The following is a 56,500-nucleotide window of genomic DNA, read 5'->3' as shown; positions in this document are numbered from 1 at the left end:
CGGAGGCGGTGGCCGGGTGGGCGGCGTTCGGCCATGACCTCGGGATGGCGTTCCAGCTGGTGGACGACCTGCTGGGGATCTGGGGCGACCCGGCCGTAACCGGCAAGCCGGTCTTCAACGACCTGCGTCGGCGCAAGCTCTCGGTCCCGGTGGTGGCGGCGCTCGACTCCGGTACGGCGGACGGCGAGCGACTGGCCGCGAACTACCGGCGGGCCGCGGCCGGTGCGGTGGTGGATCCGGCCGGACTGGCGCTGCTGGTGGAGCGGGCCGGCGGGCGCCGCTGGACCGAGGAGCGGGCCGCCGGGCACGCGGCCGCGGCCCGCGGTCGTCTGGGCGCGCTCACCCGGGACCCGGTCGCCGCGGCCGAGCTGGCGGCGCTGGCCGGACTGATCACCGACCGGGAGCGCTGACGCCGGACACCCGGTCGCGCGTACTCACTCACCGCCACCCGGTCGCACGCCCCGTCCGGTCTCCTCCCAGGGCGCCGGGCCGTCCAGGAGGTGGGCGCGGCCCTGCCGGTACAGCTCGGCGTCCACCTCCTTCAGCCGGCGCAGCTCGGCGGGCCGGTGGAGCTCGTGCACCTCGGCCGGGGCGGCGGCGTCCCCGGCGGCCGCGAGCAGGGCGTTGACCGCCAGCCGCGCCGACTGGTTGGCGCCCTCCATGGTGGCCAGGTTGACCGGGCACCGGGCGTGGTCGCCGGCCATGAAGAGGTTGACCGCGGCCGTCGCGGCGGCCGGGCGGGCCGCCCAGGACCCGGTGGTGTTGATCAGCAGGGGCTCGTCGTTGACGGCCGGGCCCGGACCGCCCAGGCCGCGCACCGCCGGGTCCAGGTGCCAGGAGTGCAGCAGGCCCCGGTGCAGGGTCGGCCGGCCGGGGCCGTTGAGCCCGTCGCAGAGCTGGGCCCAGACCTCGGCGGCGACCTCGGCCGGGGTGCAGTCGCGGGCCGGCCTGCCGTAGCGGATGCCCGGGGTGTCCCAGTCCGAGATGTCGACCGACAGACAGTCGGCGACCGTGCCGTCGCCGTAGGTGGCACGGAAGTCGCAGTCCCAGAACTGGGCCTGGCTGATCGAGGTCAGCGCCCAGGGCGAATCGAGGTACTGCACATGGCCGCGGACCACCGGCACCGGTTCGGTCAGGTAGAACTGGATGCCCACCATCCAGTCGGTCCGCAGCTCCGTGACGCTCTTGAGCTCCGGGGCGGCGGCCGCCAGTCCGCGTTCCAGCAGGGCACCGATCCGGTCGACCGGCAGTGCGCAGACGTAGTGGTCGGCCGTCAGTTCCTCGCGCCGCCCGCGCGGACCGCGGAGCACCGCGCCGGTGACGGCGCCCCCGGCCACCGTCAGCCGCTCCACCGCCCACCCGAGTTCGGTCCGGACGCCGAGGGTGTCGAGGTGCGCGACCCACGGGTCGATCCAGGCGGTGCTGGTCGGGGCGTTCAGCACCCGGTCGGCGGCCTGTACCTCGCCCAGACCGAGGAAGCCGTAGCCGAACGCCTCGAGGAAACCGCCGACGGTGTGGGTGCTGCAGACCTCGGCCCGGGCGGCCACCACCGTCCGGGTGTTTCCGACCACGCACGTCCGGCGGTACTCCTCCGAGGCGCCGTCGGCGCGGGTGAAGTCCCACCAGGAAGTGGACTCCCACTGCCCGAGCCGCCGTTCGTCGCTGCTGGTCATGTAGACCAGCAGGCGGTTCGCGTAGTAGAGCAGTTCCTCGTCGGTCAGCCCCGGGCCGAGGGCGGTTCCGTTGCCGGGGCGCAGGCCGGTGGCACGCAGGAACTCCAGCGGGCTGCGCGCCCCGGCCGCGAGCGAGACGTCCGTGAGGACTTCGCCGACCCGGCCGGAGCGGGCCGTCAGCATGTGAGTGGCCTCGCGGAGGTTGCCGGCGACGCCGTCCGGCCGGTCGGCGAACGGTATCCGGCGGAGGGTGTCCGGCAGGCTGCGGTAGAAGCCGGGGAAGAAGCGGAAGCCGTGCTCGCTCGGCAGGTCGAGGCGTCCGCCGGTCCCGGTGCCGGGGACGGCGGAGCTGCGGGCCTTGCCGCCCCAGCCGGTCGGCTCCACCACCGTCACCCGGTAGCCGCGCTCGGCGAGTTCGGTCGCGGCCGTGAGCCCGGCCACTCCACCGCCCAGTACGGCCACCCGCCCGCGGCTGGTCACCATGTCCGTCTCCCCCGCTCAGCGACCGGTCCCGACGGATGATTCGATCATGGCCGGGGCGGACACGGCCAACGCACACCGGAAGTCCCCGGCGGCGCGTACGCTCGTGACGGTCCGCACGGGACCGGTGGGGAGGGGGTCGGATGCTCGGCTGGTGGTTCGTGGTGACGGTGCCGACGGAGGGGGACGGCGAGGACGCCGTGCTGGCCAAGTGGGAGACCGGGCTCGGCGGGCTGGACTGGATCACCGGGCTGGCCGCGGCCGGTCGGGCGGAGCAGTCGCGGTTCGACGGCTACCCGCACCGGTTCACCGCCCGGGCGGGCGATGTGCTGCCGCTGCTCGCCGACGGTTCGGTGTCCGACGCCGGGCCCGGAGCGGAGTTCCGGCCGCAGGAGCTGCACCCGGAGCTGATCGCCGCCTGCCCGGCGGACGCGCTGCTGACCGTCGACGTCTGGGACCAGTCCTGATTCAGCCGCCGGCGGCGGCCCGGGCGGCGGCGCGTTTGACGGCCTCGCGGATCCGGGGGTAGCTGCCGCAGCGGCAGATGTTCTGGATCTGGTCGATGTCGGCGTCCGTGGGTGCGGGGTTGCGGCGCAGCAGTGCGACCGCCGTCATGATCTGGCCGGGCTGGCAGAACCCGCACTGGGCGACGTCGCAGTCCAGCCAGGCCTCCTGGACGGGGTGCAGGGTGTCGCCGTCGGCGAGGCCCTCGATGGTGGTGACCCGGCGGTCGGCGCAGTCCTTGACCGCCACGGTGCAGGGCTGGATCTCCTCGCCGTCGAGGTGGCTGGTGCAGGCGCGGCAGACGCCCACGCCGCAGCCGTACTTGGGGCCGGTGACGCCGAGCTTGTCGCGCAGGACCCAGAGCAGCGGCATGTCGTCCGGTGCCTCGACGGTGACCGGGCGGCCGTTGAGGACGAAGGTGTGGCTGGGCATCGCAGGCGCGTTCCTCGGGGTCGGGGGAGCGGGTGGGAGGTGACCGGGTCGGTCAGAAGTTGATCGGGAAGGAACGCGGGCTGGTTCCGGTGGCCCGGGCGTAGGCGTTGGCGACGGCGGCGGAGGCCGCCGGGACGCCCAGTTCGCCCGCGCCGCCGGGCGGTCCGCCCGTGGGCAGCAGGTGGATCTCGACCACCGGCGGGGTGTGCCGCTGCCGTGCGTAGTGGAAGTCGCCGAAGCTGCCCTCGCGGACGGCGCCGCGGTCGATGTGGTTGCCGGCCTGGAGGACCACCGAGATCCCGTCGATCAGCGCGCCCGTCAGCTGGGCCTCCAGACCGGTGGGGTTGATCACGGTGCCGACGTCGGCGGCGATCACGGCCTTGGTGACCCGGGGCTGCCTGGGGTCGGTCGCGTCGATCTCGACCAGGTAGGCCGTACGGCCGCCGTTCTCGGAGTGGTAGCCGATGCCCTGCGCCTGTCCGGCCGGCATGGTGCGGCCCCAACCGCCGGCCCTGGCGACGGTGTCGAGCACGGCCCGGCCGGCCGGCTCCCGCAGCCGGGCGCGGCGGAAGGCCACCGGGTCCTGGCCGAGACGACGGGCCAGCTCGTCCGTCATGATCTCGTCGGCGACCCGGACGGTGCCCGAGTAGACCGAGCGCCAGCTGCCGGTCGGGATCTTCAGCGGCACCTCGGCCAGCAACTGGGTCGGGACGCCCACGTTGTACGGGTTGCTCTGGCTGAGCAGGAAGAAGGCCTGGGCGAGCGAGAGCCCGGCCACCGAGAGCTGGAAGCCGGCGGCGGTGAGCGCCTCGCCGAGTCCGTGGCCGAAGTCGGTCGTCACGGTGGCGGCGCGGTGCTCGTAGCTGAGCACCTGGCCGAGCCCGTAGGTGGCGCGGACCCGGTGGTGGCTGGCGGGGCGCATCCGGCCGTGCCGCATGTCGTCGTTGCGGGTCCACATCAGCTTGACCGGGCGGCCCGCGGCGCGGGAGATCCGCGCGGCCTCCACGGCGGCGTCGTAGAACAGCCGGCGGCCGAAGGAGCCGCCGCCGCGCACCACGTGCACCGTCACCGCGTCCTGCGGCAGGCCGAGTTCGGCGGCGAGGGTCTGCTGCGCGACGATCGGGGTCTGCGCGGCGAACCAGATCTCGGCGCGGTTCGGGCGGACGTCGGCGATCGCCGTCAGCACCTCCATCGGCGCGTGGTTGACGAAGGCGAAGTCGAACTCGCCGTCCACGTACTGGGTGAGCAGCGGCGGGATCAGGAACGGCGCGTGGGCGGCGCGCAGCTTGCCCCGGATGTCGGCGTCGGAGAGCGCGGCGACCGGGCCCGGGTTCCAGGTGGTGCGCAGCGCGTCGCGGGCCTTGAGGGCCTGGTCGAAGGTCTCGGCGAGGACGGCGACCCCGGTGGGCACGGTGACCACCGCGAGCACGCCCGGCATGGCGCGGGCGGCGGAGGCGTCGAGCGAGGCCAGGGTGCCGTTGATGGTGGTGGGCCGGGCGACGACGGTCGGCACCGCGCCGGGCACGGCGAGGTCGCCGGCGTACTTGGCGCGGCCGGTGACGATGTCGCGGGCGTCGATGCGGCCGGTCGGGCGGCCGATCACCCGGCGTTGCCCGGGCGGCTTGGGGGTGGCGGGGACGGCGGGCACCACGACGGCGGCGGCCTCGGCGGCGAGTTCGCCGTAGCCGGCCCGGCGGCCGTCGGGGGCGGTCACGGCGGAGTCGGCGGTGCGCAGGGTGTCGGCGGGCAGCGACCAGCGGCGCGCGGCGGCGGTGACCAGCCGGGCCCGGGCGGCGGCGGCCGCGCCGCGCACCGGGTCGTAGAGCGTGCGGACCGAGTTGGAGGCCCCGGTGAGCTGGTTGAACAGCAGGTCGGGGCGGCTGTCGGAGAGCGGGACATCGACATCGGTCAGCCGGGCGTCGAGTTCCTCGGCGACCATCATGGCGACCGTGGTGGTGAGGCCCTGGCCGACCTCCAGGCGGGGCAGGTGGAGGACGGCGCGGCCGGCGGTGGTGATCTCCAGGACGAGCAGGTGCGCGGTGGGCAGACCGGCGATCTGGAGGGCCTCGCCGAGGTCGACGATGTCCGGGATGCCGGGCAGGCCGAGCAACTGGGAGGGCGCGGCGGCCGGGGCGGCCGGGGCGGGGGCCGCGGTGGCGGTCGCGGCTTCGGCGGCCCGGGCGGTGGCGGGTGCGACGGCGTCGAGTCCGGCCCGGGCGGCGACGGTCAGGGTCGGCGCGGCGAGCAGGTAGGTGAGGAAGCGTCGGCGGTCGGTGCCGGCGGCGGTGCCGGTATCGGCGGCGGTGACGGTATCGGTACCGGTGTCGGTATCGGTACCGGTGTCGGCGGATCCCGGCTCGGGGGTGGACGACTGCTCGGCGGCGGCGCCCGTGGCGGCCTGGGGCACGATGGAGATGCTGATGGGAGGAGCCCCTCTCGCCGGGTGACGGCTCCGGACGGGCGGGCCGTGAGGGTCCCCGTCCCGGTGCCGGGCGGATGCCGGACGGTGCTCGCGAGGGCGGGCACGTTTGGTCGTGTCCACGTTCGTGAACGAGAACGCGGCTGAGCATAGGAGGGGCCTAATGGTCGGTCAACACGGGCACTTGGGGCATGATCGGACAACCGTGCGGATGTCGGACGGGGCGGATACGGAGGGCGCCCGACACGCCGGGCGGGGCGCGCGGTACCGCCGTCCGAGTGATGCGCGCGGAGGGGGCGCGAGCCGATTCCCGGGGGCGGGCAGGGCGGGTTCGGCGCCGGAAAGGGGACGGCCCCGGAGCGCGGGCGTCCGCAAAACGGTTTGCGGAAGTGGCCCAGGATCATGATGATCCACTGGACCTTCCGCGTGGTCCGCCATCGGCGCAGACTGGTCTTTACGCCGAAGAACCACTGATGGCCCACCACCCCAGGAGCATCGTGCCGTCCCGCCGCACCCCGCTGTCCGGATCCCAACGAACCCTTGCGACAGCCCAGTTGGTGAGCGCGATCGGAGACGGCGCCTACTACACCAGCTCCGCGCTGTACTTCACCCGGATCGTCGGCCTCTCGCCCACCCGGCTCGGCCTCGGTCTGGCGGTGGCCTGGGCGATCGGGTCGGTCGCCGGAGTGCCGCTCGGTCACCTCGCCGACCGGCGCGGCCCCCGGGGCACGGCGGCGGTGCTCGCCCTCGCCACCGCCGCGGTGGTCGCCTCGTTCCTCGTCGTCGACGACTTCCTTCCGTTCCTGGTCGCCGCCTGCCTCTACGCCACCGCCCAGTCCGGACTGGGCGCGGCCCGGCAGGCCCTGGTCGGCGGCCTCGTCCCGGAGGGCGAGCGGACGGCGGCACTCGCCCGGCTGCAGGCCACCCTCAACGCCGGGCTCGCCGTGGGCGCCGCGCTCGGCGGCGTCGCGCTCACGGTCGGGACCAGGGCGGCCTTCCTCGCCGCGTTCACGCTGACGGCGCTGGGCTTCCTGGCCACGGGGCTGATCCTGCTGCGACTGCCGGCCGTGGTCCCGGCGGTGCTCCCGGTGGCGAAGGCCGGACCGGCGGACGGTGCGGCGGGGGCGGGGGACGGTACCCGGGCCCGGAACGGCGGCTTCGCGGTGCTGGCGGACCGCCGCTACGCGCTCGTGACGCTGGTCAACACGGTACTGCTGCTGCGGATGCCCCTGCTCAGCCTGGTGATCCCGCTCTGGATCGCCGACCGCGCCCCGCAGCTCGGCTGGCTCGGTTCGGCGCTCTTCGTCCTCAACACCGTCGGCGTGACCCTGTTCCAGGTGCGCACCGCCCGCGCCGTCACCGGCCTGCCCTCGGCGGCCCGGGCCGTCCGTCAGGCGGGAGCCGTCCTGCTCGCCTCTTGCGCGGTCTTCGCGCTCTCGGCCGCGCCCGTTCCGGTCTGGGCGGTGGCGGCCCTGTTGGTCGGCGGCGCGGTGCTCCAGGTGCTCGGCGAGATGAAGCAGTCCGCCGGATCCTGGCAGATCGCCTTCGACCTCGCCCCGGCGGACCGGCTCGGCCAGTACCAGGGCTTCTTCGGCACCGGCGTGGCGGTGGCCCGCACCGCCGGCCCCCTGCTGCTGACCGCCCTCCTCCTCGACGGCGGCGGCCCGGGCTGGCTGGTCCTCGGCGTCCTCTTCCTCGCCGCCGGCTGCGCCATGGGCCCCGCTGTCCGCCGGGCCGAACGCGACCGCCCGTGGCTGGCTCCCGCCGTCGAGCCCGCTGTCGCGCCCCTCGCGCCCACCGGCTGAGGCCGGGGGCAGAGGGCCGGACATCCCCGCCGGGCGGGCTGCTCCGGCCTGGGCCGCGCGCCCCCGGTTGTTATGCTCCGGCGCGGCCGGGGAGGGCCCGGCGGAGAGCCGCGGAGGTGCCGTGAGGGCGGACAGATCAGTGGAGTTCAGGCCCGGGACGATCGACCCGAGGCCGGTGCGGCGGGCCGCGTTCGCGGCGCTCGTACGACCACCGGAAGGGGCCTCGACCCTGCTGCTGTCGGACGCGGACACGGGTGAGCTCGTCGGGGTGGCAGGCCTGCCGGGCCGTCCCGAAGCGGTGCCGTTGGCGCTGTCCCGGGACGGCACCCACCTGCTGCTCCGCACCGGACCGGAGGACCGGCCGGCCCGGGATCTGGTGCTGCTCCGCCTCGCGACGGGCGAGCGGCAGGGGTTCGACGCGGGCACGGACGGCCTCGTCGAGCAGGCGGCGCTCTCTCCCGAGGGTCGTTCGATGGCCACCCTGGTCGACGAGGACGGCGTGCGGGTGGATGTCACCGACCTGGAGACGGGTGCACGGAAGCCGCTGTGGTCGGCCGGCGGCTGGCGGTCGGACAGCGGGGTGGCGTGGTCGCCCGACGGCACACTGCTGGCGGTGGGCTTCATCGACGAGGAGCAGGACCGCACAGACACGGTGGTGCTGTCCCTCGCGGACGGTTCGGCCCTCGCCCGCTACGAGGGGCTGGCGGCCCTGGGCAGCCCCAACGGAGCCTGGACCGGTGAGCGGGAACTACTGCTGGTCGAGGAGTTCTCCGACGAGAGCATTCCGCCGTTGTTCCTCCACGACGTGGCCACCGGAGGGGTCCGGCGCTTCGACCGGGTGCCCGAGCACGTGGGCGGGGCGCTCGCTGTCGCCGCCGGAAGGCTGGTCCAGGTTCTGCCCGGTGGCCTGTTCGGCTGCGCGCTGGACGGTACCGACCCCCGCCCCGTGCTCGGACTCCCCCCGACGTACGAGGTCGGATTCTTCGACGTGAGCGACCTGTTCTGACCTCGGCCGATCGGTCGCTTCGGTGGACCGGGTCTTCGGCACCGAACGATGCCCCGCTCCGGTCCTCGCAGAGGGCGGATCCGGGTGCGGCCTTCCGCCCGCACCCGGGGTGGCGGGGCGGGCTACAGGTGCGGGAGGACGAAGTCGTAGCCCGCCACCGAGTGGGCGTTGCCGGCCGGGCAGCGGCCGTTGGTGGGGTAGCCGTAGAAGTAGAGCCCGTAGCACTTCGGGCAGAAGCGCCAGTTGCGCTGCGAGCCGGGGGGTTCCGGGATGTCGTGGGGCAGGACGAAGTCGTAGCCGGCGGCCGCGTGGGCGTTCCCGGCGGGACAGCGGCCGTTGTCGGGGTAGCCCCAGAAGAACATGCCGTAGCACTTGGTGCAGAAGCGCCAGTTGTGCTGGGCGGTCGGCGTCTCGGGGATGTCGTGGGGGATGTTGAAGTTGAAGCCGGCCGCGTCGTGGCCGGCGCCCGCCGGGCAGGCGCCGTCGGTGGGGTAGCCGCGGAAGAACAGGCCGTAGCACTTGACGCAGAAGCGCCAGTCGGCCTGGCTCGCCAGGAGCTTGGCCTCCTTGGCGTCCTTGGCCGCGGCCGGTTCCGCCGCAGCCCCGATCGCGGCGACGGCGCCCAGGCCGGCCACCGCCGTGAGGCCGATCGCCCGGGTGAGGACCGCGCGGCGGCCCGGCCGGAGCCGGAGGTCGGGTGCGGGATCGTCGTCGTGGGTGTTCGGGAAGCCCATGCGGGTCCACCTCTCCGCCGGTGGTGGCCGGCGAATCATCAGGCAGGGATCGGTCAGGGTTTCGCAACGCCGAGTATCGAGTCGGTGCTGTACACGGTCAACGGAGCGCAGGCGCACGACCCGGCGTCCGGCGCTCCCGGCGCGCCCCCGGTCCGCCAGGTCATACGGTTAATGATGATCTTCGGCCATCGACCGCACTGTTTCCCGTCAATCCGGCTCCGATAAGGGGTATTGACGGCCATTCGGGCATCGGCCGCAAGAATCTGCGGCCGCACACGTCTTCCCCTGTTGATCGAGGACTGACAGGCTGTCCGGCGTTCGCAGAACCGGAGGAGGTTTCGTGTCCCGATTCACCGGCACGGTACTGGCGGTCACCAGTGCCCTCGCCCTCGTCGCAGGCTCGGCCGCGGCGGCCGTCGCAGCACCGGCCCCCGGCGCAGCCGCCGAGGCCAAGGTGGCACCGGTCGACTGGAAGCCGTGCAACCCCGACCCGAGCCAGCCGGACCCGAAGATCTACGACTGCGCCGTCTACCAGGTGCCGCTCGACTACGACCACCCCAAGGGCGAGACCACCGGCATCGCGATGATGCGCCGTCGCGCGAGCGACCCGGCGAAGCGGATCGGCTCGCTGTTCCTCAACCCCGGCGGCCCGGGCGGCAGCGGCTACCTGTGGGCGACCACCACCCGCTTCGGCAAGGACGTCCAGGACCGCTTCGACCTGGTCGGCTTCGACCCGCGCGGCGTGGCCCGCAGCAACCCGCTGAAGTGCTTCACCACCGACGAAGAGGCCGCGGGCGTCAACGACCGCATGATCGGCGTCCCGGTGACCAAGGCCGAGATATGGCAGACCATCGACGCCACCGAGGACTACAGCGACGCCTGTTCGCGCAACGCGGGCCCGCTCATCGAGCACATGTCGACCATCAACGTGGTCCGTGACCTCGACCGGATGCGGCGCGCCGTCGGCGACAGCAAGCTGAACTTCGCCGGCTTCTCCTACGGCACCCTGATCGGCGCCACCTACGCGGGCATGTACCCGGACAAGGTGCGCGCCCTGATCGTCGACGGCAACGTCGACCCCAACCTGCGGATGCACGACGGCGTCGAGTACGACCGCCAGCGCGCCGTCGGCTTCGAGGTCGCCCTGACCGAGTTCCTGAAGCGCTGCCAGACCGCGGGCGCCCCGCGCTGCGCCTTCGGCGCGGGCGACACCCGGGCCAAGTTCGACGCCCTCCGCGACCACCTGCGCACCAGCCCGATCACGCTGCCGGACGGCACCCAGGTCACCCTGTCGAGCTTCACCAGCCAGGTCGCCAGCTCCCTCTACGCGCAGCGCCTCCAGGCGCCGCTCGCGGTGTCGCTGCAGGCCGCCTACCAGGTGCTCAACGCCCCGGCCGCCGCCGCGCAGAGCCTCGTCGCCGCCGCGCCGGCTGCCGCGCCGACCGTCGACCCGGCCGTGGTCGAGAACGCCAAGGTGCTCGCGAAGACCGTGCCGAACGCCCTGCGCGAGGCGTTGCCGGAGACCCCGTACTCCGCCGACGACTCCTACTACGGCGTCAACTGTCAGGACAAGCCGTACCCGTCGAACCCGTGGACCCTGGCCAACCTGGCCAAGCCGTGGGAGAAGGAGTCGCCGACCTTCGGCCGCTACCAGGCCTTCGACGGCCCGACCTGCGCCTCCTGGCCGGCCCCGGCCCGCGACGCCGAGACCTTCACCGGCCCGTGGAACCGGAAGACCGCCACCCCGGTGATGGTCATCGGCAACCTCTACGACCCGGCCACCAACTACACCTTCTCGCAGCGCATGCAGCGCCAGCTGGGCAACGCGGTGCTGGTCTCGGTGGACGTGGTCGAGCACTGCGCCGTCGGCCGCAGCAAGGAGCTGGGCAAGCTGGTCACCGACTACCTGGTGAACCAGAAGGCCCCGGCCCCCGGCCAGCTGCTCAAGCCGGACGTCGAGGCCTTCCCGCCCGTCGCCTGACGCCACCCCGGAAACACCGAACGGCCCGCCCCCGGGAACAGCCTCCCGGGGAGCGGGCCGTTCGGCCGTCGGCGCTCAGTCCGACGGCGGACTGTCCGGCGCCACGCTGTACCGCCGAAGCACTTCGTCCGCCGTGGACCGGTCCAGCAGCCGCAGCTCCCACGGGCCCGTGTTGACGTCGAACTCCTTCCCGAAGCCCACCCACTTGCCGGCCATGTGGCGGCCCGTGGGGTCGACGAGCAGCTGGATCGCGCCGTGGTACCGGGCGCCCCGGTAGTAGCCGGCGTCTGCGGTCTGCTCCGTCCAGGTGCCGGTGACGACGTTGCGGTCGACCGTGAGGTCGAGCGTGAGCGGCGAGTCGGGGTTGGAGGAGGCGCCGGGCAGGGAGGTGGCCGTGATCCGGTTCCCGTGGTGTTCGAGCAGTACGTGGTGCAGCCCGGCGAAGGTGTTCGCCCGGCTGCTGCTGAAGAACTCGTAGTGGCTCAGCCATATCCCGCTGTAGTCGTCGCCCGCGGCGGCGGGAGCGGAAGCCGGGCGCCGCGAAGGCTGGTCTCTCGTCATGTCATGACCTCCGGCTCCGTCGTCCGTCACGCGAGACGGCGGCAAGTGGGTGGACTCGAAACCCAGCTGGTCCGCCGACAGCTTGGTCACGGCTTCCAATGCTCGAAGGTAGACCGGGCGCGGCGTGCGCACGTCGCCCGATTCCCACCGTTGGACGAGTCTCTTGCTGGCGTCGTTGGGTTCTCCGAGGGCTTGCCCGTACGACTCGCACCACAAGCAGGCGGCGGAAGGCCACGGGAACGTCCCCTTCCCGCCGAATGCCCGTTGAGATCACTGCGGCCGGGCGCCTGGAACAGCGCCCGGCCGTGGGCCCGGACGGGGCGTCCGGGCCCACGGTGCACGGCGTCAGCTGGTCAGCAGATCGCGTACGGCGTCGCTCACTTCGGGCAGCACGCCAGGCAGCGCCCACTGGTGGGCGTCGTGCTCGGTGAGTACGACCGGCTCGGACTTCTCCACGGTGACGGCGAAGTTGAACTGGCGCGTGGTCCCGCCGCTGCTGTTCCAGTAGTCGAAGTGCCCGATGTAGCTGATGACCTGGTCGACGGTCAGGCCGGTCTCCTCGGTGGTCTCCCGGTACATTGCGTCCAGGATCGTCTCCCCGGGCTCAACCTTGCCGGAAGGGATCTCCCACATCCCGCCCATGTAGTCGTCGGGGTTGCGGCGCACGAGCAGTACCCGGCCGTTGTGGTTGATCACGGCGGCGGCGACGAAGCCGGTGATTCCGGCGGCTTCGGCGTCGGCTGCCAGGCCGGCCACGAATTCGGGGGAGATGGTCAAAGCAGCTCCTTGTGGTGGTCGCTGATCTTGACGGCCGCGCGGACGTACTGCTCGGCCAGTTCGAGATCCTGTTCACGATGCCAGACCGGGAGCTTGATCGTGTGGGCGTGGGCGTACTCGGCGACGGGGAAGTCCCCAGCCCTGTAGCGACGGTGGGAGTGCGGGTGGCCGGGGAACAGCGGGCCGGGCTGCTGGTACAGCGGGAGCTGGTTCATGGGGCAGGTGGAGCCGGGCCGGTCGAACTCGGTGGCACCCTCGGCGATCAGCGCCGCGTGGAACCGTTCGATCGGCAGACCGCCGAGCACGTCGGGCCGGTAGGTCAACGTCAACCCGTACCAGGACGGGACCACTCCTTCGGGCATCTCGGTGACCTCCAGGCCCGGTATCCGGGCCAGCCGGCTGTTGAGGTAGCGGGCGATCTCCGCCCGTTCGGCGAGGTAGCCGTCGAGGCGGGCCAGCTGGTCGTGGGCGATGGCGGCGGCGATCGGGTGGATGCGGAGCTTGAGACCGGCCCCGGTGACCGCGTACCGCGCGAGCGGCTGGCCGTTCGGGATCTCGGACTTGGCACGCTTGTTGTAGTGCGCGAACGTGATGACCCGGTGGTAGGTGTCGTCGTCGTCCGTGAGGACGAACCCACCTTCGCCGCCTGACAGCGGTTTGGGGCCGTTGAGGGAGAACGCCGAGGCGAGGCCGAAGGTGCCGACCCTCTGCCCGGCGATGCTCGCGCCGTGCGCGTGGGAGCCGTCCTCCAGCATGATGAGGTCGTGGGCGCCGGCAACGGCGACGATGTCGGTCATGTCGGCGGGCTTGCCCCACAAGTGGGTGACCATGACCGCCCGGGACCGCGGCGTGATCAGCTCCTCGATCCGGTTCGGGTCGATGTTGCCGTCCGGCCCGGTCTCGCACAGCACCGGAACCGCCCGGAGGTGGAACAGCGGGGAGGCGGTGGCGTGGAAGGTCCAGGCCGGGACGATGACCTCATCACCGGGCTTGATCCCGGCAGCCCAGTAGCCGGCGTGCAGGGCCGCAGTGCCGGAGCTGGTGGTGACCGCGTGCCGGACGCCGAAGTACGCCTGCAGGCCGTCCTCCAGCTCGGCGACGATGCCGGACCGGCCCGGGACGGAGATCGCCTCCTCCAACTGGGCAGCGACCTTGGCGCGCGTGGTGTCGTCGATCGGCGGCCAGGTGAAGTGCGGGCCGGCGGCGGTGATGGTGGGCTGGCCGCCGAGCAGGGCGAGCGTGCTGGTCACAGCATCTCCCTCGGGTCGATATAGCATCCGGATGCCTTGGACCGGTAGCAGGAGGCGATGAATGCGGCGTGCGCGAGGTGCTGGTTCGGGCTGGAGGTGTTGGGCCGCTCGCCGTCCAGGACCCGGCAGAAGTAGTCGATCTGTGCAGCCGATGCCGACGCGGGCGCATGGGGGCGTGTCAGCTCCTCCGCGACCGCGCCGTCCAGGTCGAGCCGCTGGACCTGGCCCTTGGTCAGCAGCACCGAGCCGCGGGTGCCGACCACGTGCAGCCGCTCGGTCTTCGGGGCCACCCACCTGGACAGCAGTACCGAGCCGTACAGGCCGGCGTCGTAGCCGAGCTGGATGACGGCGGTGTCTTCCGCGTCGTATCCGCCGTCGGGGACAGCGGCAGTGGAGAACTCGGCGATGACCCGGCTGGGCATGCCGAAGTACCAAAGCAGCAGGTCGATCAGGTGGTAGCCCATGTCGATGATGCAGCCACCCCCGGCCTGTCGGACGTCCCCGCGCCATCCGCCTCCGGGGTCGTCGGTGTGGAAGGTGTACTGGCCGTCGATCAGGAACGGGGTACCGATCTGGTCCAGCAGCCCGGCGACGCTGCTGTGGATCGGGTTGAACCGCCGCTGGAGCGTGACCATCAGTTCGACCTGCCCGGCCTCGCAGACCCGGGCGAGCTCTCGGGCCTCCTCCACCGAGGTGGCGAACGGCTTCTCCTTGAGAACGTGGACACCCCGGGCGGCGCACTCCTGGACGACCTCCCGGCCGGCGTGGTGCGGGACGGCGACGACCGCGAAGTCCGGGGACAACGTGTCCAGCAGCTCACTGGCACGGGTGAATCCCGGGACCTGAAGCGCCTCCTGCCGCTGCCGCAGGGTGTCGGGGTTGCTGTCGCAGACGGCGACCAGCTCGGCTCTGCTGGAGCCGAGCAGGCCGGGCAGGTGGTCTTCGAGCGCTTGGTGGCCGAGGCCGATGACCGCAACGCGTCGTTTCATGCGCGGACTCCTTCCGCTGTGTGAAGGAACTTGTCGGTGCACGACGAGTAGAGCTCAACTTGCAGTGACCATCCAGGCGTTGTCCGTAGTCCCGGGGTGGTCCCGCCCGTACGCGCAGTACGCTCACGGTCACAGTCGATGATGGGATTGGCCCCGTGGACGACCAGATCCGGCACCCCCTCGCGTACGCCCGCGCGCTTCGCGGCTGGTCTCAGACCGATCTGGCGGCCCGCATCCACCGCGCCGCCAGGAACAGGCCCGAGGGCCTTCGCTCCGGTGCTGACAAGGCGGCCGTCAGCAAGTGGGAGAACTGGCGCAAGACGCCCGGCATCGAATCCCAGCTCCTGATCGCCGAAGCCTTCGACGTCCCGATCGCCGACCTGGAAGCCTGCGAGTGGCCTCATTGGCTGCCGGGGCAGGAACTGCCGGTGCCGCTCGGATCGGCGTTCACCGTCCTCGCACTTCGAGATGCACAGAGAGCCGCAATGGACCATCGCCGCCGCACCTTCATGGCCTTCAGCGCGCTCGCGCTGGCCGGCCTCTCCACCCAGTGGGCCGCCCTCGAGCCCGACCGGCTCACCACCACCCTGAACGGCAAGCGTGTCGATGCCGAGTTGGTCGACTGGCTGGAGGGCACCAGTGCCGAATTGACTGCTCTGCCCACCGAACAGCGCCAGCATACGGCGAAGTTGATGGATGCCCAGCTGGACACGGTGACCGACCTGCTGGAACAGGGCCGTTACACCGAATCCATCGGCCAGCGTCTGCACCTGCTCGCCGCCTCCTTGGCGAGCACCTGCGGCTGGCACCGCTTCGACCAGGGCCAGCACCATGCGGCGGGCAAGCTCTGGAATGCGGCTCTCACCAACGCGCACGCCGCACATGACCGCGACCTCGGCGCCGGCGTCCTCTCGGACTTCGCCTACCAGTCCATCTGGCTCACCCGGCCCGACGCTGCCGTCGAACCACTCAGCCAGGCCCTCATCCACACCCGTCACCCCACCGCCCGCTCCCTGCTTCACCTTCGCCGGGCCCGCGCGCATGCCGCCCTCGGCGCCGCCTCCTACTGTCGCCGCGACCTCGCCGCCGCCGAGACCGCCCTGCTGACCGACAGTCCCGACCCGGCTCCAGCCTGGTGTCGGTGGATGAGCACAGCGGACCTTGCCGTCGATTCCGGCCAGTGCATGCTCGATCTCGGCCACGTCGCCGAGGCCCACACCCGCATCGACGAAGGCATGAGTCTGCTGCCGCGCTCGCGTGACAAGACCCGTGGCATCTTCCTGACCTATGAGGCCCGCAGCCTGCTACAGGCACGCGACGTCGAGCAGGCTCTCGCCGTGACGAACCAAGCCCTCGACCTTGCCACCCGGATCGGTGCCGACCGGTGCGTCACCTTGGTGCGTGAACTCGCCCCGGCGTTCAAGCCCTACTGCCAGGTTGACGGCGTCGCCGACCTCATGGACCGCCTCAGGGTCAGCTGAGCGGGTGAACCGGGGCTCCGTCAATCAGGTACTCCCCGGCACCCCGGTCGGGCCCTGCTCCGACCGGGGCCCCTCATGCGGGATCAGAGGTCGCCGAGCGGGAACTCCGGGTCGGCGAGGGCCTTCGTGTCCACCGTCCGTCCCGAGCGGATCAGGGTGCGGATCGGGTCGACCACGTCCCAGACATTCACGTTCATGCCGGCCAGGACCTTCCCCTCACTCAGCCAGAAGGCGATGAACTCGCGGGTGGCGGGATCCCCCCGGAACACCACCCGGTCGTAGCCGCCGGGCTCGACCCAGCCGACGTACTCCAGGCCGAGGTCGTACTGGTCCGAGAAGAAATAGGGAACACGGTCGTACACCGCGTCCTCGCCGAGCATCGCGCGGGCCGCCGTCTGGGGCTGGTTGACGGCGTTGGCCCAGTGCTCGACGCGGATGTGCCGCCCCAGCAGCGGGTGGTAGGCGTTGGCGACGTCGCCGGCCGCGTGGATGTCCGGGTCCGAGGTGCGCAGGTGCTCGTCGGTCTTGATGCCGTTCTCCACCTCCAGCCCGGCGGCCTCGGCGAGTTCGGTGTCCGGGGAGATGCCGATGCCGACCACCACCGCGTCCGCCGGGACCGTGGTGCCGTCCGCCAGCCGGACGCCGGTCACCCGGCCGTCCGTGCCGGTCAGTTCGGCGACCTTCGCCTCGAACCGCAGGTCCACGCCGTGGTCGCGGTGCAGGTCGGCGAAGACCTGTGCCACCTCGCGGCCGAGCACCCGCAGCAGCGGCAGTTCCGCCGCCTCCAGTACGGTCACCTCCGCGCCCGCCGCCCGGGCCGCGGCCGCCGTCTCCAGACCGATCCAGCCCGCGCCGATCACCACGATCCGGGCGCCCGGACGGAACGCCTTGCGGAGCCCGTCGCTGTCCTCGACCCGGCGCAGGTAGTGCACGCCCGGGAGGTCGGCGCCCGGTACCGGGAGCCGGCGCGGCACCGATCCGGTGGCCAGCAGCAGCTTGGAGTACGCCAGTTCGCCGTCGGCGGCCAGGGAGACCGTGCGGTCGGCCGGGTGGATCGCGGTCACCCGGGTGCCGAGCCGCAGCGTCACGTCGTGCTCCGCGTACCACTCCGGCGGGTGGACGTAGATCTTCTCCCGCGAACTCTTGCCCAGCAGATACCCCTTGGAGAGCGGCGGACGCTCGTACGGGCGCTCGTGCTCGGCGCCGATCAGCACGATGCCGCCGGTGAATCCGGCCTCGCGCAGCGCCTGCGCCGCCTTCGCGCCGCCGAGGGAGGCGCCGACGATCACGATGGGACGCTGCCGCCCGGCACCGTCGGTACCCGTACTGTCCGTGGCCATGCTGAACTCCTCGCTCTGCGGCGGAAACCACGGACAGCCTGCCGCCGCCCGGCGGGCCTGTCGAGACGACGTCCGGCGCGCCGCCCCGGCTCCCCCGAACGGGTGACGCGACCCCGGAGCGGGCGAGAAGTCAGGGAGTCGTCGCGTCCCGGACCAGGGCGGTGTCCGTGAACTGCTCGAACCGCACGATCCGTCCGCCGCGCACCGTGAAGTGGTGCGCCACCCGCACGTTCAGCGGCCGCCGGGTGGCCTTGTGCACCGCCGTGTAGCGGGCCAGCACCACCACGTCCTCGCCGCTGACCACGTACCGGTCGTCGTGCGCGGTCCAGTCCTCCCACTCGGCGGCCAGCCGGTCCATCACCCCGCCCGTGACGCCCTTCGGCGTCCGGTAGGTGCCGGCCAGCGGGAAGCCCGCCATCTCCGTCCACTCCACGTCCTCGGCGAGCGTCGCCCGCAGCGCGGCCAGGTCGCCCCGCGCCGAGGCCAGGTACTGGCGGCGGACCACGTCGGCCGGGGCGTCCGACTCGGCGAACGCGGCCGCGGCCCTCGGAATCTCGATCATCGCGCTCAGCCCCAGACCAGCTCGCCCTTGGCGACCTTCGTCCCGAGGTCGACCGCCAGCGGCATGCCCAGCCCGGGGAACCGCCGGTCCAGCGCCTCCCGCGCCGAGGCCGCGTCCGGCGCCCGGCCGACCTCGGTCTCGAAGGCCCGCAGGTAGTCGCGGGTGTGGTCGATCGAGGAGGTGTCGGTGGGCGCGTCGGTGGTCCGGTGCCCGGCCACCACGAAGTCCGGCTCCAGCGCGGCCATGCCGTCCAGCAGGTCGATCCAGGCCGCGCGCTGCTCCGGCGTCGGGGTGTCGGCCGTCCACACGTGCAGGCCCTGGAACAGCAGCACCCCGCCGAACAGCGCCCGGTGGTGGTGCTGCCAGAGGTAGTGCCGGTCCGGCAGGTGGAAGTCGGCGCCGCGCAGCTCGAAGCGGTGGCCCTCGAAGACCAGCTCGTCGCCGGGCAGCACCTCCGGGAGGACCAGCCGGGTCGGCAGCTCGGGGCCGAGGTGCGCCCAGGCGCGGAGCTTGGGCTCGAAGGTCTCCTGGATGTGCTCGACGGTCGACGCGGTGGCCAGGAACCGGGCCTCCGGGAAGGCGTCCCGCACCTCCTGGGCGCCGAAGTAGAAGTCAGGGTCGCCGTGGCTGACGAAGACCGTGGTCAGCCGCTTGCCGGTGGCCCGGATCCGCTCCACCAGGCGCCGCCCGTCGGACCGGGTGAACCCGGCATCCACCAGCAGTGCGTCCTGGGGGCCGGTGACCAGCACGGACGTCTTGTTGAGCGAGCTGTCCGGGCTGTCGATGACCTCGAAGTCGAGGGCACTCATGAACGGTCTCCTTCCTCGCGGCCGGGCGCGTCGTCCCGCGCACCGGGTGCGTATGTCTCGCGTGCCGGGGTGCGTACGCCTCGCCGCCCAGCATCGGCGAACCGGCGCCCGCCCGCACCCCGGGACGACGCACCCCCGCACCCCGGGACGACGGCCGAAAGCGCCGGGGCGACGGCGCCCGGTCGCGCCGCGGGCCGGCGGCTCACCCGCGCGGGCGCAGCCGGATCACGGCGACCGAGGAGAGCAGGGTGGCAGCGGCCAGTACGGGCCAGAGCGCACCCGGACCGACGGCCAGCAGCGCGGTCAGCGCCGCCGGAGCCAGGGCGCGGCCGACGCCCATCGACAGCTCCCAGCGCGCCAGCGCCCGGCCCAGCAGGTGCGGCGGGGCGGTCGCGGCCACCAGTGCCGTCCCCGCGCCGGAGTAGAGGATCTCGCCGAACGTGTACAGCACCGACACCGCCGCCACCGCGCCCGCCGCGGCCGTGCCGCCGAGCCCGCCCGCCGCCCAGAAGCCCAGGTAGGAGAGGGTGAGCGCGATCCCGCCGGCAGCCAGCACGGTGTGCCGCGACCGCTCGCGGAACCGGAGCACCACGGCCAGCTGGAGGGCGATCACCAGCACGGTGTTGCCGACGAAGATGCCGGAGGACCAGGCGGCGGAGGCGTGCAGGTGCAGCACCAGCAGGGCCGGCAGGGCCACCTCCAGGACGTCGAAGGTGAAGGCGAAGGGGAGGTTGGCGACGCTGAGCAGGGTGATCCGGCGCAGCGCCGCATCGGCGGCGGAGACGGCGGAGACGGGGGAGACGGGGGAGACGGGGGAGGGGGAAGGAGCGGGAACGGCGGGGGTGGTCGCGGCGGACCGTGGTGCGGACACCCGGAGCGAGTGCACCAGCCCCGCCGCCAGCAGGCAGGCCGCCGCGGTGACGCCGGCGAGCAGCTTCAGCGTCCCCGTGCCGCCGGCCACCGCGAGCGTCGCCAGCAGCGCGCCCGCGCCCAGCCCGGCGTTGCGCAGCGTCCGTCCGGCGGCCAGGGCGGCGTCCCTGGTTCGGCCCTCTGTGAGCGTCGACACCACGGCCGCGTGGGTGGCGGGCCAGGACTGGCTGCCCACGCCGAGCAGCACCGCGGCCGCCGTGAACCCGGGCAGCCCGTCCGCCAGCAGCAGGGTCACCGACCCGGCCGCCCGGACCAGCAGCGTCGCCGCGGCGGGCAGGCTGCGCGCGCCGAGGTCGATCCACCGGCCGGTCAGCGGGAGCACCAGCAGCCCCGCGACCATGCCGGCGGACATCGCGAGGCCCGCCGATCCGGCGTCCAGGGCGAGGACACCGATGCCGTAGAGCAGCAGGAACGGCCGCAGCAGTCCGGTGCCGAGGGCGTCCACCACCAGGGCTGCGGCGTAGCGGGGCCCGCCGGCGGCGGTCAGCAGACCGAGCAGCGCGGCCGGTCCGCTCCGAGGACGCTCGACGGGGCGCTCGACAGGGCGCTTGGCAGGGCGTTCGACGGGGTGCTCGCCGTGGGGCACGGGAGCGGTCGGAGGGGAGGGCTCGGGGACGGGGGACGGGGCGTCGGGCTGCCGCTTCGGGCTCTGGATCAGGCTCATGGCCGGTACCGTCCGCCCGCACCCGGCCCGCGCGCACGTCGATTGACGAGTCCCGTCAATCGACGCCGGACCGGTCCGCCGCAGGTGACAGGATCGGGGCGTGAGCCTGACCATCGACATCACCGGCCTGCCCGACGAGCGGCTGCTCTTCACGCCCTCGCCGCTCGCGGAACTCAGCGCCATGCTGCATGTCCTCGCCGAACCGGCGCACCACCCGGACCTGCACGGCTGGGCGGCGAGCACCACCGCCACCGTGCCGCCCGCGCTGGCCGAGCGGCTGGCCGAGGCCGAGTTCCTCTGGCGTTCCTCGCGCGCCGACTTCCTCGTCCCCGGCATCCCCGGCGCCACCCTCGCCGAGGAGCTCGACGCCGTCGACCGGATCGACGACGAGCAGTACGTCCGGGCGGCGCTCGTGACGACCTGCGGCGTCTCCCGGATCACCCGCCGGACGGCCTCGCCGCTCACCGACCCGGTCGAGCAGGAACGGGCCCGGGAGCTGGCGCTCGCCCGGGGCCCCCGCCAGGCGGACTTCGCGGACTGGCTGCTCACGGACCCGCCCGCCGTCCGGGCCACGGTCCGGCGGATGCTGGAGGACTGCGCGGAGACCTTCTTCGCCGACGCCTGGCGCCGGGTGCTGCCCGAACTGGCCGCCGACGCCCGGCGCAAGACCGACCTGCTGGTGCGGCACGGCGCGGTCGAGGCGCTGGCCGCCGTCTCCTCCTCGGTCGTGCTGGAGGACGCGGGCGAGGGACGGCGCCGGATCGTCGTCGACAAGCTCCAGGACAACGCGACCAGCGCGACCGGCGCGGGCGGTGTCACCTTCGTCCCGACCGCGTTCGGCCGCCCGCACCTGCTGGTGGTGTCCGCGGCCGGCTGGCGTCCGGTGGTGCAGTACCCCGTGGCCGCGCCGGGCGTGCCCGAACCGGTCTCGCTCGCGGTGGTGCAGCAGCGGCTGGAGGCGCTCGCCCACCCCGTCCGGCTCCGGCTCGCCCGCACCATCGCGCGGGGCCCGCACACCACCGGCGAGCTGGCGGCGGCCTGGCAGCTGAGCGCGCCCGAGGTGTCCCGGCACCTGGCGGTGCTGCGCCGGGCCGGGCTGCTGACCACCCATCGGCGCGGGCGCTACATGCTGTACCAGCTGGACCTGGCGGGCAGCGCCCGGCTGGGCACCGATCTGCTGGAGGCGGTGCTGCGGTGACGGGGCCGCGTCGACGGGGAACACCGGCCGGGCCGAGCACGTTCGTGCGGGCATGACCACTGACGCCACTTCTGCCACTGACGCCACTGACGCGACCGATGCCACTGACGCGACCGATGCCACCGATGTCGCTCCCGCCGTTCCCGAGATCCTCCGCTACGCCGCCTTCGCCACCGACCCGGCCGGCGGGAACCCGGCGGGCGTGGTGCTGGACGCCACCGGCCTGAGCGCCGACCGGATGCTGGCGATCGCGGCCGAGATCGGCTACTCCGAGACGGCGTTCCTGGTCCCGGGCCCGGCTGCCGGGGAGTACGCCGTCCGCTACTTCAGCCCCCTGGTCGAGGTGCCGTTCTGCGGCCACGCCACCGTCGCCTCCGCCGTGGCGCTCGCCGAGCGGGTCGGCCCCGGCCGCTTCCTCTACCGCACCGCGTCGGGCGAGGTGCCGGTCGAGGTGACGGCGGACGCGGACGGCGGCCTTCGCGCCACCCTCACCAGCGTCGAACCCCGGGTGGAGGAGGCCGGGCCGGCGGACGTCGAGGAGGCGCTCGCGCTGCTCGGCTGGGCCGCCGAGGACCTCGATCCCGCACTGCCGCCCCGGTACGCCTACGCGGGCGCACGCCACCTCGTCCTCGCCGCCGGGACCCGTGACCGGTTGGCCCGGCTCGACTACGACTTCGACGGGCTCGCGGCTTTCATGACGGCCCGGGACCTCGTCACCTTCCAGCTGGTGTGGCGGGCCGCCCCCGACGTCTTCCACGTCCGCAACCCCTTCCCGGTCGGCGGCGTGGTCGAGGACCCGGCCACCGGGGCGGCCGCGGCCGCCTTCGGCGCCTACCTCCGCGACCTGGGTCCGGCCGCCGCCCCGGCGGTGCTCACCCTCCACCAGGGCGAGGACATGGGCCGACCGGGCACGCTCCTGGTCGATCTGGGCAGTGCGGCGCCGCGGGTGCGGGTGTCCGGCGCGGGGGTCGCGATCGGCCAGGAGGGCCCTGTGTCGTGACTCTTGAGTGAGGGTCAGGCGGCGGCGCGCCGGGGGCGTCCGACGGGCTCGGCGGCGGGTGAGACCGAGCGGAAAATATGGTGGTGTGAAGAGATCTTTGCAGGCCCTATGCTTCGTGCGTTCACGTCGTCTTCGCACGAAGCAAGGTCTGCCGGATGAAGCTCCCCAAGGTGTCCGCCGTGGTCGCGGCCGCCGTCCTGGCCCCCGCCGTCCTCTTCCCCTCGTCGGCCTCCGCCGCCGACGCCCCGCGGCCCACCGGGGCCTCCGGAGCCGACACCGCCGCCGACAAGCCGGACGGCTCCGGTACCCAGGAGGAACAGGACCGGGCGGAGATCCAGCGACTGCTGGCCGACCCGTCGACCGGCGAGACCGTGCGGGAGGCGGCGCAGAAGGCGCTGGCCGCGGGAACCCCCGCCGCCCTGCGGCAGTTCCTGGCGACCGACCTCCAGTCGGCGCGCGAGGGCGACGACCGGCTCAGGACCACCCGGATCATGGCGGCCGGTGGCCCGGCGGTGAAGAAGGCCGCCGGCGCCGCGATGCTGGGCTCCTGGGCGGACGTGGTGAAGTTCCTCAAGGAGGGCCAGTACGTGGCCCGGGCCCAGGACGACCGGGCGGAGATCGAGGCGATCCTCGCCGACCCGGCCACCGGCCGGAGTGTGCGCGAGGCGGCGCAGAAGGCGCTGGACGCCGGTACCCCCGCCGCGCTGCGCGAGTTCCTGACGGTCGGCCGGCAGGACGCCCAGCTGACGGATGACCGGGTCAGGACCGCCCAGATCTTCAGCGTCGGTGGTCCGGCAGTGAAGGAAGCCGCCCTGGCCGCGATGGCCGGCTCGTACGCGGACGTGGTGAGGTTCCTCAAGGAGGGCCAGTACGTGGCCCGGGCCCAGGACGACTGGGCGGAGATCGAGGCGATCCTCGCCGACCCGGCCACCGGTCGGAGTGTGCGCGAGGCGGCGCAGAAGGCGTTGGACGCCGGTACCCCCGCCGCGCTGCGGCACTTCCTGGAGTCCGAGCTCCCCGTCAAGCGTGAGAGTGACGACCGGCTCAGGCTCGTCCAGATCATGTCCCAGGGCGGTCCCGCCGTGCGGGACGCCGCGAACGACGCGATGAACGGCTCGTACGCGGACGTGGTGAGGTTCCTGAAGGAGGGCCAGTACACGGCCCGGGCCCAGGACGACCGGGCGGAGATCGAGCGGCTGCTCGCCGACCCGGCGACCGGCCGGGGCGTCCGGGAGACGGGCCAGAAGGCGTTGGACGCCGGCACTCCCGCCGCGCTGCGGCACTTCCTGGAGTCCGAGCTTCCCGTCCAGCGGGAGCACGACGCCCGGGTGGCGCTGAGCCAGATCGTGTCCAAGGGTGGTCCCGCGGTGCGGGCCGCCGCGAACGCCGCGATGAGCGGCTCGTACGCGGACGTCGTGAAGTTCCTCCAGGAGACCCAGTACACGGCCCGCGCCCAGGACAACCGGGCGCAGGTCTCGGAGATCGCCGAGACCGGTGGACCGGCCGTCAAGAAGGCCGCGCTCGCCGCGTTGAACGGCAACGACCAGGCGGTCGCGACCTTCCTCAACGAGGGCTGGGCCAAGGCGCGGGCCGAGGACGACGCCGCGGCCGAGGCCAAGCCCGGTACCGGGCCGACGGCTCGTCCGACGGAGCAGCCGGCCACCACTCCGGCGACCGCCCCGGCCGCGCAGAACGGCGGCGCCGGCGGCCAGGTCGTCCAGGCGGCTGTCACCACCACCGGCAAGGGCACCGGCACCGCCGCTGTCACCCGGACCACCACCGGCACCACCGTGACCGCCGGCTCCGGCCGGCTCGCGGCCACCGGCACCGAGGGCCTCGGCCTGGAGGCCGGCGGCGCCGCCGCGGCCGTCGCCGCCGGTGCGGCGCTGGTCGTGGTGTCCCGTCGCCGTCGCGCCGAGGAGAGCTGACCCGTCCTCGGTATCGTCCGGCTCCCGGCCCCCGGCGCCGTGCGGGCGGCCGGGAGCCGGACGGGCCGGTTCAGCCCGCCGAGAGGTAGAAGGTGTCCCCCGACAGGGCGGCGTACTCGCTGATCTGGTTGGGGGCCGTGCCCGGGGTGAGCTCGCGGTCCAGGCTTGTCCGGGCGTCCAGAACCACGCTGCCGTTCTGGGTGCGGCCGTAGACCGCTCCGTGCCAGACGGCCGTGACCGAGGGGGCCACCCGTTCCCCGGCGCCGGCCGAGGTCGGGATCTGCCACAGGACGGTGACCCCGGCCGCGTCGATGCCGAGCAACTGTCCACCGTCCGCTCCACTGGCCTGGCACACGGTCGTGGCCCGACCGTCGAACCGGCAGCTGTCGGTGTCCAACGTGTACTTCTCGGCCAGCGCCGGCAGGGGCAGGCTCTCCCCGGTCCCGGTGGACAGCAGGGTGGGCTCCCGTTGCCCACGGGCGAGGATCTTGTCGGTGGCGAACACGGACAGGTTCGTCTTGACCTCGCCGGTCAGCGCCTTCCAACGGACCGCGCCGTCGGCGGTCGAGAGTGCCTTGACCTCCAGGGGCATGTCGTGGAAGTAGGTGTCCCACTTCCCGGTCGTGGAGGAGACCCCGACGACGGTGTCGCCCTGGAGCACTTGGGCCTCGAAGTTCGCCGCCTTCCAGGCGACCGTGCCGGTGGCCAGGTCGATCGCGTAGCTGGTGGGAGGGCCGGACAGGCTGGCGGCGACCACGAGGGCCCGGCCTGCGGCGATGCCCGCGACGGCGGGTACCTGCTTGCCGATCGTGCCGTCGTCGACGGTGACCCGGCCGGCCTCCTCGTGGGTGTCGAGGTCGAGGATGTCGACCTCGACACCGTAGTGCTCGGAGACGGTGCCCTCGCCGGGGACGGTCAGCGGGAACGCGGCCACGGCGTATCGCTTCCCGCCCGCAGTGCCCACGGCAGGGCGTGCGGGTCCGAGGCCCCCGGACATCCAGGTCGACCATCCGTACAACGACCCCTCGGGGAGTTTCCCGTGGGAGGTCATCGAGGCCGTCTGTGCGCCGTCCCGGACGTCGTACGAGACCAGGCTCTCGGCACCCACCACGGAGACCACGTCGAGGCCGTCCAGCACGAGGGGACGGACATCGGCGTCGCCACTGCCGGCGACGACCTGGGTGAACTTCACCGGCGGGTCGGCCCGGACGGGTTCGGGCCTCGGCGGGCCGGAAGGCTGCGAGGCGGACGGACCGGTGGTGGCCGACGGACTGCCGCCCGAGCCACCGCCGGGCGTCGCGGGGGCACCGGAGGCCGGGACGGGCGCGCCGGCAGCCGCACTTGACGGGGCCGCCTTCGGGTCCGGCGAGTCGTCGGTGAGGAGCCTGGTGCCTCCGTAGCCCGCCGCCACCACGAGGACCAGGGCGAGGATCAGGAGCAGGACCGTGCGGGGGTCGCCCCTGCGGATGTTCTGGATCAGCTGGTCGCCGAGCGCCAGGTTCCCCGTGTTGCGGGACCTGCCGTCGATGATGATGCCGTCCCGGCCGATCCGCGGCGGGTCGGCGGGCGGCGGCGGGGTGGACGGCAGTGGCGGGACCTGTGCCGCCGGAGCCGGGACCGGTACGAGCGCCGTCAGCTGGACCGCGAACTGCGGCTCGGTGGACATCACCTGCACCAGGACCCGGCAGAGTTCCGCCTGGGCGGCCGGTTCCTGCGGACCGGAGTCGAAGGCCGCCACGGCGGCCCGGCCGTCCGGCTCCGAGGAGAGCCGCCGCCGAACGGCCTCCCCCGCGGCCTCGGCCACGGCGCGGCCGGTGGTTCCCACGATCCCCGATGCCACGTCGGTCATGAGCCCGACAACAGTCGAGGCAAGATCTGACTCGCTCAAAACGCCCCCCCGGCAAAGTCATTGACACTCAAGCGTGGCAGCAGGAGCCGCCCGCGTCCGCCCTCCGCTCGACCACTGCGACCGAATCGTGACCACCCGTCGCCGTCCGGCCACCCGCCGGACCTCGGTCGGCCACCGTGGACCGTGGAGCGGGCAGTGGAGTGGACCGCGAATCGGAGGGCGAGCGTCAGAGCACGGCCGGGTGCCGAACCGCCCCGGTGGCCCCCGTCGGCCGTCGGCCGTCGGGAAAACGTGTGGCGTCGATCGGCGGGGGTGCGAGAGCCTGCGCGGGTGGATCAGGAAACAGGTCGGACGGCTGCCGTCCATCTCACCCATGACGGCGACTACCTGGGGCTGCTCGGCCCCTTCGGGCTGACGGACCCTTGGTGGTCGTCGGTCGGCACGCTCACCGAGCGCCTCTCGGCGGAGGCCGGGGTACCGGTGGTCGTGGTCAGGCTGGTCGGGGTGACGGGTGGTGAGGGCTGTTCGGGCGGGCACACGGTGTACCACGCCGAGGCGCTGGAGCGGCCGGCGGACCGGGCGCCGAGGCCGGCCGGGCCGGAGGCGGAAGCGCTGCTGGGTCCGGCCGAGCGGCGGGCCGGGTGGGCCACGCCCGCCGGGCTGCGGGCGGCGCTCGACTGGGCGGAGCGGGCGCTGACGGCGGTCGGGCGGCCGGTCACCGGGCCGGTCGAGCAGGTGCGGACGTGGAACCTGTCCGGGGTGTTCCGGCTGCCCACGGCCGCCGGACCGGCCTGGCTGAAGGTGATCAACCCGGCTTTCAACGCCTCCGAGGGGGAGGTGATCGCGCTGTTCGGCGCCGCCGCCGGCCCGGCGCTGGTGCCGACCGTGCTCGCCGCCGACCCGGCGCACGGGCGGGTGCTGCTCGACGACGTACCGGGCGAGGACTGCTGGGGCCCTTCGGCCGAGGAGGTGGCGCAGGCCGTGGCGGGCCTGGTCACCGCACAGGTGGCGCTGGCCGCCGAAGGCCGGGCCGGTGCGGCCGGGCTGCCCGACCGCACCCCCGGTGCGGTGGCCGCCGCCGTCCCGGGCCTGCTCGACCGGCTGGCCGCGACGGCCGAGCTGACGGGCGAGGAACTGGACGCCGCGCGGGCCCTGGCCGCGCGCCTGCCGGAGCTGGTCGGGGAACTCGCGGCCTGCGGACTGCCGGAGACCGTGGTGCACGGTGACTTCCACCCCGGCAACTGGCGTTCCGACGGCTCCGGGCTGGTGGTGATCGACTTCGCCGACACCTGTTTCGGCCACCCGGTGACGGACGGGCTGCGGCCGCGCGGCTTCGTGGACGGGGAGCGTTGGGAGCAGGCGGCCGGGGAGTGGGCCCGGGCCTGGCGCGAGCGGGTGCCGGGGTGCCTGCCGGAACGGGCGCTGGAGCTGGCCGGGCCGCTGGTGCACTTCGGCTACGCCCTGCGGTACCAGGAGTTCCTGGACCACATCGAGGACAGCGAGCGCCCGTACCACGAGGGCGATCCGGCGGCGGAGGTCCGGCACGCGGTGGCGGCGGCGGGCTGACCCCGGCGCCCGGACGGCCCCCCGGCCCCCCGGCCCCCCGGCCCCCCGGCCCCCCGGCCCCCCGGCCCCCCCGGCCCCCCGGCCCCCGGACTGCCGGATGCCCGGACCCCGGGGCCCGCCGGCTTCGGAGGTCCCGACGGCGGCGGTCGGCGCCGCGCCGGACGTGGCGCGGCGCCGACCGCCGGTCAGCCGGTCGGGTCGATCCGCCGCCCGTCCCGGGCCCCGTACAGGGAGAGCGCCTCGACCGGGCAGTAGTCGACCGCGTCGGCCAGCTCCGAGGTCAGCGGCTCTCCGGCGGCGCCGGTCGGCTGTTCCCGCACCGGCCGGGCGAGCCCGTCGGTGCCGAGCGCCAGCGAACCGGGTGCGGTGGCCGCGCACATGCCCGAGCCGATGCACCGGTCCCGGTCCACCTGGACGATGACCGCCGGTGCCGCCCCGGTCGCCTCCCGACCCGTCACCAGGAGACCCGCAGCTGCTGCGGGCTGCGGGTGAGCAGACCGCGCCGCCAGTCGATGGCCTCCACCGTCCCGGCGAGCCGCAGCGAGGGCAGCCGGCGGGCCAGCCGGTGCAGGGCGAGCTCCAGTTCCATCCGGGCCAGCCAGGCCCCCAGGCAGTGGTGCGGCCCGGCGCCGAAGGTGTACATCGGTGCGGCGAGCGGGGAGAAGAGCTCGGTCAGCAGGTCCCCGGTGAACACCTCGGGGTCGTTGTTGGCGGCGCCGGTGTCGGCGGCGACCACACTCCCGGCCGGGATCCGCACCCCGCCGATGTCGAGGTCCTCCACGGCCCGCCGCAGCAGCCCCGGCAGGACGTCGGAGTCCCCCAGCGGGACGGCGCGCAGCAGCTGTTCGGTGGCGTCGGCGGCGCTCTGCTCGTCCGAGGCGAGCTGCTGCCAGGCGTCGTGCCCGTCGCTGAGCAGATAGACCAAGGCGTTGCCGAGGGAGGTCATGGTGGTCTCGTGCCCGGCCACGACCAGGCCGATGACGAGCGAGACGATCTGCTCCTCGGTGATCCCCGGGGTGTCGGCGGCGGCAGCGAGCAGGCTGCTGACGAGGTCGTCGCCGGGCGCGGCACGGCGTTCGGCGATCACCTCGGCGCCGAAGCCGGCGAACTCGGTCATCGCGGTGCGGATGGCCTCCGCCGAGTACGCGGTGGCGGACAGGGCGTGGTCGCTCCAGTGCTCCAGCCGCTTGCTGTCGACACCGTCCAGGCCCATCAGCCGGCTGATCACGGCGATCGGCAGCGGACGGGTGTAGCCGGCGACGATGTCGGTGGGCGAGCCCCGGTCGATCAGCTCGTCGATCAGGCTCTCCACGACCGAGGCGACCCAGGGGCGCCACCGGGCGATCGCGCGCGGGGTGAAGGCGCGCTGCACGGTGCGGCGCAGCCGCTGGTGCTCGACGCCGTCGATGTTGAGCATCGAGGACGGGTCGTCGAGCAGGTTCGGGGTGAGCGAGACGGGCGGGGCGCCGGGGGCGTAGAGGGGCGCGCGCCCGAGGCGCGGGTCGGTCAGCACCTGGCGGACGTCGGCGTGCCGGCTGACCAGCCAGATGGGGGTGCCGGTGGGCAGGGCGGCCAGCCGGGGCGGGCCGGGCTCGAGCAGTCGCAGGCAGTGCAGCGGCGGCAGGACGGCCAGGTCGGCGGGACGGGGGTCGGGGGCGGTGCCGGTTCCGGCACCGGTGGCACTGTTCTCGGCGGACATCCGTACTCCAGACTCCAGGGCGGTGGCCGCTTGGAGGGCGGCCGACGGGGGGTGGATCCGGGCGGTGCGCGGGGACGGGCGGCGTGGTCGACGGCGTGCCGAGTGGGCCGGGTTGGCTTCGACCGTACGTGGGCGACGGGCCACAGTCAGCGACGAAACCAGCCAACGCCGGGGTGGGAAGGGGGCGGTGAGGGCGCGACGACACTGACGGGCGCTCAGCGGTGGCCGCGCGCCCCGGCTCGCGCCCCGGAACGGTCGCCGGCGGGTGGCGGCGCGGTGCGGACGGGGTGCCGGCGGGTGGCGGCGCGGTGCGGACCGAGTGCCGGTGCGGTGCGGAACGGGTGTCGGCGGGGGTGTCGGCAGGGCGCGGGCGGGGGTGCGGGAGGGGGTGCGCCGCCCGCCGGGCAGGCGTGCCCCCGGCGGGCCGCGGCGACCAGTGGGACGGATCACCAGGGGCGTTCCCCGGCCACCCGACGTGGCGGGCGCTAGGCTGCTCGGGCGGGTCGTCCGACTCGCGTCGACGCAGGTCACGCCGGTGCGCAGGGGCACCGGCCGACGGAGGAGAACCGGATGGCCCAGCAGGTCAAGGCAGTCGTCGCGCGCGCCAAGGGCGCACCCGTGGAGGTGACGACGATCGTCGTGCCCGACCCCGGGCCGGGCGAGGTGGTGGTGCGGATCCAGGCCTGCGGGGTGTGCCACACCGATCTGCACTACCGCGAGGGCGGGATCAACGACGAGTTCCCCTTCCTGCTGGGGCACGAGGCCGCGGGCATCGTGGAGACGGTCGGCGAGGGTGTCACCGAGGTCGCGACCGGCGACTTCGTGGTCCTCAACTGGCGCGCCGTCTGCGGCCAGTGCCGTGCCTGCCGGCGCGGGCGCCCGCAGTACTGCTTCAACACCCACAACGCCAAGCAGAGGATGACGCTGCTGGACGGCACCGAGCTGTCCCCGGCCCTGGGCATCGGCGCGTTCGCCGAGAAGACCCTGGTCGCCGCCGGCCAGTGCACCAAGGTCGACCCGGCCGCCGACCCGGCCGTCGCCGGGCTGCTCGGCTGCGGTGTGATGGCGGGCATCGGCGCCGCGATCAACACCGGCAACGTCGGCCGCGGCGACTCGGTCGCCGTGATCGGCTGCGGCGGCGTCGGCGGGGCCGCCGTGCTGGGGTCCCGGCTGGCCGGCGCGGCGAAGATCATCGCGGTGGACATCGACGACCGCAAGCTCGCCACCGCCCGGAAGCTCGGTGCCACCCACACCGTCAACTCGACCGCCACCGACGCCGTCGAAGCCATCCGCGAGCTGACCGACGGGAACGGCGCGGACGTCGTGGTCGAGGCGGTCGGCCGCCCGGAGACCTACAAGCAGGCCTTCTACGCCCGCGACCTGGCCGGCACCGTCGTCCTGGTCGGCGTGCCTACGCCGGAGATGCAGCTGGAGCTTCCGCTGCTCGACGTGTTCGGCCGCGGCGGCGCGCTGAAGTCCTCCTGGTACGGCGACTGCCTGCCCTCGCGGGACTTCCCGATGCTGATCGACCTCTACCTCCAGGGTCGCCTGGACCTCGGCGCGTTCGTCAGCGAGACCATCGAACTCGACGCGGTGGAGCAGGCGTTCGAGCGCATGCACCACGGCGACGTGCTCCGTTCGGTGGTGGTCCTGTGAGCACCGGCGGCCTCCGGATCGACCGGCTCGTCACTGCCGGCACCTTCGAACTCGACGGCGGCAGCTGGGAGGTGGAGAACAACGTCTGGATCGTCGGCGACGACGCGGAGGCCGTGGTGATCGACGCGGCCCACGACGCCGCGGCGATCGAGGCGGCCCTCGGCGGGCGGCGGCTGCTCGCCGTCGTCTCCACCCACGCCCACAACGACCACATCGACGCCGCCCCCGCGCTCGCCGAGCGCACCGGTGCGCCGATCCTGCTGCACCCGGACGACCTGCCGCTGTGGAAGCTCACCCACCCCGACCGGCTGCCGGACGGCGAACTCGCCGACGGGCAGCGGATCGAGGTCGCCGGTACGGCGCTGACCGTCCTGCACACCCCGGGGCACGCGCCGGGCGCCGTCTGCCTGTACGCCCCGGAGCTGGGCACCGTGTTCACCGGTGACACCCTGTTCCACGGCGGCCCCGGGGCCACCGGCCGGTCGTTCTCGCACTTCCCGACCATCATCGACTCGATCCGGGAGCGCCTGCTGACGCTGCCGCCGGAGACGGTGGTCCGCACCGGCCACGGCGACCCGACCACCATCGGCGCCGAGGGCCCGGCCCTGCCGGAGTGGATCGCCCGCGGGCACTGAGGCGCGCGTCCGCGCGTCCGGGGACCGGCGAGGTGCCCCGGACGCGCGCCCCCGGGCCCGGCGCGCGCAGCCGGGCTCGGACACAGGCAGCCGGGCTCGGACACGCGCCCCCGGGCCCGGCGGTCGTCCGCCGGGTTCGGCGACGTAGCATCGCGGGCATGGCCCATGATCCCCGCGCGCTCGACGACGCCTTCCTCGCCTTCTGGCGGGAGCGGCACATCGCCACCCTGACCACGCTGCGCCCGGACGGCTCGCCGCACGTGGTGCCGGTGGGGGTGACCTTCGACCCGGAGACCGGGACCGCGCGGGTGATCAGCAGCCGGACCAGCCGGAAGGTGCGGAACGTGCTGGAGGCCGGGGCGGCGGGCCAGCGGGTCGCGGTCTGCCAGGTGGACCGGGCTCGCTGGTCGACGCTGGAGGGCGTGGCCGTGGTCCGGCAGGAGCCGGCGGCGGTGGCCGACGCGGAGCGCCGTTATGCCGAGCGCTACCGCGAGCCCCGCGTGAATCCGGACCGGGTGGTCGTCGAGATCACGGTGGACCGGGTGCTCGGGCGGGCCTGAGCACCACCCTCGCCACGAGCCGGGCACCGGCGCTGCCACGGGTCCGAGCACCACACCGGGTACCGGGCCGCGCACCAGGCCGCGCACCGGGCCGAGTACCGCTCCTGAGCGCGCACGGTCGAAGGGGTTCCGTTCGGCCGGTTCCCCTCCGTTTATCCGGCGTTGATCGTCGGTGCCTAGGGTCGGGGCATGACCGAGGGAACGAGGGGCGGGCGGGGCATGCGGACCCCGGCCGAGGGCGGCCGGATGACGGCCGAGGACACGGACCGCTTCCGGGTGCTGCTGGCCCGGCTGGAGGACTCACTGGCGGCCGACCGCCGCGGTGCGGCGGCCGTGCGGACGGGCGGGGCGCCGAGACCGGCGGTGGGCCGCGATGGGTGAGCGCCGTCCGGCGGACCACCGCCCGGGGGACCGCCGCCCGGCTGCCCGGGTCGAGGTGCTGCCGCTGTGGCAGCGCGGCGCCCGGACGGGCGAGCTCGCCCGGAGCGCCGTGCCGGGACCGCTACTTGGCGAAGCGGACCTCGGGGAAGGCCCGCGAGGGCCGGTCGAGCAGCGGGGCCTGCCGGCCCAGCAGGTGCCGGTCGAGGAACGCGCCGAGGTAGGCGCGGGTGGCGGCGAGCGCGCGGTCGCCGCGGACGGTGCCGAAGAGCTCGGGCCCCGAGTCGGCCGGTAGCTGGTCGCGGGTGCCGAGGGCGTCCACCGCCCAGTGCTCGTCGGAGAACGAGAGGTGCCCGGCGGTCGGCAGGTCCACCCAGTACCGGGGGCCGGTGAGCCGCTTCCAGGTGTCGTCCCAGTTCGCGGTGGCGCCCGGGGAGCCGCCGAGCTGGGCGCTGAACAGCAGGACGGGGCGCGAGCGGAGGCCGGTGGGCGGGATCCAGACGCTGCCGTCCAGGTTCGCGGCGGCGCGGATCCGGCGGTCCTCGCCCATCGCCTCCAGGGCGGCCGCGCCGCCGAGCGAATGGCCCGCCGCGCCGATCCGCCCCGGATCGACGGTGAGCCCGCGGACCGGGCCGCGGTTCCCGGGGGCGGTGAGCCGGTCGATCACGAAGCGCAGGTCGGCGGCCCGGGCACGGGAGGCCGTGGCGCCGAAGTCCGGGTCGGTCCCCTCCCGCCCGCAGACCAGGCAGGGTTCGATCCGCCCGCCCGGGAACTCCACCGAGGTCTCGTAGGTGTGGTCGACGGCGGCCACCGCGTAGCCCCGGGAGGCGAGTTCCTCGCCGAGCGCGGTGAGGGTGGTGCGGCTCAGGCCGAAACCGGGGGAGAGCAGGACCAGCGGATGGCTTCCCGGGGTGGGCCTGGCCCCGGCCACGGCGCCGGTCCGGATCCCGGCCGGACCTTCGCTGCCGTACAGGGCGGTGGACAACTCCCTTGACAGGTAGGGCGCGTGGGCGCCCCGGGCAGAGTCGGACGGATACCAGAAGGTGACCATCAGCTCGCGGGACGGCGTGTCCGGGCGCCAGGGGTCGGGCCGGTCCCGGTCGACCAGGCGGGCCGAGGTCGTCCCGACGGGCCGGTGGGTACTGGTGGCCGGAACCCGCGGACCGGCGGCGTCCGGCGCGGCTTCGGGGGCGGTCGTTCCGGAGGTCGTGCCGGCGGTCGTGCCGGCGATGGCGGTGGCGGCAGCCGGGGCGGAGGCGGCGGCCGGGCCGGCCAGGGTCAGCACCAGGGCGGTGGAGGCGATCGGCAGGGCGGCGGAACGCCACCGGGCGGTCTTCGACATGACGCCACGTTAGGTAGCGGTCGCGCTCCGGCGCGTCGCCCCGCCGGGGGACGGCGGGTACGCCGCGAGGCGGAGCCGGCCGGGCCGGGGGCACGCCGTCGGACCGGGTCCGGCTCCACCTGGGGGAGCTGTGGGCCCACGCTCCCGCGGCCCCGGGCTCTCGCTCACGATCGGCGGTGGTCGGCCCCGGCGGTGATGGCCGGTCGGTCTCGATTCGATCACGGCGTGTCCCATTGGTCGGCTCTTGGGTGTGACTGTGGTGATTGATCTTGGTCGCGGTGGAGGCCGATCGCGGACATCATTCTGTCCTGGCGCGACGAACGGCCGGGTGCGGATGGCACCCGTTGCCGATGGTGCGGTCCCTGCTTCCGGCACGTCCGGCACCGCGGGACCGCCGCCGCGTCGGATCCGGACGAACGGCCGGGTGCGGATGGCACCCGTCGCCGATGGTGCGGTCCCTGCTGCCGGTGTGTCCGGCTGAGCGGGACCGCCACCGCGTCCGATCGGGACGAACGGCCGGGTGCGGATGGCACCCGTCGCCGATGGTGCGGCCCCTGCTTCCGGCACGTCCGGCACCGCGGGACCGCCGCCGCGTCCGACCACCACCGCTTCGGGCCGCCACCGCTTCGGACCGTCCCGCGAAGAACTCCCCCGGCAGTGCTGTCACACCGGGTGCGTTTCGCGGGTCGGTGCAGCGTCGACCCACGAACCGTCGGGGCGGAGCGCTCGATTCGCCTTCCGCCACCCCTTCCACACGTGAACGAGGTACCACCATGTCTGTCGCCCACGTCGTCCTCGCCGTCGTCAGCGCCCTCTGGGTCGGCTTCTCCGGCGTCTCGCTGGCCCGCCGGGCCGAGTTCGTGACCCAGCCGCTCGTCGACTACGGGGTGCCCCGCGCGTGGTGGACCTGGCTCGCCGCGGCGAAGCTCGCCGGTGCCGCCGGCCTGCTGGTCGGCCTCGCGGTTCCGGCGATCGGTGTCGCCGCCGCGATCGGCCTGATCCTCTACTTCGCCGGCGCCGTGCTGACCAACGTCCGGGCCCGCTCGTTCAAGACCGTGCCCTTCCCGCTGCTCTACCTCGTCCCCGTCGCCGTCACCCTGGGCGTCGGTCTCGCGGCCTGACGCCGCGTTCGGGTCGGTCGCCGCAGGCCGGCGGCGACGGGGCGTCACGGCGCGCCGCCGCCGGGTGCGGAGCAGCAGTGCCCCGGACCCGGCGGCCCACGGCGACCGGACCGGCCTCAGCAGTCGCAGCCGCAGTCGCAGCCGTCACAACCGTCGCAGCAGCCGCAGTCGTTGCAGCACTGGGCGTTCTCGCCGCAGCACTGGCAGCTGTCGCAGCAGTTGCCGCAGTCGCAGCACTCGTTGCGGGCGCAGAAGCCCTCGCGGCGCTCGCCGGAGAACGGGTGGTTGTGCTCGCAGCAGAGCAGCTGGCAGGTGCAGCCCATCAGCGCCCAGGCGGCGCAACCGGCCAGCAGATTGCGGCTGTTGGGCGGCGGCGCGCCGGGGGGCGTGAAGCCGGGGCCCTGCGGGACCCAGGGCGGGACGGGGGCGCCCGGACCTTGCGGCGGGGCCTGGCCGGGGTCGTGCCGCGGCGGGCTCTGGTAGGGGTTGGAGCCGGTCGCGCCCCGGTCCGGACGGCCGTGCTGCGAGTGCCCGTGCTGTCCGTGGCCGTGCTGCTGATCGCCGACGGGAGAGGCGCCGGCCTCGTGCCCGACCCGGCAGGCGGCGTGGCCGGGCCGCCCGAAGACCCGCTCGACGGCCCGCTCGGTCTCGTGGGCGAGCAGGATGTGCACCAGGGCCCGGTCCGTGAGCTCGACGTCCCGCAGGGCCAGCCGGATACCGTGCACGGCGTCCCGGCACAGCCGTTCGGCCTCGGCGCGCTCGGTGCCGGTGGCGTCGAGCGGGTTCCAGGCGCCGCTCGCGGCGTCGGCCTCCTGGTCCTCGGCGGCGTCGAGCAGGTGCGCCAGCCGTCCGAACAGCCGCCCGGCCTCGGCCAGCGGCGCCTCGTTCCCCGGCCGTCCGGCCAGCACGGCGGTGTGCGCGAACGCGGCGGCGGTGGCGGTCTCGGTGGGCTCGGTGACCAGCAGCACCGAGCCGCCGGCGGGCAGTTCGCGCTCCAGCTCGCCCTGGCGGGCGGCCGCGTCCAGCAGGACCGAGGTGTCGAAGCCGACCACCGAAGCGCTGCCGGAGCTCTTGCGGTCCCAGCGCCGGGTGACCGCCCGCGCGCCGGCCGCGACCGGGCGCCGGGCGAACACGCCGTCCTGGTCCTCGACATGGTCGCGGATCTTCACCGAGGCGAGCGCCAGCGAGACGGCGGCCGCCAGCCGGGCGCCCTCGCCCCGCGCGACCGAGGCCGTCCGCATGCCGCGCAGCGGACACGGCCCGGCGGTCCGCCGGCCGGCGCCGCCGGCGGTGTGCCCGGCGTCGGCCTGGGCCTCGACCAGTACCGAGATGATCAGCCCGTCGTAGTTGGTGGCGGTCCGTGCCAACTGCCCGTGGTCGTCGCGCAGAGCCAGGCAGAGGCCGCAGAGATGGGCCGTCCAGCTCGCCTGGAGCCGCTCCGAGAGCCGGTGGCGGCAGGGTCTGATGATGCCGAACATGTGGTTCCCCCGTGTTTTGCCTGGGCCACCCGGCCCTCGATCGCGGACATCATATGATCGTCAGCCTGTTCTTCCGGAACCGACGACGGGCCCGGGGGCACGCCGGGCCCGGTCCGTCGGGGTGCGGACGAAAACCGGGCGCCCGGTGTTTATTCGTTGTCCATTCGCTCCTGTCATCATTCCGTCCGCACATCGCCGAGTGAACCGGCCTGCCAGGAAAGCCGGTTGGCGAAACGAGCCGCGGAGGAACCCCCCTTGACCCGAGACCTGTCCCTGGCCGAGCAGAAGGTGCTGGCCGCGATCACCGCCCGGATCGACGCGATCGTCGCCCTCGGCACCGTGGCGGAGCTGACCGCGACCACGGTGCTGAACGGCCCGGGAGGCGCCCCGGACTACCATGCCTTCCAGCAGCGCTTCGCCCGGCTGGGCCACCGGATGCGCGAGGTCACGTTCGTGGTGCGGGAGGACCTGCCCGCCACGATGGGGGCGAACACGGTGATCAGCAACGGGGAAGTCCCGTCGGTGCGGGAGATCCAGCTCCGTCCGAGCCTGGTCGGCCCGGGCACCCGGGGCCTCACCAACCGCGTCCTCACCCTGGTGCACGAGCTGTCCCACAGCCTCAACGAGGGCATCGGGAACCACCCGGTCAAGGACTACGCGTACCGCCGCGGCTGGGCCTGGACGTACCTGTCCGCGGAGCTGGCCCGGAGCAACGCCGACACCTACGCGGCCGCAGCCGCACTGCTCGTCGAGCGGAGCGAGAACGCCTGGGGCCGGTACCAGACGTTCGGGCGGCTGCCGGCCCGGCGCGGGCTGCTGGCGAAGCGGTCGGGGACCACCACCCTCGGCGGCGCGCTGGCCTGGCTCGACATCATGGTCAACCGGGCCTGGGTCCGCGCCTCGGACTGCGAGGGCTTCGCCTGGACCACCTTCACCGAGGCGAAGTGGAACACGCCCGAGTGGTCCGTCTGGAAGCGCCAGGCCCGCCTGCTCGAGCTGGAGAACCAACTGGCCTCCTGGGGGTACATCACCCGGCGGACCGTGCGCGACGGCGTCGCCGGACTGCTCCCCAAGGACCAGGCCGTGGTGGCCCAGCTGTTCCCCTACCTCAGCCAGCTCAAGTACGCGTTGGACCGGATCGACCCGGTGCTGGCCGAGGGCAGCGGCCGGATCACCTTCGACTCGGCCTCCGGCGCCCTGCGGATCCCGCGCGCCACGGTCGACTGCGCGCCCCTGGCGCTCGCCGAACTCCTGCTGGACGCCGTGATCGAGGGCACCGCCGGCCTGGCGGAGGCGAAGCCCTTCGCCCAGCGGGCGCGGGAACTCGTCCGCGCCCTGGTCGACCAGGACCGGGAGGTGGAGGGACAGGGCATCGCCACGCTCCGGAGTGTCTTCGCGGCCGTGCCGGCCGTCCGGCCGAGCGCCGCGGAGTGGGCGGCCCTGGCCGTCGAGCTCGATGCCGCCGTCCTCGCCGACATGCGGTTCCGCTGGGAGCGCACGGCGAGGGACACCCCCGCCATGGTCGCGTTGCCGGACGAGCCGGACGGGGAGGTCCTGACCGGTCTCGCCGCGTACTTCGCCGAGGACATCGAGGCGCTCCGCGCCGTCCGCGGCCGCACGCCGGTCCCGCAGGACGTCCTCGGGGAGCTGGCCGCCATGATCAAGCAGACGGCCCTGCACGTCACCAAGGTCCACCCGGGCCAACGGTCGGAGTTCGAGAAGCTGCGCGCCCGCGTGGAGGCCCTGGCCTGACGCCGGTCGCGCAAGGCCGGTCGCCCGCCGCCGCTTCGCCGCCCCGCTGTCCCGTCGTCCCGTCGCCCCCGCCCCGCCGGACCTCGTCCGGCGGGGCGGAGCGCCGTCCGCGCCCCTGCCGCCCGGCCCGGCGACGCCGCTCGCCCGCCCGGAACGCCGGGTGAACGCCGGGTTCCCGCCATGGAAGGAGCCGGTACCGAGGCACAGGATGGTCCCCGACGCCGCCGCCCCCGGCCGGGACCACCCGCCCGTCGGGCAGCGCCGATCCGGCCTGTCGCCGAACCCGGCCGGGGACAGCCGTCGCACCGCGAAGCACAGGCCGAAGCGACCGGGCCTCTGGGGGATGTGTGCTGACCGTCAACTTCGCTGTCCCGGATCTCGCCCGGACCCGGTTCGTGGTCTCACCGATGGACCACGTCCTGACCGCCCTGACCGGATCCCCGACCTGGGCCGGTGCCCGCCGGGCCCGTTGGTGGACGCGGATGCGCGGCCGGATACCGCACAGCGCGGCCCCGCTGCTCGAGGTGGTGGGCGCCTGCCGGAGCGGTGTGCCGGACTTCCTGGTGACCCATCCGCAGGGCACCGACCGGCAGCTCGCCGACGAACTCGACGCCCTGGTGGCCACCACCGCGGCCGAGTTGCGGCAGGCGCTCGCCGGATACGGCGCCGGGCGGGGTGTGCCCCGGATCGTCGTCGAGCTCCGCGACGGCGACACCCGCCGGCTGCGGCTGCTCGCCGGCGGCGCCCTGGCCCTGTTCCGGGCCTGCCTCGCCGAGGACTGGTCCGACATCCAGCGCCATCTGCGGACCGACATCGCCCACCGCGCCCACGTCTCCGGCGAGGCCGGCATCGGCGCCATGCTGGGAGTGCTCCACCACCGCGTCGGCTGGCAGGAGGAGGGCGTGCTCCGGTGCGCGGTGGGCGGACCGGACCGGACCGTCGACCTGGACGGCCGGGGTCTGGAGCTGCACCCGAACTTCTTCGTCCAGGACGGCGTCGGCGCCGTCCTGGTGCCGGGCCGGCCGGCGGTGCTGCTCCACCCGGCCGTCGGCCCGTCCGCCGAGCGCGAGCGGACCGGGGCCGACCCGCTGACCGGCCTGATCGGTCCGGCCCGCGCCCGCGTCCTGCGGGCCGTCGGGCAGGCGCCCTGCAGCACCACCGAACTCGCGGCCCGCCTCGGTATCGGTCTGTCCACCGCGAGTGCCCACGCCACCGCCCTGCGGACGACGGGGGCGATCACGACGCAACGGCAGGGGCGTCACGTCCGCCACCTCGTGGCACCGCTCGGGCGCGCCCTGTTGTCGGCGGGCACGTGAGCCGCCGGACGCCCGGTCGGCCCCGGCCCGGCCGCGCGACACGGCCGGGCCGGGGCCGACCCGGTCGGGACCGGGGTCAGTTGAGCGGGCCGCAGCTGGCCGTGCCCTGCGGTGTGGCGTTGTAGTAGCGCTGGACGCACGCCTTCATGCTGTGGCCCGGACCGTCGTAGAACCACGGCGACTGGGCCCCGGTGCCGGTGGCGGGGGAGGAGCTCCAGATCAGGTTGCCGTTGTCGTAGACCGTGAAGCGACACCGGTAGGGGTCGCTCGCCGAGTTCTGGGTCGGGTTGTTCGCCATCTCGTCGTGCCAGGCGCCGTTGACGAAGTGCAGTTCGATCTTCTCGACGGCCTGGCAGGACCCCGAGCCGATCGCGAAGTTGCCCTCGGCGGCGAACGCCTGGCCGGGGCTCAGGGTGAGGGTGGCACCGAGGCCGAGCGTGGCCACGGCGAGCAGACGGGCGGCACGGGCGGAGAGCATGGGTGGTCCTTCCGGGGACGGAACGGGGACTGGATCAGCTGCGCTTCCGGGCGCCCACGGGGCGTCCGGAAGCAGTTCACCGCCGGTGCGTCCGGCGCGGCCAGCTGTTCGCCCCTGGGGCGAAGGGTCGGCCCGGTCCGCGCCCCTTCCGACCGGGGGGCCGGGCCGGGGGCGTCCCGCATCCGTCCCGGAGCCGTCCCGAAGCAGTCCCGTCGTCGTCCCGTGCTCGTCCTCCCGCCGTCCCCCCTCGATGTCCCATATCCGGGATAGCATCACGAATATGGGAATGGAAACGGCCGCCGACGAGCGGCTGGCGGAACGGCTCGCCGAACTGCGGGTCGAACGTGGATGGACGCTGGAGGAGCTGGCGCGGCGGGCGGACGTCAGCCGCTCCACGCTGTCGCGCGTCGAACGGGCCGAGGTGAGCCCGACGGCGGCGCTGCTCGGGCGGCTCTGCGCGGTGTACGGGCGGAGCATGTCGCGGCTGCTCGCCGAGGTCGAGGCCGCGCCCGCCCGGCTGGTGCGGGCCGGGGACCAGCGGGTCTGGCGGGACGAGGCGACCGGGTACGTCCGGCGCTCCGTCTCGCCGCCGCACGGCTCACTGCGGGCCGAGGTGATCGAGGGACGGCTGCCGGCCGGCGCCGACATCGCCTACGACAAGCCCGACAACACCGGCCGGGAGCACCACCTCTGGGTGCTGGACGGCCTGCTGTCGATGACCGTCGACGGCACGGAGCACCTGCTGGAGGCAGGGGACTGCCTGCGGTTCACCGCCGAGACCAGCCGCTTCCACTGCCCCGGCCCGGCCGGTGCCAGGTACGCGCTGGTGGTGGTCGAACCGTGAACGCGACCGGCGCGATACCGGCGCCGCCGGTCAAGGAGCGGTTCGACGCGGCCGGGCGGCGGGTGCTGCTGGTCTGTGTCGCCGGCGGCTTCACCACCCTCATCGACCAGTCGGTGCTCAACACCGCGATCCCCGCGCTGCGCGAGTCGCTGCACGCCCAGCCCGCGCACCTCCAGTGGATCGTCGCCGGCTACTCGCTGGCCTTCGGCCTGGCCCTGATACCCGGCGGGCGGCTGGGCGACGTCCGCGGCCGCAAGTGGTTCTTCGTCGGCGGCCTCGCCCTGTTCACCGTCGTCAGCCTGCTCTCCGCGACCGCCACCGAGCCCTGGGTGCTGGTCGCCGCCCGGCTGCTCCAGGGCGCCGGCGCCGGACTGGTGAACTCCCAGATGATCGGCACCCTCCAGGACGTCTTCCAGGGCCAGCTGCGGGCCCGCGCGCTCGGGATGTACGCCGTGACCGGCGGTCTCGCCTTCGCCCTCGGCCCGCCGATCGGCGGCGCGGTGCTCGCCGCCGTCGGACCGGAACAGGGCTGGCGGCTGACCTTCCTGCTCAACGTGCCGTTCGGACTGGTCACCCTGTTGCTGGCGGTCCGCCACCTGCCTCGCCCGCGCCCCAGCGCCCGGCACGCCGACCTCGACCTGGTCGGACTGCTGCTCGTCGCCGCGCTGACCCTGGCGCTGATGCTGCCCTTCGTCCAGCCCCCGGGCTGGGCCGGCTGGCTCGGCTTCGCCGTCGCGGCGGCCGCGCTGCTCGGCGCGCTGGCCCGGTGGCAGCAACGCTACGCCCGGCGCGGCGGCCACCCGCTGATCCACCCGGCGCTGACCCGCTCCGCGCCCTACGCGCTGGGGACGGCACTGGCGATGGCGCAGTTCGGCTCCTCGCTGGCCGCCGGACTGGTGCTGACGATGTTCCTCCAGGACGGCCTGGGTCTCTCGCCGATGGGCGCGGCCCTGGTCGCGCTGCCGTCGGCGGTCGCGATGGGCTTCGCCTCGGCGTTCGCCTGGCGGGTCGTCCAGCGGTTCGGCCGGCGGACCGTCACCGCGGGCATGGCCGGCTCGGCGCTGGTGATGCTCGCGGGCGGCCTGGTCGGGCGCTGGGCACCGACCGGTCCGCTGCCCTGGCTGCTCGCGCTGCTCCAACTGCTGGGCGGCGCCTCGGTCGGGCTGATGGCGGCCACCAACCAGGCGTTCGTGCTGCGGCACGCGCCGGCCGAGGCGGCCGGGGTGAGCGGGGCGATCCTGCAGATGGCGCAGCGGATCGCGGCGGCGGTCAGCGTTTCGGCGCTGTCCGGCGTCTACCTGCGGGCGACCGGCGGTGGCGGCGGGCACCGGGCGGCGTTCGCGTGGGCGAGCGGTGTCTGCGCGGCGGTGGCGGCGCTGGCGGTGGTCGCCTCGGTGCTGGCGGGCCGGGCGTCGGAACGGGAGGCGGCCCGGGCGGCGGCCGGGGCCGCACCCGGTGGAGCGGCGGGCGGAGCGGCGGCGGGCGGCCCCGCGCGGGAGAGCACGCCGACGCGTTGACGCCGCGGCGTCGGGCGTGGACGTGTCGGGCGTGGACGTGTTGAGCGCGGACGTGTTGGTCGCTGCCGCACGGAGCGTCGGCGTGTTGAGCGCTGGGCGAACGCCCGGCTGGGCCCGGCCGGCGCGTACTACGGTGGCCGGTATGACCGAACCGCTGATGGTCGACCTGCCGGGCCTCTCCCTCGCCTGCCGGGAGAGCGGCCCGGCCGACGGCCCGCCGCTGGTCCTGCTGCACGCCCTCGGGGAGCGGGCCACCGACTGGGACGTGGTGCTTCCCGCCCTCGCCCCGCACCACCGCGTCCACGCCCTCGACCTGCGCGGTCACGGCGACAGCGGCCGCCCCGGCCGGTACGGCCTGGAGGCGATGCGGGACGACGTGCTCGCCCTGCTGGACGCGCACGGCCTGGAGCGGGTGGACGTGGTCGGGCACTCGATGGGCGGCGTGGTCGCCTACCTGCTCGCCCAGGACCGGCCGGACCGGGTCGGCCGGCTCGTCCTGGAGGACGTTCCCGCCCCGCGCCCCCGCCCGGCGAGCCCGGTCGCGGACGCCCCCGAGGAACCCGTCGACTTCGACTGGGCGGTGGTCCGGGCGGTCAAGGGACAGATCGACCGGCCCGACCCGCGCCGGCTGGAGCGGATGACCGCGATCACCGCCCCCACCCTGCTGGTGGCGGGCGGACCCAGCAGCCACGTCCCGCAGTCCGGGTTGGCCGAGCTGGCCGGACTGATCCCCGACTGCCGCCTGGTCACCGTCGACGCGGGCCACCTGGTGCATCGGGACCGCCCGGCGGAGTTCGTCGCGGCCGTGGCCCCGTTCCTCGCCCCCTGACGTCCCGGCCGACGGTCCCGGGCCGGGGCGTGGTCGGGCGGTCGCGGTCAGAGCCGCTCGGAAGCGAACGTGTCCAGGTAGGCGCCGATGTTGGCGCGCGGATCCAGCCAGTTCGATCTGGAGTAGCGGGCGCGGACGTTGGTCACCCGGGTCAGCGGGGCGAAGGCGTGGTTCCAGACGTGCTCGATGATCGTGTCGATGAAGAAGGCGGACCCCAGGACGACGACCGGCGCCTCCGCGAGGGCGGCGAACGACTCCTGCGCGCGCACCTTGGCGCCGAGTTCGCTCGGCGTCACGGTCTCTTCGCCGAGCTGTCGGGGCGTGGCTTCGGCGACGTTCCGCACGTTGTACGGCGCGATGACCGTGTCGGGCCGGAGCAGCGCGTACTTGGTCGACAGGATCAGGAGACCGCAGTCGAACTCCTCGCGGTAGACCGACACGATGCGCCTCGCCGCGTACCGGGGCTGCGTGTGGCCGGCTCCGGTGTACTGCAGGCCCGCGGCCATCGTCCGACGTCGGTCGGTGAGCGGCAGTCCCCGCACCTCGTCGGCGTTCCCGCGCTGGCTCTCGGAGCAGGGAACGATCAGGTAAAGGCTGGGTTCGGGCATCGAGGCCTCCAGGACCCGTCGGAGGGGCACGGCGTTCCGACGCCGGTACCGGGCGGACGACGACCGCCGCCCGGGTCGGGACGGACGATTCCCCCGGCCCGGCGCTCGGGAGCGCCGGGCCTGGGGTGCCGGTCAGACGCCGTGCTCGGCCGGGAGGCGTCCGGCCCGGATGGCGGTGAGGAGGTCGGCGTGGTCGGCCTCGGTACGGTCGGCGTAGGCGACCGCGAAGGTGGCCACCGCCTCGTCCAGGGCCTCGTTCTTGCCGCAGTAGCCGCTGATCACCCCCGGGTCGGCGGTGTGGGCGTGGGCGCGGGCGAGCAGGGCGCCGGTGATCCGGGCGTAGTCGTCCAACTGGGCGGGCAGCAGGGCGGCCGGGTCCACGCTGCCCTTGCGGTTGCGGAACTGACGTACCTGGTAGGGGAGTCCGTCGACCGTGGTCCAGCCGAGCAGGGTGTCGCTGACCACCTGCATCCGCTTCTGCCCGCGGACCACCCGGCGGCCCTCGTGGACGTCCGCCCCGGCCACCGGGTGGCCGGCCCGGGCCAGGTGCGGCAGCAGCACCGACGGGCGTGCCTCCTTCACCTGGAGCACCAGCGGCTGCTCGCGGTGGTCGGTCAGCAGGACGACGTACGAGCGGGTGCCGACGCTGCCGGTGCCGACGACCCGGAACGCCACGTCCTGCACCCGGTAGCGGGACAGCAGCGGGTGCAGCTCGCTCGGCACGGTCCCCACGTACTCGCCGAGCGCGCCGGCGACGGCGGCGGCCGTGGCGTCCGTCACCTCGCTGAGCACCGGCGGGGCCGCGGTGAAGCGCCAGGCGCCGTCCTCGGAGCGGACGGCGGACTTGGCGGCGAACCGGGCGCTGGTGTTGCCGAGCGCCTTCGCGCCGACCTTCTCCAGCAGCTCGGCCAGGTCGTGGGCCTGGGCGAAGGAGACCAACTGCTCGTCGGCGACGGCGTTCCAGGCGTCCAGCGCCGGGAGCTTGGCCAGGGTGCGCATGGTGCGGCGGTAGGCGCCGGCCGCGTCGAAGGCGGCCCGGCGGGCGGTCGTCTCGTCGGCGCCTATCTCCCGGCCGGCCAGGACCAGGCTCGCTGCGAGGCGCTTGAGGTCCCACTCCCACGGGCCGGGGACGGTCTCGTCGAAGTCGTTGATGTCCATCACGAGCCGGCCGCGAGCGTCGCCGTAGAGGCCGAAGTTGGCCGCGTGGGCGTCGCCGCAGAGCTGGGCGACGGTGCCGCTGGTCGGTGTGGCGGCGAGATCGGCGGCCATCAGCCCGGCCGAACCGCGCAGGAAGGCGAACGGGGTGGCGGCCATCCGGCCCAGCCGGATCGGCACCAGCCCGGCCAGCCGGCCCTCGTTGGAGGCCTCGATCGCCTGGACCGCGGTCGGGCGGTCGGTGACGGGCGGGAACTCGGCGTGCCGCTCGCGCGGGGTTCGGGTGCGCAGGGCCTTGCCGCGCTCGCGCGCGTCGCCGTCCTGGCGCGGGGCGAAGCCCTCGACGGTGAACCGTCGCCCGGGTCCGTGCCCGGCCCCCGCCACGTCCGCCGTTGTCCCGGACCCGTTCACCGTCTCGGTCAGCTGAGTCACTGCGCCCCGCCCTGTCTCTGTCGTTCCCGCCCGCGACCTGCGCGGACCCGGCCCGGAAACGGGCCGGCCAGCAGGCTACCGGTCCGCCCGTCCGGTCTTTCGGCAGGGAGGGACGCACCGGGAGGCGACCGCGGTTCCCGCGGCGGTCGGCGGTCGGCATGGGCCGGGTCGGCGGTCGTCGCTCGTCGGGAGCGGTCGGTCGCGTGCGGGGGCGGTCGGCGGTCGGCGGTCGGCACGGGCCGGGCCGGGGCGGGTCGGCGGGAGGTGCCGGCCGGCCGTAGGGTGCCGGGATGGACGATCTTCGGGGCGGCGGCGGGCGGTCCGTGGCGCGGCCGCGGTGGCGGCGGTGCTCACGGTCGGCGCGGGGCTCGGGGTGCGGACCGTGGCCGGTGGCGAGGTGGCCAAGTACGCGGGTGACGCCCTCTACACCGTGCTCCTGTACGCGCTCCTGGTGCTGGTCGCGCCGCGGCTGCGGCCGCCGGTCGCGGCCGTGGCCGCGGCAGGCCTGAGCTGGGCCGTGGAGCTGTTCCAGCTGACCGGGGTCCCGGACGACCTGGCCCGGCGCAGTGTGCTCGCCCGGCTGGTGCTCGGATCCACCTTCAACCCGCCGGATCTGTTCTGGTACCTGGTCGGCGCCGGTCTGGCCGCCCTCGTGCACACGGGGGTCCGCGCAGGTACGAGGGCGGCCGGACGGCCGGACGCCGTCCGTCGGGCGATCGACTGACGGATCGTCAGAGCGGCATCAGCTCGGGGCGCTTGGCCTCGACGTTGTCGCCGGAGGACTCCCCGCGCAGTCGGCGGCCGACCCACGGCAGCAGGAACTCGCGGGCCCACTGGAGGTCCTCCCGGCGCTGCTCGGCGGGGGAGAGCGCCGGGGTGGACGGCCAGGGGGCCTCCGGGTCCTGCTCGGTGCGCAGGCCCAGCGAGCGCGCGGCCAGCAGGGCGACCCGCTGGTGGCCCTCGGGGGAGAGGTGCAGGCGGTCCTCGCTCCAGGCACGGCGGTCCTGGACGGCGCGCAGCGACCAGAGGTCGGCCACCTTGCAGCCGTACCGGTCGGCGACGGCGCGCATGTGGCCGTTGTAGGTGGCGATCTTCCCGCGCAGGTGTTTGAACAGCGGCACGCCGCGCGTGTCGAAGCCGGTGCAGATGAGCACCGTGCCCGCCGCGTCGACGAGTTGGGCGACGGCGGCCTCGAAGCGCTCGGCCACCTCGTCCGGGTCGCTGCCCGGGCGCAGGATGTCGTTCCCGCCGGCGCAGAAGGTGACCAGGTCGGGCCGGATCCGGCGGACCTCCGGCACCTGCTCGGCCATGATCTGGTCCAGCAGCCGGCCGCGCACCGCGAGGTTGGCGTACCGGAAGCCGCCCGGCGGCCGGCCGTCGGCGAGCAGCCCCGCCAGCCGGTCGGCCCAGCCGGCGAAAGCACCGTCGGCGCCGGGGTCGTTCAGGCCCTCGGTGAAGCTGTCCCCGAGGGCGACGTACGAATTGAGGTCAAGAGTCTCCTGGAGGTACGACATGAAGGAGATAGTTCACTGTCTCAAGTGACCTACGCCACCGTAGGTGGCCGGTAGCGGTACGTGAGATCGGCCACGTGCGGTCGGAAGGCCCGGAAACGGGGGCCCGGAGCGGCCGTGTACGGAAGGGCCGAAAGGCCCGGGCGGAGGCCTGCACGGGCCGGAACGACGGGTTCGGACGTTCCGGAACGGCTCGCGAGCGCCCTTGTGCGCCAGGGGCGCGCGGGCGGGCGCACCGGATGCGCGGGGTACTGCGCCACCCCGTGCGTCCGCCCGGGTGTGGGAACGGCGCGGCCGGGGCAGCCGCCCTCTGGACCGTACGGACGTAGGCGGCGGGCGGTGTCCGCGCCCCGTACCGGGGCCCGCGTCCGCTCCGTCACAGCTCCCTCTCTGCTCCGTCCCGTTCCCGACCGCGGAGGTCGCCGAATGCCGTCGTACCGAATCCCGGAGCGCACCGCGAAGCCGCGGCGCTACCTCATGTGCCGGCCGACGTACTTCACGGTCGAGTACGCGATCAACCCCTGGATGGACCCGGGGCAGCCGACGGACACCGCGCTCGCCGTCCGGCAGTGGGAGCGGCTGCACGAGCTCTACCGGCAGCTCGGCCACACCGTGGAGCTGATCGATCCGGTGCCCGGCCTGCCGGACATGGTCTACACGGCCAACGGCGCCACCGTGCTCGACGGCCGGGTGCTGGTCGCGAGCTTCCGCCACCCCGAGCGGGCCGGCGAGTCCGACGCCCACGAGAGCTGGTTCCGGGCCCGCGGCTACCGCGAGGTGCGACGCGCCGAGCGCGTCAACGAGGGCGAGGGCGATCACCTGGTGGTCGGCCGCCGGGTGCTGGCCGGCAGCGGCTTCCGCACCGATCCGGCCGCGCACACCGAGGTCCGGGACCTCTTCGGCCGCCAGGTGCTCACCCTGTCCCTGGTGGACCCGCGCTTCTACCACCTGGACACCGCGCTCGCCGTCCTCACCGACGACCAGGTCATGTACTACCCGGAGGCGTTCACCCCGGACAGCCAGGCGCTGCTGCGCAGCCTCTACCCGGACGCCGTGCTCGCCGACCTGGAGGACGCCGAGGTGTTCGGTCTGAACGCCGTCTCCGACGGCCGCCGGGTACTGCTGCCGGAGGCCGCGAAGGCGCTGGCCGCCCGCCTCGCCGACGAGGGTTTCGAGCCGATACCCGTCGACGTCTCCGAGCTGTTCAAGGGCGGCGGCGGGCCCAAGTGCTGCACGCTCGAACTCCGGCCCTGAGACCCCGCGCCCCGTCCGTGCGAGCCGGCCGCACGGACGGGGTACGGACAGGGCGGGGACGGACGGGGTGCGGAGGGAGGGCGGGACCGGGTCAGGCGTCCTGGCCGAGCCAGAGGTCGGGGCCGAACACCTCGTAGTGGATGTCGGCGGCCGGGACGCCCGCGGCGAGGAGCTGGGCCCGGACCGAGCGCAGGAAGGGCAGCGGGCCGCAGAGGTAGGCGGTGGCGCCCGCGGGGACGTCGACGGTGGAGAGGTCGACCAGGCCGGTCCGCCCGGCCGGCCAGTCGCCGAGCGGCCGCTCGTAGAAGACGTGGGCGGTGGCGTCCGGCAGCTTGGCGGTCAGTTGGGCGAGGTCGGCGCGGAAGGCGTGCGACAGCTGGTCGCGGTCGCCGTGCACGGTGACGACCCGGCGGGTGGAGCCGGTGGCGGCGAGGTGGGCCAGCATGGCGGTGATCGGCGTATTGCCGATGCCGGCCGAGGCGAGCAGCAGCGGGCCCTCGCCGCCGGTCAGCGCGACATCGCCGAACGGCGGGGCGATGTCGAGGACGTCCCCGGCCCGCAGGTGCTCGTGCAGGTGGTTGGAGACCTCGCCGGCCGGGCCCCCGGCGGTCTCGGCGGTGGCCCGCTTGACGGTGAACCGGAGCGCGCCGTCCGCCGCGCCGGACAGGCTGTACTGGCGGATCTGCCGGGCGCCGTCGGGGAGTTCGGCGCGCACCGAGAGGTACTGGCCGGGCCGGGCGGCCGGCAGCGGGCGGCCGTCGGCCGGGCGGACCAGGTAGGTGGTGACGTCGTCGGTCTCCGGGTAGCGGGCGACGAGGGTGTACGGGCGCCAGAGGTCGGCGGGGTCGAGGTGCTGGGCGGCGGCGCTCTCGGCGCGCAGCCGGTCCTCGATGGCGATCAGGGCGTTCGCCATCAGCCAGTAGACCTCGTCCCAGGCGGCCGCGACCTCGGGGGTGACGGCCTCGCCGAGCACCTCCACGATGGCGGCGAACAGGTGCTCGTGGACGATCCGGTACTGGTCCTCGCTGATGCCGACCGAGACGTGCTTGTGCGCGATGCGGGCGAGCAGTGCGTCCGGACGGGTGTCCGGAGCGGCGATCAGGGCGGTCGCGAAGGCGGCTATCGAGCCCGCGAGCGCCTGTCGCTGGCTGCCGTTGGACTGGTTGCCCCGGTTGAACAGGTCGCGCAGCAGCTCCGGGTGGGCCGCGAACATCCGGTCGTAGAACAGCGGCGTGATGTCGCCGATCGCGCCACCCACGACGGGCAGGGTGGCTTCGACGACCTCGGCGGACTTGGCGGAAAGCATCTGAGGCGCTCCAAACTGGTATCTGAGAGTCGTATTTTCGGCCGTGCGGATGCGCGGACCGGCGTGGGGTGGTGCCGCGGGTGCGGCGGTGGCGCCGTGCCGTGCCATGCCGTGCGGTGCGGTGGGGCAGGCGGTGGTGGTGCGGTGGGGATGCCCTGCGGTGGGGTGCTCGGGTCGGCGCCGGGGTGGGTCAGTCGGAGGGACCGGTGCCGCGGCCGGGTCTTGTGCCGAGGCCCGGCCGGGTGGTGAGGCCGAGCAGGACCGGTCCGGTCGGCGCGGTCACCAGATCGCCGATCGAGAGCGGGTCCAGGGTGGCGAAGAACGCCTCCTGGGCGGTGCGCAGCGCCCCGCGCAGCCGGCAGGCCGCCCGCAGCGGGCAGGGTGGTTCGTCCTCGCAGCCGACCACGTCGCCCACTCCCTCCAGCTCGCGCAGCAGTGGGCCGAGCGAGCCGGTGCGGCCCGCCGCGGTGAGGGACAGGCCCCCGCCGCGACCGCGCCGTGCCTCCACCACGCCGAGGTGCTGCAGTCGGCTGACCACCTTGGCGGCGTGGGTGTAGGGCACGCCGACCGCCTCGGCCACCTCGCGGGTGGTCGGGTTGTCCTCCTCGTCGAGGACGGCCAGCCGCATGGCGATGCGGAGGGCGATGTCGGTGCTCTTGGTCAGCCTCACGCTCGACAGGCTAGCGAATACGACTCTGGGACTCCAATTTCCTGCACGCGCCACTCGGCGGAGCCGAACCGTTACCCGCCGAAGCGTGCGGCGCGCTGTCCGTCGGACAGGTCAACTGCTTTACTGGCCAAGCTCGTTCGCCGGAATACGACCTGGGGAATGGGGACAACATGGACAGTGGCACCCCACCGCCGCCTCCGCCGCAGGAACCCTCGCGGACACCACCGCCCTACCCTCCGCCCTCGCTCTACCCTCCGCCACGCCCGCCCGCCCCGCCGCAGGGGTATCCGCCGCCCTCGCCGCCGATCCGGACCGGGCCTGTCGTCCCGCCGCGGCCGAGGCCCCAGCCGGTGCCGCCGCAGTCGGTGCGGCCCGGACCTGCGCGCCCCGAACCGCCGTCCGCCGAACCCGTGTCCACCGAACCGCCGTCCGCCGGGCCGTCGTCCGCCGAACCGCCGGAGCCCCACGACACCCCGACGTACCTGGGCCCCTCGTTCACCTCCGCCGGCACACCCGGCCCCGCCGTCCCGGCGACGCCCGAGAACCTGCACCGCCAGGCCGGCACCGTCCCCGGCGACGCCACCCGCTACCTGTGCGCCGCCGCCTGGTTGGACCGGCGCTTCCGCGCCGCGCTGATCGAGGAACTGGTCGAGCAGTCCTTCCGGATCCCCGCGCCCTCGCCCGGCACCGACCTGGTCCGGGTGCTGCACGAGGCCCTGACCGCCCGCCGCTGGGAGGCCCGGACCGGCGTGTTCTGCGTCCTCGTCATGGTGCTGGGATTCCCGGTGCTCGGTGTGGGCGCCGGGCTCGCGGCCCTGGCGCTGCTCCTGCTGCTGACGCTGGCCGGTGGCGGCCTCGGGTCCGGCCGGATGGACCACCGGCTCGGCCTGGAGATCGAGCGGCTGATGATCACTCCGAGGTCGCCCCGCGCCACCGGCTGGCGCGGGGCCGTCGCCGGCGTCGGCCGGCTGCTCGCCACCCTGGCCCTGGTGGCCGCCGTCGCCACCTACCTCTACGGCCCGCTCGAGGGCTCCGACCTGAACCGGATCTTCGTTCCCGACCTCGCCGGCCCGACCGGCGCCGGCCTGCTGGTCGAACTGGCCCTGTTCTGGCTGGCCTGCGCCCGGCTGCGCTACCGGCTGCGGCGCCGGCTGTCCGCCCTGGTCGGGATGGACCCCACGCCCGTCCCGCCGCCGAGCCCCCGCGGCTCCCGGGCCGCCCGGGTCTACGCGCGGCTGGGCGAGCAGCAGGCCGGACCGGAACTCCTCTACCAGCGCCAGGCCCCCCTGGTCGGCCTCGGCAAGGCCGGCCGGATCTGGCGGATGACCTTCGAGCTGCGCCCCTCCGCCGAACGGGCCGCGCGGGGCCGGGCGCCCGACCCGATCGACACCAGCACGCTGTACCGTTCGGTCGCGGCGCGGGTCCGCGCGCTCGCCCAGGACCCGCGCTACCCGGAGGACTCGCTGCGCGGACTCTCCGTCACCGACCGGGTGTTCCGGCCCAGTCTGCGCGACGACGACCCGGACAGCTGGCTGGGCGCGATGTCCGGCCGGGCCGGGGAACAGGTCCTGCTCGAACCGGCCTGGGTCGACCTGCTGAGCCGGTCGGGCCACGAGCGGCTCCGGCACTACCTGGCGATCCGGGTCGGTTCCTGGCAGGAGGAGGTCGTGGTCACCGTGCTGGTCCGGGCCAGCACCCGCGGCGGCCTGCTGTACCTGGAGTGGCTGCCGTACGTGCTGGGTCCGGTGGCGCAGGAGTACCACGTGGTCGACCTGCTGGGGCACCGCTCCGGCTTCATGCACGCGATGAACGCGCTCAGCTGGTCCGGGCGTCGCCTCGGCGGCGACGCGGCGATCGCCGTCGGTCAGGTCCGGCAGGCCTGGCAGTCGCGCGGCCGGGCCGCCCGGCTCGCCCGCCGGTACCGCCACCTGACCCGGGCCGGTTACGCGGTGGACTACGCGCCCCGGTCGAGCGTCCGCGAACTCGGCGCCGGCGCGACGTACCAGAACATCTTCCAGGAGCACGACGTGCAGCGTTTCCTGAGCACCGTGACCGAGCGGGTGTTCAGCGCGGTCGGCGCCGAACTGAAGGCGCGCGGCTACGACAGCGCGGCCTTCGAGGAGCAGTCGCAGAGCATCACCAACATCAACAACGGCGGTGTCCAGGTGGTGGGTTCCACCGTGCACGGCCCGGTCGCCGGTGGCGCCGGGGCCAGGGTGGACATCGGCAAGGGGAAGGGGAAGGGCACATGACCGAGGACGCGGACGCCACCGTCGGGCCGGAGGCGAATCGGCCGCCCGCCGGTGCCAGTTGGAACACCGGCGGAATCCAGGTGGTCGGCTCCACCGTGTACGGCCCGGTGGCCGGCGGCCAGGGCTCGACCGTCCGCATCGGCACGGATCCGGCCCCACCGCCCCCACCCGGCCCGGAAGCCCTGCGAGCAGCGGCCGAATCCCTGCGCGCCGCCCTCGCCCGCCTCCGGACCGAACACCCGGGCGCCGTCCCCGAAGCCGAGGCCGACGACGCGGACAGCGCCCTCGCCGAGATCCTCGCCGAAACAGACCTCGCCCAGCCCCGCGAAGGCCGCCTCCGCCGCCGCGTCGGTACCGTTCTCGACGCGCTGCGCACGGTCGCTGTCCTGGCGGCTGCCGTGACCGGCCTGGAAACGGCCTTCGCGGCCCTCTTCGGACAGACCTGAGCCGCTGCCCGATCGCGCCACCCCTTCAGGCAGCGCCCGATCCCCTGGTGTACGGTCGGTTACCGTGCGCACGAAGGCGTGCCCGCTGCCGAGTTGACGCGGCGGGCCGCCGACGGGAGCCGGATCGGAACGTCAAACGGGGCAGAGCGGGAGAGCGACATGGGGCGCGCTGACTGGGTGTCGGGGGAGCGGCCGGGTGGGCCGGGCCGGGAGTCCTGGACGGGAGTGGACCTCCGGATGGACGTCCCGCACTCCGCCCGGGTGTACGACTACCTCATCGGCGGCAAGACCAACTTCGCGCCGGACCGGGTGGCCGCCCACGCCTCCGTGCAGGCCTGGCCGGCCCTGCCGACCTCGATGCGGACCACCCGCACCTTCATGGAACGGGTGGTCCGCCACCTCGCCGAGAAGCACGGGGTGCGGCAGTTCCTGGACATCGGCACGGGCATCCCCACCTCGCCGAACGTGCACGAGATCGCTCAGGCGGTGGCCCCGGAGTCGCGGGTGGTGTACGTCGACAACGACCCGATCGTGCTGACCCACGCCCGCGCGCTGATGTCCAGCGCCCCGGAGGGCCGCACCGCCTACCTGGACGCCGACCTGCGTGACGTCGACTCGATCCTGGACTCGCCGGCGCTGCGCGAAGTGATCGACCTCTCCCGGCCGGTGGCGCTGTCGCTGATCGCGATCGTGCACTTCGTCCTCGACGCGGACGACCCGCAGGGCCTGGTGCGCCGGCTGATGGACCGCCTGGCGCCGGGCAGCTTCCTCGCGCTGACCGTCTTCACCGGCGACACCGACCCGGTGGGCGTCGGCGGGGTGGGCCGCGAGTACAACGCCCGGGGCATCCCGCTGCAGATCCGCGACCGGGCCGAGACCCTGGCCTTCTTTGACGGCTACGAGCTGCTGGACCCCGGCGTGACCCTGGTTCACCACTGGAACCCCGACCCGGACGCGGCGCCGATCCGGGACCAGGACATCGCGATGTACGGCGGTGTGGCCGTCAAGCGCTGATCCCGTGCCGCCCGGCCCCCGCCAGTGGGGGGCCGGGCGGTTCGAATAGTGACCAATTGAACAGACTTGAACGGTTGGCAACAATCCCGGTCATCTCCTGACGCTTCGTCAATCGACCTTCTACGCTTCGGGCGATCCGGACAGTCCCCCCGGGTCGCCCGGAGTGCCCGGTGCGGCCGTGCAGCGTCCGGTTCGACGATTCCGACGAGTCTGGAGATACCGTGACAACACGCCCGTCCCCGCGCCGCTTCTGGACGGCCGTGGCCGCCGTCGGCGCGGCCACGGCCGCCCTGCTGTCCCAGCCCGGCACCGCGTCCGCCGACACCGCCGGCGCCGCCGCGGCGGCCGGGCTGCCGCCCACGGTGGCGGCCACCGTCACCGTCGCGCCCTACCCGGCGGGCGTGGCGCTCACCCCGGACGGCGCCCGGGCCTATGTGACCAGCCAGGGCAGCGGCACGGTCACCGTTCTGGCCACCGCCACCGGCACGGTCGCCGGCACCTTCACCGCCGGCACCGGCTCCTACGCCGTCGCCGTCGCGCCGGACGGGCGGACGGCCTACCTCACCCACCACCTCGACGGCACGGTCAGCGTGGTCGACACCGCCACCGGCGCGGTCGTCGCCACCGTCCCGGTCGGCGCCGGCGCCTTCGGGGTGGCGGTCGCCCCCGACGGTGCCCACGCGTATGTGACCAACGCCGAGGCCGGCACGGTCAGCGTGCTGGACACCGCCACCGCCACCGTCACCGCGACCGTCCTGGTCGGGGCGGAGCCGCACGGCGTGGCCGTCGCCCCGGACGGCGCGTCCGTGTACGTCGCCGCATCCGGCGACCAGCGGGTCGACGTGATCGACACCGCCACCGCCACGGTCGGCGCCTCGATACCCGTGGGCCACGGCGTGTTCGGCCTCGCGCTCGCCCCCGGCGGCTCCCGGCTGTGGACCGCCAACGGCGGCGACTCCACGGTCAGCGCGATCGACACCGCGCAGCGGACCGTCACCGCCACCGTCCAGGTCGGCACCAACCCCTACGCGGTGGCCGCCGCACCCGACGGCCGCTCCGTCTATGCGAGCAACTACGCGGACAGCACGCTCACCGCGATCGACGCCGCCACCGGCACCGTCACCGGCACCGTCCAGGTCGGCGCCAGCCCGTTCGGCCTGGCGATCTCGTCCGACAGCCGGCGCGGCTACCTGGCCGACTTCGACGGGTCCGCCGTCAGCGTCCTCGACTTCCCGCCGCCCGCGCCGGTCGTCACGGCCGTCAGCCCGGCCACCGGCCCGCAGGCGGGCGGCACGGCGGTCACCGTCACCGGCACCGACCTGGCCGGCGCGACCGCGGTGAGCTTCGGCGCCGCCGGCAACGCCGTCTCGTTCTCCTGCACCGCGACCTCCTGCACCGCCACCGCCCCGGCCTCGCCGGTCGCCGGAACGGTCGACGTCCGGGTCACCACGGCGGGCGGCACCAGTGCCGTCGTGCCCGCCGACCGGTTCGGGTACGTCGCGCCGACCGCCGACGCCGCTGTCGGGCTCACCGCCTCCCCGGTGTCCGGCCTGCTGGGCGGCCGGGTCGACTACACGCTGACGGTGACCGGCCGCGGCCCCGACCCGGTGACCGCCGTCACCGTCACCTCCGCGCTGCCGAGCGGCATGATCGCCACCAGCAGTGACTGCACCGTCGCCTCCGGCCGTCTGACCTGCGTGATCGCCGGTCCGCTGGCCGTCGGCGCGAGCGTCACCCGGCACTTCACCGTCCAGGTCGGTCTGCTCGACCTGGGCCGCACCTTCGCCGTCACCACCGCCCGGACCGCCGGCACCCCGGCCGACCCGGTGCCCGGCAACGACTCGGCGAGCCGTACCTGCAAGGCGGCGCTGCTCCAGATCACCTGCAGCTGATCCGGCCTGATCCGCCTGGTCCGCCTGGTCCGCCTGGTCCCGCCTGACCCGGCACGGGCCCGTTCCCCGAGGTCTCCCACCCCGGGGGCGGGCCCGTTCCGCGATCCGACCTGGACGAAACGTCCAGTCTGGACGTACAGTCCAATCATGACCTCCGAGACCCCCGACCCGCGCCTGCGCGCCTGGGCCCCCGTCTGCCAGGCGGTGGCCCTGCTGCTCGGGCCCTACGCCGAGGTCGTCCTGCACGACGCCGCCCGCGACGAGGTCCTCGCCGTCTGGAACCCGATGGGCGGGCGCGCGCCGGGCGACCCCTCGCTGCTCGGCGAGCTGGACGCCCTGGACCAGGCCGCCCCCGACGTCTACGGCCCCTATCCGAAGCTGCTGCCCGACGGCCGGCGGCTCTCCTCGGTCAGCGCC

50 protein-coding genes (2 of these 50 only partly in view) are annotated in these 56,500 nt (G+C 74.4%); 27 read left to right on the top strand and 23 right to left on the bottom strand.

Annotated elements, in window-relative coordinates:
- Nucleotides 1–410, top strand: the final stretch of a protein-coding gene (locus BLU95_RS05950; protein ID WP_093859040.1) for a polyprenyl synthetase family protein. Its footprint begins 655 nt before the window's first position; only the last 410 of its 1,065 coding nucleotides appear in the window; its start codon lies off the left edge, out of view; the stop codon is at nt 408–410.
- Between the two features lie 24 nt (nt 411–434).
- Here the strand turns inward: BLU95_RS05950 and BLU95_RS05945 are convergent, their stop codons facing one another.
- Nucleotides 435–2,156, bottom strand: coding sequence for a hydroxysqualene dehydroxylase (locus tag BLU95_RS05945; protein ID WP_093859039.1), 1,722 nt, complete (start codon nt 2,154–2,156; stop codon nt 435–437).
- Nucleotides 2,157–2,296: 140 nt separating this feature from the next.
- On the opposite strand from BLU95_RS05945, the gene BLU95_RS05940 reads away from it, so the two are divergent.
- Nucleotides 2,297–2,620, top strand: coding sequence for a hypothetical protein (locus tag BLU95_RS05940; protein ID WP_093859038.1), 324 nt, complete (start codon nt 2,297–2,299; stop codon nt 2,618–2,620).
- A 1-nt stretch (nt 2,621) separates the two neighbouring features.
- Here BLU95_RS05940 and BLU95_RS05935 read toward each other — a convergent pair whose 3' ends face one another.
- Together BLU95_RS05935 and BLU95_RS05930 are read right to left on the bottom strand one after the other, a co-directional pair.
- Nucleotides 2,622–3,089, bottom strand: a complete 468-nt coding sequence (locus BLU95_RS05935) for a (2Fe-2S)-binding protein (RefSeq protein WP_093859037.1) — start codon at nt 3,087–3,089, stop codon at nt 2,622–2,624.
- Between the two features lie 52 nt (nt 3,090–3,141).
- Entirely contained in the window at nt 3,142–5,496 is a 2,355-nt protein-coding gene (locus BLU95_RS05930; RefSeq protein ID WP_093859036.1) for a xanthine dehydrogenase family protein molybdopterin-binding subunit, read from the bottom strand.
- 485 nt (nt 5,497–5,981) lie between these two features.
- On the opposite strand from BLU95_RS05930, the gene BLU95_RS05925 reads away from it, so the two are divergent.
- Together BLU95_RS05925 and BLU95_RS05920 are read left to right on the top strand one after the other, a co-directional pair.
- The gene (locus tag BLU95_RS05925) at nt 5,982–7,313 is read left to right on the top strand and encodes an MFS transporter (protein ID WP_093859035.1); all 1,332 of its coding nucleotides are present in this window, start codon (nt 5,982–5,984) and stop codon (nt 7,311–7,313) included.
- A 139-nt stretch (nt 7,314–7,452) separates the two neighbouring features.
- On the top strand, nt 7,453–8,319 hold the full coding sequence (locus BLU95_RS05920) for a WD40 repeat domain-containing protein (protein WP_093859034.1): 867 nt from the start codon (nt 7,453–7,455) through the stop codon (nt 8,317–8,319).
- 122 nt (nt 8,320–8,441) lie between these two features.
- On the opposite strand, the gene BLU95_RS05915 is transcribed toward BLU95_RS05920, so the two are convergent.
- The gene (locus BLU95_RS05915) at nt 8,442–9,053 is read right to left on the bottom strand and encodes a hypothetical protein (protein WP_093859033.1); all 612 of its coding nucleotides are present in this window, start codon (nt 9,051–9,053) and stop codon (nt 8,442–8,444) included.
- Between the two features lie 340 nt (nt 9,054–9,393).
- Here BLU95_RS05915 and BLU95_RS05910 point away from each other — a divergent pair, with 340 nt between their 5' ends.
- The gene (locus BLU95_RS05910; protein ID WP_231978340.1) at nt 9,394–11,034 is read left to right on the top strand and encodes an alpha/beta fold hydrolase; all 1,641 of its coding nucleotides are present in this window, start codon (nt 9,394–9,396) and stop codon (nt 11,032–11,034) included.
- Nucleotides 11,035–11,109: 75 nt separating this feature from the next.
- On the opposite strand, the gene BLU95_RS05905 is transcribed toward BLU95_RS05910, so the two are convergent.
- The 4 genes from BLU95_RS05905 to BLU95_RS05890 all read right to left on the bottom strand — a co-directional run bounded on the left by BLU95_RS05905 (nt 11,110) and on the right by BLU95_RS05890 (nt 14,611).
- Entirely contained in the window at nt 11,110–11,811 is a 702-nt protein-coding gene (locus BLU95_RS05905) for an XRE family transcriptional regulator (RefSeq protein WP_502689808.1), read from the bottom strand.
- Nucleotides 11,812–11,940: 129 nt separating this feature from the next.
- Nucleotides 11,941–12,372 (bottom strand): NUDIX hydrolase, encoded by a 432-nt coding sequence (locus BLU95_RS05900; protein WP_093859032.1) that lies wholly within the window; start codon nt 12,370–12,372, stop codon nt 11,941–11,943.
- Complete coding sequence (locus BLU95_RS05895) at nt 12,369–13,622, bottom strand: DegT/DnrJ/EryC1/StrS family aminotransferase (protein WP_093859031.1); 1,254 nt, start codon at nt 13,620–13,622, stop codon at nt 12,369–12,371. The genes BLU95_RS05900 and BLU95_RS05895 overlap by 4 nt, the downstream gene beginning before the upstream one ends.
- Nucleotides 13,619–14,611: a Gfo/Idh/MocA family protein gene (locus BLU95_RS05890; RefSeq protein ID WP_093859030.1), complete on the bottom strand. Its 993-nt coding sequence runs from the start codon at nt 14,609–14,611 to the stop codon at nt 13,619–13,621. Before BLU95_RS05890 ends, BLU95_RS05895 begins: the two co-directional genes overlap by 4 nt.
- A gap of 155 nt (nt 14,612–14,766) precedes the next feature.
- Between BLU95_RS05890 and BLU95_RS05885 the strand changes: the two genes are divergently transcribed.
- Entirely contained in the window at nt 14,767–16,092 is a 1,326-nt protein-coding gene (locus tag BLU95_RS05885) for a helix-turn-helix transcriptional regulator (protein ID WP_093859029.1), read from the top strand.
- A gap of 83 nt (nt 16,093–16,175) precedes the next feature.
- Here BLU95_RS05885 and BLU95_RS05880 read toward each other — a convergent pair whose 3' ends face one another.
- From BLU95_RS05880 to BLU95_RS05865, 4 genes are all read right to left on the bottom strand, one after another.
- On the bottom strand, nt 16,176–17,432 hold the full coding sequence (locus tag BLU95_RS05880) for an NAD(P)/FAD-dependent oxidoreductase (protein ID WP_093859028.1): 1,257 nt from the start codon (nt 17,430–17,432) through the stop codon (nt 16,176–16,178).
- Between the two features lie 130 nt (nt 17,433–17,562).
- Complete coding sequence (locus tag BLU95_RS05875; RefSeq protein ID WP_093859027.1) at nt 17,563–17,994, bottom strand: nuclear transport factor 2 family protein; 432 nt, start codon at nt 17,992–17,994, stop codon at nt 17,563–17,565.
- A gap of 5 nt (nt 17,995–17,999) precedes the next feature.
- Nucleotides 18,000–18,803: an MBL fold metallo-hydrolase gene (locus tag BLU95_RS05870; protein ID WP_093859026.1), complete on the bottom strand. Its 804-nt coding sequence runs from the start codon at nt 18,801–18,803 to the stop codon at nt 18,000–18,002.
- Between the two features lie 202 nt (nt 18,804–19,005).
- Complete coding sequence (locus BLU95_RS05865; protein ID WP_093859025.1) at nt 19,006–20,397, bottom strand: MFS transporter; 1,392 nt, start codon at nt 20,395–20,397, stop codon at nt 19,006–19,008.
- 100 nt (nt 20,398–20,497) lie between these two features.
- On the opposite strand from BLU95_RS05865, the gene BLU95_RS05860 reads away from it, so the two are divergent.
- The 3 genes from BLU95_RS05860 (at nt 20,498) to BLU95_RS05850 (ending at nt 24,523) form a co-directional block, all read left to right on the top strand.
- Nucleotides 20,498–21,595, top strand: coding sequence for a DUF5937 family protein (locus BLU95_RS05860; protein WP_093859024.1), 1,098 nt, complete (start codon nt 20,498–20,500; stop codon nt 21,593–21,595).
- 52 nt (nt 21,596–21,647) lie between these two features.
- A complete protein-coding gene (locus BLU95_RS05855; RefSeq protein WP_093859023.1) occupies nt 21,648–22,595 on the top strand; it encodes a PhzF family phenazine biosynthesis protein in 948 nt (315 codons plus the stop codon).
- A gap of 155 nt (nt 22,596–22,750) precedes the next feature.
- Complete coding sequence (locus BLU95_RS05850) at nt 22,751–24,523, top strand: ALF repeat-containing protein (protein WP_093859022.1); 1,773 nt, start codon at nt 22,751–22,753, stop codon at nt 24,521–24,523.
- Between the two features lie 70 nt (nt 24,524–24,593).
- On the opposite strand, the gene BLU95_RS05845 is transcribed toward BLU95_RS05850, so the two are convergent.
- The gene (locus tag BLU95_RS05845; protein WP_093859021.1) at nt 24,594–26,372 is read right to left on the bottom strand and encodes a PQQ-binding-like beta-propeller repeat protein; all 1,779 of its coding nucleotides are present in this window, start codon (nt 26,370–26,372) and stop codon (nt 24,594–24,596) included.
- Nucleotides 26,373–26,702: 330 nt separating this feature from the next.
- On the opposite strand from BLU95_RS05845, the gene BLU95_RS05840 reads away from it, so the two are divergent.
- Entirely contained in the window at nt 26,703–27,938 is a 1,236-nt protein-coding gene (locus tag BLU95_RS05840) for an aminoglycoside phosphotransferase family protein (RefSeq protein ID WP_093859020.1), read from the top strand.
- A 185-nt stretch (nt 27,939–28,123) separates the two neighbouring features.
- On the opposite strand, the gene BLU95_RS05835 is transcribed toward BLU95_RS05840, so the two are convergent.
- Nucleotides 28,124–28,396, bottom strand: a complete 273-nt coding sequence (locus tag BLU95_RS05835) for a ferredoxin (RefSeq protein ID WP_093859019.1) — start codon at nt 28,394–28,396, stop codon at nt 28,124–28,126.
- Nucleotides 28,393–29,637, bottom strand: coding sequence for a cytochrome P450 (locus BLU95_RS05830; protein WP_093859018.1), 1,245 nt, complete (start codon nt 29,635–29,637; stop codon nt 28,393–28,395). Before BLU95_RS05830 ends, BLU95_RS05835 begins: the two co-directional genes overlap by 4 nt.
- 570 nt (nt 29,638–30,207) lie before the next feature.
- On the opposite strand from BLU95_RS05830, the gene BLU95_RS05825 reads away from it, so the two are divergent.
- The 4 genes from BLU95_RS05825 (at nt 30,208) to BLU95_RS42155 (ending at nt 32,869) form a co-directional block, all read left to right on the top strand.
- Complete coding sequence (locus tag BLU95_RS05825) at nt 30,208–31,293, top strand: S-(hydroxymethyl)mycothiol dehydrogenase (protein WP_093859017.1); 1,086 nt, start codon at nt 30,208–30,210, stop codon at nt 31,291–31,293.
- The gene (locus tag BLU95_RS05820; RefSeq protein ID WP_093859016.1) at nt 31,290–31,928 is read left to right on the top strand and encodes an MBL fold metallo-hydrolase; all 639 of its coding nucleotides are present in this window, start codon (nt 31,290–31,292) and stop codon (nt 31,926–31,928) included. Before BLU95_RS05825 ends, BLU95_RS05820 begins: the two co-directional genes overlap by 4 nt.
- 158 nt (nt 31,929–32,086) lie before the next feature.
- Nucleotides 32,087–32,488, top strand: a complete 402-nt coding sequence (locus tag BLU95_RS05815) for a pyridoxamine 5'-phosphate oxidase family protein (protein WP_093859015.1) — start codon at nt 32,087–32,089, stop codon at nt 32,486–32,488.
- 189 nt (nt 32,489–32,677) lie between these two features.
- Entirely contained in the window at nt 32,678–32,869 is a 192-nt protein-coding gene (locus tag BLU95_RS42155) for a hypothetical protein (RefSeq protein ID WP_159424798.1), read from the top strand.
- Nucleotides 32,870–32,990: 121 nt separating this feature from the next.
- Here the strand turns inward: BLU95_RS42155 and BLU95_RS05810 are convergent, their stop codons facing one another.
- Nucleotides 32,991–34,208: an alpha/beta hydrolase family protein gene (locus tag BLU95_RS05810; protein ID WP_093859014.1), complete on the bottom strand. Its 1,218-nt coding sequence runs from the start codon at nt 34,206–34,208 to the stop codon at nt 32,991–32,993.
- 773 nt (nt 34,209–34,981) lie between these two features.
- Here BLU95_RS05810 and BLU95_RS05805 point away from each other — a divergent pair.
- On the top strand, nt 34,982–35,329 hold the full coding sequence (locus BLU95_RS05805) for a DoxX family protein (protein WP_093859013.1): 348 nt from the start codon (nt 34,982–34,984) through the stop codon (nt 35,327–35,329).
- 116 nt (nt 35,330–35,445) lie between these two features.
- On the opposite strand, the gene BLU95_RS05800 is transcribed toward BLU95_RS05805, so the two are convergent.
- Nucleotides 35,446–36,807 carry a DUF5685 family protein gene (locus BLU95_RS05800; RefSeq protein WP_093859012.1) on the bottom strand — a complete coding sequence of 454 codons (1,362 nt, stop codon included), beginning with the start codon at nt 36,805–36,807 and terminating at the stop codon, nt 35,446–35,448.
- Between the two features lie 255 nt (nt 36,808–37,062).
- Between BLU95_RS05800 and BLU95_RS05795 the strand changes: the two genes are divergently transcribed.
- The gene (locus BLU95_RS05795; RefSeq protein WP_093859011.1) at nt 37,063–38,559 is read left to right on the top strand and encodes a M35 family metalloendopeptidase; all 1,497 of its coding nucleotides are present in this window, start codon (nt 37,063–37,065) and stop codon (nt 38,557–38,559) included.
- Nucleotides 38,560–38,966: 407 nt separating this feature from the next.
- Complete coding sequence (locus BLU95_RS05790; RefSeq protein WP_159424797.1) at nt 38,967–39,875, top strand: winged helix-turn-helix domain-containing protein; 909 nt, start codon at nt 38,967–38,969, stop codon at nt 39,873–39,875.
- Nucleotides 39,876–39,951: 76 nt separating this feature from the next.
- Here the strand turns inward: BLU95_RS05790 and BLU95_RS05785 are convergent, their stop codons facing one another.
- The gene (locus BLU95_RS05785; protein WP_093859009.1) at nt 39,952–40,353 is read right to left on the bottom strand and encodes a hypothetical protein; all 402 of its coding nucleotides are present in this window, start codon (nt 40,351–40,353) and stop codon (nt 39,952–39,954) included.
- Nucleotides 40,354–40,633: 280 nt separating this feature from the next.
- On the opposite strand from BLU95_RS05785, the gene BLU95_RS05780 reads away from it, so the two are divergent.
- The 3 genes from BLU95_RS05780 (at nt 40,634) to BLU95_RS05770 (ending at nt 43,543) form a co-directional block, all read left to right on the top strand.
- Nucleotides 40,634–41,197 carry a helix-turn-helix domain-containing protein gene (locus tag BLU95_RS05780; RefSeq protein WP_400753701.1) on the top strand — a complete coding sequence of 188 codons (564 nt, stop codon included), beginning with the start codon at nt 40,634–40,636 and terminating at the stop codon, nt 41,195–41,197.
- Entirely contained in the window at nt 41,194–42,714 is a 1,521-nt protein-coding gene (locus BLU95_RS05775) for an MFS transporter (RefSeq protein WP_231978338.1), read from the top strand. The genes BLU95_RS05780 and BLU95_RS05775 overlap by 4 nt, the downstream gene beginning before the upstream one ends.
- A gap of 142 nt (nt 42,715–42,856) precedes the next feature.
- Nucleotides 42,857–43,543, top strand: coding sequence for an alpha/beta fold hydrolase (locus BLU95_RS05770; RefSeq protein ID WP_093859007.1), 687 nt, complete (start codon nt 42,857–42,859; stop codon nt 43,541–43,543).
- A 47-nt stretch (nt 43,544–43,590) separates the two neighbouring features.
- Here BLU95_RS05770 and BLU95_RS05765 read toward each other — a convergent pair whose 3' ends face one another.
- Together BLU95_RS05765 and BLU95_RS05760 are read right to left on the bottom strand one after the other, a co-directional pair.
- On the bottom strand, nt 43,591–44,151 hold the full coding sequence (locus BLU95_RS05765) for a hypothetical protein (RefSeq protein WP_093859006.1): 561 nt from the start codon (nt 44,149–44,151) through the stop codon (nt 43,591–43,593).
- 132 nt (nt 44,152–44,283) lie between these two features.
- Nucleotides 44,284–45,738 (bottom strand): DUF2252 domain-containing protein, encoded by a 1,455-nt coding sequence (locus BLU95_RS05760; RefSeq protein WP_093859005.1) that lies wholly within the window; start codon nt 45,736–45,738, stop codon nt 44,284–44,286.
- A gap of 346 nt (nt 45,739–46,084) precedes the next feature.
- Between BLU95_RS05760 and BLU95_RS05755 the strand changes: the two genes are divergently transcribed.
- Nucleotides 46,085–46,462 (top strand): ribosomal maturation YjgA family protein, encoded by a 378-nt coding sequence (locus tag BLU95_RS05755; protein WP_502689807.1) that lies wholly within the window; start codon nt 46,085–46,087, stop codon nt 46,460–46,462.
- 7 nt (nt 46,463–46,469) lie between these two features.
- Here the strand turns inward: BLU95_RS05755 and BLU95_RS05750 are convergent, their stop codons facing one another.
- Nucleotides 46,470–47,252: an SGNH/GDSL hydrolase family protein gene (locus BLU95_RS05750; RefSeq protein ID WP_093859003.1), complete on the bottom strand. Its 783-nt coding sequence runs from the start codon at nt 47,250–47,252 to the stop codon at nt 46,470–46,472.
- A gap of 423 nt (nt 47,253–47,675) precedes the next feature.
- Between BLU95_RS05750 and ddaH the strand changes: the two genes are divergently transcribed.
- Entirely contained in the window at nt 47,676–48,503 is an 828-nt protein-coding gene (ddaH, locus tag BLU95_RS05745; protein ID WP_197698722.1) for a dimethylargininase, read from the top strand.
- A 91-nt stretch (nt 48,504–48,594) separates the two neighbouring features.
- On the opposite strand, the gene BLU95_RS05740 is transcribed toward ddaH, so the two are convergent.
- Both BLU95_RS05740 and BLU95_RS05735 read right to left on the bottom strand, forming a co-directional pair.
- Nucleotides 48,595–49,809, bottom strand: coding sequence for a globin domain-containing protein (locus tag BLU95_RS05740; protein ID WP_093859002.1), 1,215 nt, complete (start codon nt 49,807–49,809; stop codon nt 48,595–48,597).
- 190 nt (nt 49,810–49,999) lie between these two features.
- Nucleotides 50,000–50,479: an RrF2 family transcriptional regulator gene (locus BLU95_RS05735; protein ID WP_093859001.1), complete on the bottom strand. Its 480-nt coding sequence runs from the start codon at nt 50,477–50,479 to the stop codon at nt 50,000–50,002.
- A gap of 410 nt (nt 50,480–50,889) precedes the next feature.
- On the opposite strand from BLU95_RS05735, the gene BLU95_RS05730 reads away from it, so the two are divergent.
- The 5 genes from BLU95_RS05730 to BLU95_RS05710 all read left to right on the top strand — a co-directional run.
- Complete coding sequence (locus BLU95_RS05730) at nt 50,890–52,731, top strand: AbeC-like domain-containing protein (RefSeq protein ID WP_093859000.1); 1,842 nt, start codon at nt 50,890–50,892, stop codon at nt 52,729–52,731.
- Nucleotides 52,728–53,177: a hypothetical protein gene (locus BLU95_RS05725; RefSeq protein WP_093858999.1), complete on the top strand. Its 450-nt coding sequence runs from the start codon at nt 52,728–52,730 to the stop codon at nt 53,175–53,177. Before BLU95_RS05730 ends, BLU95_RS05725 begins: the two co-directional genes overlap by 4 nt.
- Before the next feature lie 159 nt (nt 53,178–53,336).
- Nucleotides 53,337–54,191: an SAM-dependent methyltransferase gene (locus tag BLU95_RS05720; protein ID WP_093858998.1), complete on the top strand. Its 855-nt coding sequence runs from the start codon at nt 53,337–53,339 to the stop codon at nt 54,189–54,191.
- A gap of 221 nt (nt 54,192–54,412) precedes the next feature.
- Complete coding sequence (locus BLU95_RS05715) at nt 54,413–56,083, top strand: YVTN family beta-propeller repeat protein (RefSeq protein ID WP_159424796.1); 1,671 nt, start codon at nt 54,413–54,415, stop codon at nt 56,081–56,083.
- 147 nt (nt 56,084–56,230) lie between these two features.
- On the top strand, nt 56,231–56,500 hold the beginning of the coding sequence (locus BLU95_RS05710; protein ID WP_093858996.1) for a helix-turn-helix transcriptional regulator. Its footprint extends 420 nt past the window's final position; 270 of the gene's 690 nt are visible here — the first part of the coding sequence; the start codon lies at nt 56,231–56,233; the stop codon falls past the right edge of the window.

It is taken from the genome of Streptomyces sp. TLI_053, from assembly GCF_900105395.1.
GTDB lineage: Bacteria > Actinomycetota > Actinomycetes > Streptomycetales > Streptomycetaceae > Kitasatospora.
This window is presented reverse-complemented; position numbering and strand designations above follow the sequence as displayed.

What these genes read in the sequence shown, in the direction of transcription:
- BLU95_RS05945 (WP_093859039.1), bottom strand. Translation starts at nt 2,156, where the DNA reads ATGGTGACCAGCCGCGGGCGGGTGGCCGTACTGGGCGGTGGAGTGGCC.
- BLU95_RS05940 (WP_093859038.1), top strand. Translation starts at nt 2,297, where the DNA reads ATGCTCGGCTGGTGGTTCGTGGTGACGGTGCCGACGGAGGGGGACGGC.
- BLU95_RS05935 (WP_093859037.1), bottom strand. Translation starts at nt 3,089, where the DNA reads ATGCCCAGCCACACCTTCGTCCTCAACGGCCGCCCGGTCACCGTCGAG.
- BLU95_RS05925 (WP_093859035.1), top strand. Translation starts at nt 5,982, where the DNA reads ATGGCCCACCACCCCAGGAGCATCGTGCCGTCCCGCCGCACCCCGCTG.
- BLU95_RS05915 (WP_093859033.1), bottom strand. Translation starts at nt 9,053, where the DNA reads ATGGGCTTCCCGAACACCCACGACGACGATCCCGCACCCGACCTCCGG.
- BLU95_RS05890 (WP_093859030.1), bottom strand. Translation starts at nt 14,611, where the DNA reads ATGAAACGACGCGTTGCGGTCATCGGCCTCGGCCACCAAGCGCTCGAA.
- BLU95_RS05880 (WP_093859028.1), bottom strand. Translation starts at nt 17,432, where the DNA reads ATGGCCACGGACAGTACGGGTACCGACGGTGCCGGGCGGCAGCGTCCC.
- BLU95_RS05875 (WP_093859027.1), bottom strand. Translation starts at nt 17,994, where the DNA reads ATGATCGAGATTCCGAGGGCCGCGGCCGCGTTCGCCGAGTCGGACGCC.
- BLU95_RS05870 (WP_093859026.1), bottom strand. Translation starts at nt 18,803, where the DNA reads ATGAGTGCCCTCGACTTCGAGGTCATCGACAGCCCGGACAGCTCGCTC.
- BLU95_RS05865 (WP_093859025.1), bottom strand. Translation starts at nt 20,397, where the DNA reads ATGAGCCTGATCCAGAGCCCGAAGCGGCAGCCCGACGCCCCGTCCCCC.
- BLU95_RS05855 (WP_093859023.1), top strand. Translation starts at nt 21,648, where the DNA reads ATGACCACTGACGCCACTTCTGCCACTGACGCCACTGACGCGACCGAT.
- BLU95_RS05850 (WP_093859022.1), top strand. Translation starts at nt 22,751, where the DNA reads ATGAAGCTCCCCAAGGTGTCCGCCGTGGTCGCGGCCGCCGTCCTGGCC.
- BLU95_RS05845 (WP_093859021.1), bottom strand. Translation starts at nt 26,372, where the DNA reads ATGACCGACGTGGCATCGGGGATCGTGGGAACCACCGGCCGCGCCGTG.
- BLU95_RS05830 (WP_093859018.1), bottom strand. Translation starts at nt 29,637, where the DNA reads ATGTCCGCCGAGAACAGTGCCACCGGTGCCGGAACCGGCACCGCCCCC.
- BLU95_RS05825 (WP_093859017.1), top strand. Translation starts at nt 30,208, where the DNA reads ATGGCCCAGCAGGTCAAGGCAGTCGTCGCGCGCGCCAAGGGCGCACCC.
- BLU95_RS05815 (WP_093859015.1), top strand. Translation starts at nt 32,087, where the DNA reads ATGGCCCATGATCCCCGCGCGCTCGACGACGCCTTCCTCGCCTTCTGG.
- BLU95_RS42155 (WP_159424798.1), top strand. Translation starts at nt 32,678, where the DNA reads ATGACCGAGGGAACGAGGGGCGGGCGGGGCATGCGGACCCCGGCCGAG.
- BLU95_RS05810 (WP_093859014.1), bottom strand. Translation starts at nt 34,208, where the DNA reads ATGTCGAAGACCGCCCGGTGGCGTTCCGCCGCCCTGCCGATCGCCTCC.
- BLU95_RS05805 (WP_093859013.1), top strand. Translation starts at nt 34,982, where the DNA reads ATGTCTGTCGCCCACGTCGTCCTCGCCGTCGTCAGCGCCCTCTGGGTC.
- BLU95_RS05800 (WP_093859012.1), bottom strand. Translation starts at nt 36,807, where the DNA reads ATGTTCGGCATCATCAGACCCTGCCGCCACCGGCTCTCGGAGCGGCTC.
- BLU95_RS05790 (WP_159424797.1), top strand. Translation starts at nt 38,967, where the DNA reads ATGGACCACGTCCTGACCGCCCTGACCGGATCCCCGACCTGGGCCGGT.
- BLU95_RS05785 (WP_093859009.1), bottom strand. Translation starts at nt 40,353, where the DNA reads ATGCTCTCCGCCCGTGCCGCCCGTCTGCTCGCCGTGGCCACGCTCGGC.
- BLU95_RS05780 (WP_400753701.1), top strand. Translation starts at nt 40,634, where the DNA reads ATGGGAATGGAAACGGCCGCCGACGAGCGGCTGGCGGAACGGCTCGCC.
- BLU95_RS05770 (WP_093859007.1), top strand. Translation starts at nt 42,857, where the DNA reads ATGACCGAACCGCTGATGGTCGACCTGCCGGGCCTCTCCCTCGCCTGC.
- BLU95_RS05765 (WP_093859006.1), bottom strand. Translation starts at nt 44,151, where the DNA reads ATGCCCGAACCCAGCCTTTACCTGATCGTTCCCTGCTCCGAGAGCCAG.
- BLU95_RS05750 (WP_093859003.1), bottom strand. Translation starts at nt 47,252, where the DNA reads ATGTCGTACCTCCAGGAGACTCTTGACCTCAATTCGTACGTCGCCCTC.
- ddaH (WP_197698722.1), top strand. Translation starts at nt 47,676, where the DNA reads ATGCCGTCGTACCGAATCCCGGAGCGCACCGCGAAGCCGCGGCGCTAC.
- BLU95_RS05740 (WP_093859002.1), bottom strand. Translation starts at nt 49,809, where the DNA reads ATGCTTTCCGCCAAGTCCGCCGAGGTCGTCGAAGCCACCCTGCCCGTC.
- BLU95_RS05725 (WP_093858999.1), top strand. Translation starts at nt 52,728, where the DNA reads ATGACCGAGGACGCGGACGCCACCGTCGGGCCGGAGGCGAATCGGCCG.
- BLU95_RS05720 (WP_093858998.1), top strand. Translation starts at nt 53,337, where the DNA reads ATGGGGCGCGCTGACTGGGTGTCGGGGGAGCGGCCGGGTGGGCCGGGC.